This window comes from Salinicola sp. MH3R3-1 (assembly GCF_001937155.1).
Taxonomy (GTDB): domain Bacteria; phylum Pseudomonadota; class Gammaproteobacteria; order Pseudomonadales; family Halomonadaceae; genus Salinicola; species Salinicola halophyticus.
In genome coordinates, this window is record NZ_MSDP01000042.1 from 1 (window position 1) to 57,162 (window position 57,162).

Here is a 57,162-nt window from a genome sequence, read left to right on the forward strand (position 1 = left end):
GAGCAAAGAGCTACGAGCAAAGAGCTACGAGCAAAGAGCAAAGAGCAAAGAGCAAAGAGCAAAGAGCAAAGAGCAAAGAGCAAAGAGCAAAGAGCAAAGAGCAAAGAGCTGCAAGTGTTAGACCTTTGGACCTGGCGGCTGTCGCCGCAGCGTCATTCGGTGGCGTGACGAGACCGTTCCACCGTCGAGGTAACTCCTAGTCTGGTTTCGCGCCTTCATTCGATGTCGTCGCCAGAGCGGCACGACACAAGGCATTCCGAGATCAGACCCAGGAGTTCACGCCATGTCTTCACCCGCCAACCGAGGCGTCGTTTTTCGCGGTGCCGGCAAGGTCGCCGTCGAAAGCATTCCCTTTCCCGAACTGGCGCTCGGCAGCCGCCAGTGCCATCACGGCGTCATCCTCAAGATTCTGACCACCAATATCTGCGGCAGCGATCAGCACATGGTGCGTGGCCGAACCACGGCACCGGAAGGGCTGGTGCTGGGCCACGAGATTACCGGCGAAGTAATCGAGTGCGGCCGTGATGTCGAATTCATCAAGCAGGGCGACATCGTTTCGGTGCCGTTCAACGTTGCCTGCGGGCGCTGCCGCAACTGCAAGCGTGGCGACACCCACATCTGCCTGCACGTCAACGGTGATCGCGCCGGCGGCGCCTATGGCTATGTCGACATGGGCGGCTGGGTCGGGGGGCAGGCCGAATACGTGATGGTGCCCTATGCCGACTTCCAGCTGCTCGTCTTCCCTGACAAGGCGCAGGCGATGGAGAAAATCCTCGATCTGACCATGCTCTCGGATATCTTCCCCACCGGCTTCCACGGCTGTGTGACGGCCGGTGTCCAGCCGGGTTCGACGGTCTATATCGCCGGCGCGGGCCCTGTAGGGCTGGCAGCGGCAGTTTCCGCCCAGCTGCTGGGCGCGGCCTGCGTGATCGTCGGCGACATGAACGACAAGCGCCTCGATCAGGCTCGCAGCTTTGGCTGTGAAGGTCTCGATCTCAAGCAGGATGCCAGCATGTCGGAGCTGATCGAGTCGGTGCTGGGCGTGCCGGAGGTCGATGCCGCGGTCGATGCGGTGGGTTTCGAGGCCAACTGCCATGGCCACAACCACGCGCATGAGCAGCCGGCTACCGTGCTCAATGCCGTCATGGAAATCACCCAGGCGGGCGGGCGGGTCGGCATTCCCGGGCTTTACGTCACCGAGGACCCCGGCGCGGATAGCGAAGAGGCCAAACATGGCAATCTCTCGATGAAGTTCGGTCTCGGCTGGGCCAAGGCGATGTCGTTCCACACCGGCCAGACGCCGGCCATGCGTTATCAGCGCCAGTTGATGCAGGCGATCCTTCACGACAGGGTACAGATCGGCAAGGCCGTGAACGTGCAGACCATCTCGCTCGACGAGGCGCCGCAGGGTTACGCCGACTTCGACGGCGGCGCGGCCAAGAAATTCGTCATCGATCCGCACGGGACGCTCAAATAGCCACGAGCTACGAGCCACGAGCCACGAGCCACGAGCCACGAGCCACGAGCCACGAGCCACGAATAGCGCCAATTTTGGGGCGCTGAAAAAGCAGCCGGCACCGCTTTCGAGCGGCGCCGGCTCATTAGTATTTGGCGAGCCGGGGGCAGGGCGTCACAATCAGACACGATTTCATGAGAGTGACGAGAGCCGATGATGAGTGAACCGATCCCTGACCTGCCGCGCTGTGCCTGGGCTCAGACCCACCCGCTGAATGCCGAGTATCACGACGAGGAGTGGGGCGTTCCGGAGTACGACAGCCGCGCGCTGTGGGAAAAGCTGATCCTGGATGGCTTTCAGGCAGGGCTTTCCTGGCTCACCATTCTCAAGAAGCGCGACGCCTTTCGCGACGCCTTCGAGGGGTTCGACCCCGAGCGGATCGCGCAATACGACGAGCAAGAGGTCGAGCGTCTGATGGGCAACGCCGGCATCATCCGCTCGCGATCCAAGATCGAGGCGACCATCGGCAACGCCCAGGCATACCTCGCCATGCGAGACAACGGCGAAGATTTCTCCGAATTCCTGTGGGGCATGGTCGGCGGCCGGCCGATCCAGCGAGACGTCGAGCGCGATGGGCCGGTCCCCACCCAGACCCCGCTCTCTGTAGATATCTCCAAGGCGCTCAAGAAACGCGGCTTCAAGTTCGTCGGTCCGGTCATCGTCTACGCCTGGATGCAGGCAGTGGGCATGGTCAACGACCACGCCGAGACGTGCCATCGCCGCAAGCCGGTGGCGGCGATGGGCTGATCATCGAGTCGCGAATTCGCTGACGCCGCTCGATCTGAGCGGCGTTTTTCGTTGTCACCATGAATCTCTGCACTGATCGAACGCTGTCGCAAATCGTATCGTCATGTCGCAAACACGCTTGAGCGTGACGTCGCAGAACATCATGCCCCCCTGAGCGGACGATACCATCGCGGAAAATCATCGATCCGTCGGTCGATGCCGCCGTCCGCCGTGGCGTAGAGAGGGGCTCATGCAACGCTATTCCGGTTTCAGTTTGGTCAAACACGCGCTCAGCCATCACGAGAACTGGCAGCGTCATTGGCGTAACCCGGTCCCGAAGAAAGAGTACGACGTGATCATCGTCGGCGGTGGCGGGCATGGGCTGGCCACTGCCTATTACCTGGCCAAGCAGCACGGCATCACCAACGTGGCGGTGATCGAGAAAGGCTGGCTCGGCGGCGGCAACACGGCGCGCAACACCACGATCGTGCGCTCGAACTATCTGTGGGATGAATCCGCCGCACTCTACGAGCATTCGATGAAGTTGTGGGAGGGGCTTTCCCAGGATCTCAACTACAACGTGATGTTCTCCCAGCGCGGCGTGCTCAACCTCGGCCATACCTTGCAGGACATGCGCGACATCCAGCGCCGCGTCCACGCCAATCGCCTCAACGGCATCGACGGCGAAGTAGTCACGCCGGAGCAGATCAAGGAGATCGAGCCGGCGCTGGATACCTCCAAACGAGCGCGCTATCCGATTCTCGGTGCTTCCTGGCAGCCGCGCGGCGGGGTGGCCCGGCACGATGCGGTGGCGTGGGGATTCGCCCGCGGTGCCGATGCGCGCGGTGTCGACCTGCTCCAGCAGACCGAGGTCACGGGCTTCAAGATCGTCGACGGCAAGGTTGTCGGCGTCCATACCAACCGCGGCGATATCGGCGCCAGAACCGTGGGCTGCGTCACCGCGGGCAACTCGGGCGTGCTGGCGAAGATGGCCGGCTTCCAGCTGCCGGTGGAGTCGCATCCGTTGCAGGCGCTAGTGTCCGAGCCGCTCAAGCCGATTCTCAATACCGTCACCATGTCGAATCACGTTCACGGCTATATCAGCCAGTCCGATAAGGGCGATCTAGTGATTGGTGCGGGAATCGACGGCTACCTCGGCTACGGCCAGCGCGGCAGCTTCTCGGTGGTCGAGCACACCCTGCAGGCGATCATCGAGATGTTCCCGATGTTCTCCCGGGTGCGCATGAATCGACAGTGGGGCGGCATCGTCGACACCACGCCGGACGCCTGCCCGATCATCTCCAAGACGCCGGTACAGGGGCTCTTTTTCAACTGCGGCTGGGGAACCGGTGGCTTCAAGGCGACGCCGGGTTCCGGCAACGTCTTCGCCTGGACGCTGGCCCACGGCCAGGCCCACCCGATCGCGGCACCGTTCTCGATCGATCGATTCCGGACCGGGGCGCTCATTGACGAACATGGCGCAGCCGGCGTCGCGCATTAAGGAGAAAGACCATGTTTCATATCTACTGCCCTTACTGCGCCGAGTATCGCGAGGAGGAGGAGTTCCATCCCAAGGGGCAGGCGCACATCGCTCGGCCGGCGGATCCGACCGCGACCTCCGATGATGTCTGGGGCGAATACCTCTTCTTCCGCGACAATCCTCGAGGGGTGCACCACGAGCTGTGGGTCCATGCAGTGGGCTGTCGCAAGTTCTTCAACATCACCCGCGATACTCGCAGCTACGCGATTCTGGAGACCTATCGCATGGGCGAGCGGCCGACGGTGACCGTCGATTCCATGATTCTGGCCGAGCGAGATGCCGAGCAGGTGACCACGTCGACCGCGACGATGCAGGGAGTGCCGTCATGAGTTCTACCCAACCCTGCCGCCTGGGATCGGATCGTGGAGTCGGGAGCCAGATCGATCGTGACAAGCCGTTGTCGTTTACCTTCAATGGCAAGTCTTACCAGGGCTATGCCGGCGACACCCTGGCCTCCGCGCTGCTCGCCAATGGCGTCGATGTCGTCAATCGCAGCTTCAAGTACTCGCGCCCCCGCGGTGTCGTCGCCGCCGGCGCGGAGGAACCCAACGCCATCGTCCAACTGGGCGCGAGCGAAGCCGCTCAGGTGCCGAATGTCCGGGCCACGCAGCAGTCGCTCTACGAGGGTCTGACGGCTCGCAGTACCAACGGCTGGCCGGACGCCCAGCGCGACATGATGGGGCTGGTCGGCAAGCTGGGCGGACCGTTCATGCCGGTGGGGTTCTACTACAAGACCTTCAAGGCGCCGGCGTCGATGTGGCGGACCTACGAGAAATATATCCGCAAGGCGGCCGGACTGGGCCGGGCACCGACCGAGAGCGACCCGGATATCTACGATCACATCAACCGGCACTGCGAGGTGCTGGTGATCGGGTCTGGCCCCGCCGGGCTGATGTCGGCGCTGGTTGCGGCCGGCAGTGGCGTCAGGGTGATTCTCTGCGACGAACAGCCGACCTTTGGTGGTTCGCTGCTGGATAGCGGCGAGACGATCGACGGTATGGCCGCCTCGGAGTGGGCCAGGAACGCCGTCGAGCGTCTGGCGGCGATGGATAACGTCACGCTGCTGCCACGCACCACGGCCAACGGTTATTTCGATCACAACTTCGTGACGCTGCACGAGCGACGCACCGAACATCTCGGTGACACGGCGCCCAGAGTCGACGGACGTCGCCAGCCGCGCTCGCGTCTGCACCGGGTGCGGGCGCGGCATGTCGTGTTGGCGAGTGGCGCCCACGAGCGGCCGCTGGTCTACGCCGGCAACGACATGCCGGGCAATCTGGTTGCCGGGGCGCTGTCGACCTATATCCGGCGTTATGCCGTGCGGCCCGGCCGGCGGCTGGTGCTCTCCACGACCAACGATCATGCCTATCGGGCCGCACTGGACTGGCACGAGGCGGGTGGCGAAGTGATCGCGATCGCCGACGCTCGTGCCAACCCGGATGGCGAGCTCGCCGAGCGGGCGAAGGCGGCCGGGATCCGGATCATGGCCGGCAGTGCGGTGATCGAGGCGACTGGTGATCGCAAGGGGCATCGGGTCAACGGCGCCCGAATTGGCGCTATCGATATCGAAGGCTTCCGCGTCAGCGGCGAAGTGGAGACGCTGAGCTGCGACACCGTCGCCACATCCGGCGGCTACAGTCCGGTGGTGCACCTTGCCGCGCATACCGGCGTCCGACCGGTCTGGCGTGACGACATCCTGGGCTTCGTTCCGGGCCAGACGACATCGAAGGTCGATGGTTTCAGCGTGGTGGGGGCAGCTGCCGGTCTCTACCCGACCGGCGCGTTACTCGAGGACGCCGTGGCGCAAGTCGTCCGCGCGCTGGAAAGCGATGGCATCGATGTCGAGAGCGGGAAGGTGCCCGACATCGATACCCTGCGCGAAGGCGCGGCCGTCGCGCTGTATCAGATACCCCACGACAAGCCGACCATGCGCGCGCCCAAGCAGTTCGTCGATCTGCAGAACGACGTCACCGCCGCGGCGATCGAGCTGGCGACGAAAGAGGGCTTCGAGTCGATCGAGCACGTCAAGCGTTACACCGCGATGGGCTTCGGTACCGATCAGGGCAAACTGGGCAACATCAATGGCATGGCGATCGCCGCGCGCTGTCTGGGGCAGACCATTCCCCAGACCGGGACTACCGTGTTTCGGCCCAACTACACGCCGGTCAATTTCGGCGCCATCGTCGGTCGCCACTGCCGGGATCTGTTCGATCCCGAGCGTTACACCGCCATGCACCAGTGGCATGTCGAACACGGGGCGGCGTTCGAGGACGTCGGGCAGTGGAAGCGACCCTGGTACTATCCACAAAAACGCCGCGACAACGCCGATGGCGAGTTCGAATCGATGCACGAAGCCGTCATGAGGGAATGCCGGGCGGTGCGCGAGAAGGTCGGCGTGCTCGACGCCTCGACGCTGGGCAAGATCGACATTCAGGGGCCGGACGCGCGGGAGTTCCTGGGCCGGATCTATACCAACGGCTGGGAAAAGCTGGCGGTGGGCAAGGCGCGCTACGGCCTGATGTGCAAGGACGATGGCATGGTGATGGACGACGGCGTCACCACCTGTCTCGCCGACAACCATTTCCTGATGACCACCACCACCGGCGGCGCCGCGGCGATTCTCGAATGGCTGGAAATCTGGCATCAGACCGAATGGCCGGAACTGGAGGTCTACTTCACCTCCGTGACCGATCACTGGGCGACGCTGACGCTGACGGGCCCGGAGGCAAGAAACCTGCTTTCCGAGCTGACCGATATCGATCTCGATCGCGATAGTTTCAAGTTCATGGAGTGGCGGGAAGGCGCCGTGGCCGGGGTACCGGCGCGGGTCTACCGGATCTCGTTCACCGGTGAGCTGTCGTTCGAGGTCAACGTGCAAGCCAACTACGCCATGCAGGTCTGGGAGGCCCTGTTCGCCCATGGCGCGAAGTACGGGTTGACCCCTTATGGCACCGAGACCATGCACGTGCTGCGAGCGGAGAAGGGTTTCATCATCGTGGGCCAGGATACCGACGGTTCGATGACCCCGGAGGATCTCGGCATGCATTGGTGCGTCGGCTACAACAAGCCGTACCCATGGATCGGCAAGCGCGCGCTGACCCGCTCCGACACTCGGCGCGAGGACCGCAAGCAACTCGTCGGTCTCAAACCCCTGGATGCGAAGGTGGTGCTGGAAGAGGGCGCCCAGATCGTGCTCGATCCCCAGCAGGCCATTCCGATGCGCATGGTCGGCCATGTGACCTCGAGCTATTACAGCCCGACGCTCGATCATGGTTTTGCCCTGGCGGTGGTCAAGGGCGGACACAAGCGCATGGGGGAGCGAGTCTATCTGCCGATGCCGAACGGCGAGACCCACGTGGCCGAAGTGGTCGGCTCGATCTTCTATGACCCGAAAGGGCAACGTCAGAATATTTGAGGGAAGCGTCAACATGGCTAGAGTCGCTCAGTTCGATCCGCATCCGGTTCACGGTGCGGCGACCCAATCGCCGCTACATCATCGGGCCGCCAGCAAGCCTTCCGGCGATAGCCGGGTCACGCTGGTCGAGCATGCTTTTCTCGACCATCTGGTGCTGCGTGGCGAGCCCCAGGGGCTGGCCGCGTCGGTCCGGGCCGTGCTCGGCCTCGAGCTGCCTGTTGAACCGCAGCGGCTGGTCATCGGTGAGATCGGTTCGTTGCAATGGCTATCGCCGGACGAGTGGCTATTGATCGTTGCCGCTGGCGAGGGCTTTGGTCTTCAGCGTGAACTGCGCGAGGCACTGGGCGACTCCCACTTCAGCATCGTCGATGTCAGCGGCGGTCAGACGCTGCTCGAGCTCAGTGGCGAGCGCGCCGTCGACGTGCTGATGAAGTCCACCGTCTATGATGTCGATCCCCGGGCTTTCCCGATAGGCAAGGGGGTTACCAGCGTCTTCGCCAAGGCGACGGCCGTGGTCCGGCGTGTCGGCGAGGAGCGGTGGGAACTGGTCGTGCGGCGAAGTTTCGCCGACTACTGCCTGCGCTGGTTGCTGGACGCCGGCGAGGAGTATGGCATCGACTATCGTCCCGCCAAGGTGGCGGCCACAACACCGCGGGCCGCGGTCGCCGACACGGAGACGGTGTCGTGAGCGGTGCCCGAGACGTATGGGTGCTGGCGGCTCAGTGCCCCAGTCGGCTGGGAACGGTGGATGTCGTCACCCGTTTTCTGAAAGAGCAGAGCTGCTATATCACCGAGCTGCATTCGTTCGACGACTATCAGGGTGGCCAGTTCTTCATCCGCGCGGCGTTTCGTCCGGAACTCGCCGAGTTCTCCGAGTCGCTCTTTCGGGATCGCTTCGCGGCCCGCGCCGCCGAGTTCGGCATGTCCTTCGAGCTGATGGCGCCGGATTATCGGCTGCCGGTAGTGATCATGGTCTCGAAGGCGGACCACTGCCTGAACGATCTGTTGTACCGCTATCGAACCGGGCAACTCTCGATCGACGTGCGCGCGATCGTCTCCAACCATCCGGACCTGGAACCGTTGGCCAGCTGGCACGGGTTGCCGTACCACTGCCTGCCGATCACGCCGGAGACCAAGCTGGAACAGGAGGCCGCCGTTCGGCGCGTGGTGCAGGAGAGCGGTGCGGAGCTGGTGATTCTGGCGCGCTACATGCAGGTGCTGTCGCCGGCGTTGTGCCATGAGTTCGCCGGACGCGCGATCAATATCCACCATTCGCTGCTGCCGGGATTCAAGGGCGCCAAACCCTATCACCAGGCCTACGAGAAGGGCGTCAAGCTGGTCGGCGCGACCGCGCACTACATCAACGACGACCTCGACGAAGGACCGATCATCGCGCAGGGGGTCGAATCCGTGGATCACAGCCACTACCCCGAGGATCTGGTGGCCCGGGGGCGCGACATCGAGTGTCTGACGCTGGCCCGCGCCGTGCGTTTTCACCAGGAAAAGCGGGTGTTTCTACATGGCGGACGCACGGTGGTCCTGACGGGTTGACGCGAGGCCGTCGGTCGCTCGTGAAGTTTGCGTCCACGCCGGTTTCCCCGCTTGCTTACACCCTGACTTCAGGACACAATGCGGCCAGCACGGAAGGGGAGTATCCCACGGGCAGGATTGGTCAATATCCGCCCCGGCGATAGCGTCGTCAGCACGGGCCATATGCCCCGGCGTTATCGGTTGCCCTGACAGTCAGCAGATGACGGTCAGGGCGACGGGAGAGACTTTCGGTGACGTTCACCGTCTACCGGAGGTTCTCCTATGCACGTACCCGTCTGGGTCTGGCTGGCGACTGTCGCTGGCATCGCAGCACTCTTCATCTTCGACTTCTACGCCCATGTGCGTAAGCCTCACGATCCTACCTTCAAGGAAGCGGCCTGGTGGTCGGTCTTCTTCATTGCTCTGGCTGCCATCTTCGGTGGTGGTCTGTGGTGGGTCTGGGGCGCGCAACATGGCGCCGAGTACTTCGCGGGCTTCATCACCGAAAAGAGCCTTTCGGTCGATAACCTGTTCGTCTTCCTGATCATCATGTCCAAGTTCGCGGTGCCGCGTGCCTATCAACAGAAGGCGCTGCTGATCGGCATCGTGATCGCGTTGATCCTGCGCGGCATCTTCATCGCCGTCGGCGCGGCGGCCATCGCCCAGTTCAGCTGGGTGTTCTATCTGTTCGGGCTGTTCCTGCTCTACACCGCGTTCCAGCTGGTGCGCGAAGGTGCCGGCGGGCATGACGAAAACGAGGAGTACGAGCCCAACGCCATCGTGCGCTGGATCCAGAAGCGCCTGCCGGCGACCGACGAGTTCGACCGCGACCGCCTGCTGACGGTCAAGAACGGCAAGCGTCTGGTGACGCCGCTGTTCATGGTGGTGGTGGCGTTGGGGATGACCGACGTGCTGTTCGCGCTGGATTCAATCCCCGCGATCTACGGGCTGACCAAGGAGCCCTACATCGTCTTCACCACCAATGCCTTCGCCTTGTTGGGCTTGCTCCAGCTCTACTTCCTGCTGGGTGGCCTGCTGACCCGTCTGGTCTATCTCAGCCTGGGGCTGTCGTTCATCCTGGCCTTCATCGGCGTCAAGCTGATCATCGAGGCGATGCATACCAACAGCCTGCCGTTCATCAACGACGGCCAGCCGCTGCATCTGGTCCCGGAGATTCCGATCTGGCTGTCGATGACGATCATCCTCGGCACGCTGGTGATCACCACCGTGGCCAGCCTGATCAAGAGCCGGAACCTGAAGTCGTCGCCGTCACATCAGGAGTGACGGCACCGTAAATCTGGTGGAGCAGGCCGCGCATCGCCTGCATGGGAATCGCGGCTTCCGGCCCGGGCGGGAACATGCCGGGCCGGAAGCCGTGATCGATGAAGCCCTCGAGCAGCGCCGGGTCGTCGCTGATGACATGCATCGGCACGTCCCTGCCGGGCTTGCTGCCGATGATGGCCGGCGCGGCCTGGTGGTCGCCGAGGATCATCATCAGCGTGTGATCGCCGCGATCGCCTTTGTCGGAATCGTTTTTTCCCGGAGCCTTTTTTCCCAGAGCCTCTTTTCCCAGATAGCGCCGGGCGAAGCCGCTGGCCGCTTGCAGTGAATAGTCTATCGCCGGCGCGTAGTTCCGCCGCATCGCTTCGGTGTCGTGCCATAGCGACGCGTAATCCTCCCCGGCACCCTGCCAACGATCGAAGACCTGACCATCACCGATGGTCGACCAGTCGTCGATCATGCCGATGACCGGCGACCACGGGGCATGGCTCGATAGCGTGGCCAGTTCGGTGAAGGTCGGGCCAGGATGGCGCGACAGCACGTAGTCTTCCACCCGCTGCCAGGTGAACTGGTCCGGCATGCTGGCCCAGCCCATCGAAGGACCGTTATAGCCCATGCTGCCGGAGGTATGGATCTCGTCGTAGCCGTAAAGACTGCCTTCCGGCCACTCCCGCGTGATACCCGGCATGATGGCGGCGGTGTCGTGGCCGGTCGCCTTGAAATCGTCGATCAGGGTCGAGTGCGGGCTGTCGATCATCAGTTCGAAGCGCAGCTCAGACGTGACCGGCAGGCCGCTGGCGAAAGTGGCGTGGTTGAGCCAGGACTGGCCGCCCAGCGTGGCCGCGGTGACGCGTCCGGTGACGACCGATAGCCCGGCGGCGGCGAGCTGGTTCTCGATCGTCTCGAGGCGCGGCTGGATTTCGGCCTTGAACGGCTCGCGCTCGATGGCCGCGACGCCGTAGGACTCGATGAAGCCCAGAATCACATTGGTATGCGCCAACCCCGGCAGCGGCTGGCCGCCGGGAGTCGCGTAGGCGTGATCATCGGCGTAGAGCTGACGGCCGAACGTTGCCATGGCCTGGCGCGTTTCCTGCGCCCGCTGCCATTCGAACGTCACGAAATTGACCGCGGGGTGGCCGATCTTGGCTACCCATGACGAGGTTTCGTCGCGATGCATGTCGTCGAGTCGAGCCAGACCGACACCGCCGATCAGAACCAGCAGCAGCGCCAATCCACGCGACGTATTGCGAGCGTGAAAGCCTTGCAGCAGCCTGGCCAGGACCAGCCCCACGGCGAACAGGCCCAGGCCGATGGCCACCAGCCCGCCGATCGCCAGTGGCAGCCCGAGATTGGTCGCGATCAGCTCGATCAGAATCGGTACCAGCTTGATATCGGTGTAGAGGTTCAGCGACCGCCCCTGCATGGTCTGGGTCAAGGCGTCGCCCGCGGCACCGAGGACGACGGTGAGGACCAGGATGGCGACCAGGCCGGCTACCCAGCGGCGCCAGCGCGCGGGGGGCAGCAGGGCCATCAATCCGATAATCAGCGGCGCCTCGAGCGCGATCCAGTGTCTGGGTGGAAATCCGGCCCAGGGCAGTTCCGGCGTCAGCAGCAGAACATTGAGTAACACCAGCGCCAGCAGCAGGTAGCCGCGAGGCGTCCGAAGATGGGAGAACATCATGGCTCTTCCTTGAGTGCCTCCGGCGTTGCGGAGTCAGCACGCTGCTGACCTGGCGCCGTCGGACGAGTGAATGTCGGATCCGTTTATCAACCTACGCAGCGGGCAAGCTCGCGGATGGCACGTTAGACTGGGCGGCGATAATTTCCAATCCAGACCGGGCCGACCGGGTGACGAGGACGATCTCACATGGCATCTGCGCAAGAATTGATCATTGAACCGACGAATGGGCGAAAGGCCGATGCCTGCGTCATTCTGCTCCATGGACTGGGCGCGGATGGCCACGACTTCGAGCCGCTGGTGCCGGCGCTCGGATTGCCGGACTCGCTGGCGGTGAGGTTCGTGCTGCCCCATGCGCCGCAGCTGCCGGTCACCGTCAATGGTGGCATGACGATGTCGGCATGGTACGACATTCTGGAGATGAATCTCGGGCGCCGGGTCGATGTCGATCAGCTGCGCGCGTCTGCCGAACGCATCCACGCCCTGATCGACGACCAGATCGCCGCCGGCATCGACAGCCGTCGCGTAGTGATTGCCGGTTTTTCCCAGGGTGGTGCGGTGGCCTACGAGGCGGCGCTCTCTTATCCGCAGCCATTGGCCGGTCTGCTGGCGCTGTCGACCTATTTCGCCACCGCCGACAGCATCGACCTGGCCGAAGCCAACCGGCGTCTGCCGATCGAAGTGCATCACGGCTCCGCGGATCCGGTGGTCCCCGAGTCGCTGGGTCGTGAAGGCGCCGAGCGGGTCGAGTCGCTGGGTTATCCGGTCAATTATCGTACCTACGAGATGGGTCACAGCCTGTGCCCGGAACAGGCCCAGGATATCGCAGCCTGGCTGACCGCCACGCTCGAATGAGCCCAGCCCCTCGTGGGCCCAGTCCCTCATGAGCTTAGCCCCTCGTGAACGAAGTCCTTCATGAACGGAGCCCTTGATGAACAGCATGGATAGTCTTGAGCACGGAGACGACCGACGCCTGTCCAGTCCGGCGGCCCAGCGCAACCGCGAGCCGATTCTGGCGGTACTCCGATCGGTATTGCCAAAGACGGGGCGGGTGCTGGAGATCGCCAGCGGCAGCGGCGAGCACGCGGTCTATTTTGCTCGCCAGCTTGCACCGCTGTGCTGGCAGCCGACGGATCCCAGCGGGACGGCGCTGGCGTCGATCGCCGCCTGGCGCGACCAGGAAGCGTTGGAGAACCTCGCGGCACCGGTTCGCCTGGACGTCACCGGGGAGTGGCCGACATTGCCGGATCTCGCGGCTATCGTGTGTATCAACATGCTGCATATTTCGCCCTGGGCAGCGAGCGAGACGCTGTTCGCTGCGGCCGGTCGCCAGCTTCCCGTGGGCGGCGTACTTATCGTCTACGGTCCTTTCCGTCGCGATGGCGAGCACACCGCGTCCAGCAACGAGGCCTTCGATCAAGATCTCCGCTTGCGGGATCCGCGGTGGGGAATTCGTGATCTCGAAATGGTCCAGGTGCTGGCGGTCGACAATGAACTCACCTGCGAGGCGGTCAACGAGCTCCCGGCGAACAATCTCTGCGTCGTCTGGCGACGCTGAGCACGCCGGCCGCATTGCGGCATCACCGAATGACGTCGTGGCCAATAACTCGACTACACTCAACCCAGAACGTCCAACGCACATTGATCGATGTTCAGCGATCAGTGTTCAGCGATTACCGTTTATCGGTCAGCAAGGAGTGATGACATCGTGTCAGATTTTTCCGAAGAATTTCGCATGCCCAAGGGTTGCCCCAACTGCGGCAATCATATGATGAAGGTTTCACAGGCCAAGTCGCCGGACGATCAGGTGTTTTGCACGTCCTGCAACGAGGAAGTCTGTGCATGGGAAGAGGCCGAGCGGATCATGGCAGAGACCCCGCGCAGCGAGTCCGAACAGCTGATCGAGGACGTCATGAACAACAAGAAGCCGTCCGAGGACGACGACCGATAGCGGCGATCGGAACCCGTCGACGAAAACGCCCAGGCCAAGGCCTGGGCGTTTTGCGGTCGGTAGTCGGTTGGCGAACGGAGCTACAGCAAACAGGGCTCCAGCAAAGGCTACAGCAAAGGCTACAGCAACTCTTCGGCGGCCAGCGCGAGTCTCGATCTCTCGACGCTTTTCAGGGTGATATGTCCGGCATGCGGCCAGTCACGGAAACGTTCCACGACCGCTGCCATGCCGCAGCTGTTGGCCGTGAGATAAGGGGTATCGATCTGCCCTACGTTGCCCAGACAGACGATCTTGGTGTTGCGTCCGGCGCGGGTGATCAACGATTTGAGCTGCTTGGGCGTGAAGTTCTGGGCCTCGTCGATGATCAGGAAAGTGTCGTTGAGCGTACGTCCGCGCATGAAGGTGGGGGAGCGGATCTGCACGCGTGAGCCGATCAGCTGCCGCGTCGCGCCATCGTTCCAGCTCGACGAGCCCTCGCGCTCGTCGCGTAGCAGGTTGTCCATGTTGTCGTGGAAGGCGCCCATCCATGGCGACATCTTCTCTTCCTCGGTGCCCGGTAGAAAGCCGATGTCTTCGCCCATCGGGATCGGCGCCCGGGTAAAAACGATCCGCTCGAACTGCTTGCCGTCCAGCGTCTGCTGCAGGGCGGCTGCCAGGGTCATGAAGGTCTTGCCGGTACCGGCGCTGCCGGCGAGGGTGAGGAAATCGATGGACGGGTCCATCAGCAGGTTGAGGGCAAAATTCTGACGGCTGTCGTGCGCATGCACGCCCCAGACACCCCCGTGATGACGATAGTTGGTCAGCAGTTGCAGGGTTGCCTTGCGCGGCCCGTGGCCACGCACGATCGCTTCGAACTCCGCGCCGTTGTCGCTATCGGAGACGAGCATTCCCACATGCCAGTCTTCGGGAATGCGACCTTCAAGGTGATAGAAAGTGTGGCCATCGGTGCGCTCGACCATGACCTCCACGTCCAGCGATTCCCACAGACTGCGGCCATCACGGCCGGCATCGGCGTAGACCTTGGCGCCTTCGATCATGGCGTCGAGATCGTCGAACGCCTTGTCGTTGAGATAGTCTTCGACCGGCACGTTGAGCGCCGTGGCCTTGACCCGCAGGTTGATGTCCTTGGTTACCAGCGTGACCGAGGCATCGGGGCGTTCATCGCGAAGCCGACAGGTTTCGGCAAGAATGCGGTTGTCCGGGGAGTTCTCCAACGTCTCCAGCGGCGCCAGATCCTGGTAGCAGAGGAAGCGCAGCCGGCCGGCCGGGCCACCGGTAATACGGGGGATGGGAATGCCTTGCTGGATTTCCTGCGGAGTCACGTGGGCGGTGAGATCGGATAGGGTGCGGCTGATCTGTCTTGCCGTGCGCGCGATCTCGCGCATACCGTTTTTGTGCTTATCGAGCTCCTCGAGCACCGTCATGGGAATGACGACATCGTGCTCCTCGAAATGGTAAAGGGCTGCTGGGTCGTGAATCAGGACATTGGTGTCCAGTACGTAGAGCCTGTTAGCTTTCTTGTCGATTCGTACCATCGGCAAAAGCACTCCTGTGAGTTCAAGGCTTCTCGACCCTGACAGAGTGCGATGACAGATTAATATCATCCGGCTTGCTCCGTCAGTGCCACGCTCGTTCGAACGTAAAAACCGTGTCGGTCTTACCTCTCTGACGGATGAAGTCGATATCAGAATGGCGCGATGCGACGCAAAGCGCTACCCCCTTTTGCCCCTGAATATCGAAAATAATTGCGGGTCGACAGCGCCGGGTAGGCCGGTGAATTATCCCGGTCCGGTTGGAATCGACTTGCGGCACCGCAATAATGGGCTTTCATCCCGAGGAGCCGACTCATGGATCGACACATTGCGCCGATCAACCGCTTCGATGCCGACGATGTCGAGCGAATCGAGGATCAGCCGCTGTATTCGGGGTTCTTCGGCCTGGAGAAACGCCGCCTGCGTCACCGCCAGTTCAACGGCGAGTGGAGCGAGACGATCGATCGCGAGGTTCACGTTCGCCGCGATGCGGTGGGCGTACTACTCTACGATCCAGCCTGCGACAAGGTCGTGCTGGTCGAGCAGATTCGCGCCGGTGCCCTGGACGATGACGTCTCACCGTGGAAGCTGGAGCCGGTCGCCGGACTGGTGGAGTCCGGCGAGACCCCCGCGGAGGTTGCGCGCCGGGAAGCACAGGAGGAGGCAGGCTGCGACATCGTCGAGCTGATCGAGCTCCATCGTTACTACCCAAGCCCGGGTGCCTGTACCGAACAGGTCACGCTGTTCTGTGGTCTGATCGACAGTGCCGGAGTGGGTGGGGTACACGGTGTAGAAGACGAACACGAGGATATTCTGGTTCACGTCATGTCGTTCCCCGAGGCCTGGGACCGACTGATGGCGGGACAATTGGACAATGCCATGGCGTTGATTGGCTTCCACTGGCTGGCGCGTGAGCGAGCCACGCTGAGAGCCAAGGTCTAGCGCGAGCGGGCGGCGTTGCTGCGAAACGCCGCCAATAGTCCGCTCGATATTTGGGCTACGCAAAGGCCGTCAGACGCCGGGAGAACTTGATGAGAAAGACTGCTTACGTGACCGACCTCAAGACACTCCAGGCGGAGTGCAGCAGCAATTATCTGCGGCTTCGTCGTCTGGTCATGAACATGGTGGCGGGGGAAGTCAGGGAGGTGCCGCTCGCCGGTGAACGTGCCCGCTTCGGCACGCTGTGGCTGGAGGTGCTCGAGCAGGCTCCTTACACGACCGTCGCCCGAGTGTCCCAGACCGGCGTGCTGGACGGCTTCGTCGATTCACCGCGGATGACGGTGCATCTTTATCACGACGCCAATATGGCGGAAGTCACCGATTTTCAGCGTCAGCGCCATTTCCAGGGGCGCTACCGTTATCCCAACCCACAGATGCATCAGCCGGACGAGAAGCTGCAGATCAATCGATTTCTGGGGGAATGGCTACAGCACGGTCTGGCCCATGGCCATGCTGCCGAAGTGCCGGAAACGCCCTGATGCGACTGGTTCAGATCAGCGATTGTCATCTGTTGGCCGATCCGAAGGGTGCTTCGCGCAAGGGGTTCCCGCTGCGTCAACTGCACGCCGTGGTCGAACGGGCGCGAGCGCTTCGTCCCGATGTGCTGCTGGTGACCGGAGACATCGCCCAGGATGAAACTTCCGTGGCCTATCGGCATGCCAGCGAGGCCTTTGCGACGCTGGAATGCCCCTGGTTCTGGATTCCCGGCAATCATGACCAGCCGGAGCTGATGGCCGAGTGCCAGCCGTTCCACGAAGAGATCGATCTCGGTGAGTGGCGGGTGCTGTTGCTGGACTCCCGTATCAGCGGTCAACCCGGGGGCGAGCTGGGGCAGCGTCAGCTGCAGCGTCTGGCCAGCCAGCTGGAAGCGGACGATCGACCGGTGCTGGTGGCGCTGCATCATCCGCCGCTGGATGTCGGCTCGGTATGGATGGACGCCATCGGTCTGAAGGACCGGGATGCGCTGTGGCAGACGCTCTCGCCCTATCCGCAGGTCAAGGCGCTGATCTGTGGTCATATTCATCAGGCGTTCGCCGCCTGGCAGGGCATGGTGGCCGTCTATGGCTGCCCGGCGACCTCGGATCAGTTTCTGGCGAAAAGTCACGAGTTCGCGACCGATGAAGCGGCTCGCCCCGGTCTGCGCGTGATCGATCTGCGCGGTGAAGCGTTATCGACCTGGGTCGAACGAGTCGATATCTGATTTTTTATAACTAAAAACGATTTTTGAATGATCTTTGATTCTTTGACGTTATTACCAATGTCTCGCTAGGGTGAGCGTCCTAAGTACGCATTCCTTACGTTCATATTCTGTTTTTGCCGTCTGGTATCAGGTGGCGACAGTGAGACATCGACCATGACAGCTCCTATCGTCAGCGCCCAGCGCCAGACTCATCTCAAGCAGCTCGAAGCCGAGTCCATCCATATCATCCGCGAAGTCGCGGCCGAGTTCGGCAATCCGGTGATGCTCTATTCCATCGGCAAGGACTCCTCGGTAATGCTGCACCTGGCGCGCAAGGCTTTCTATCCCGGGCCGCCGCCGTTCCCGCTGATGCACGTCAATACCACCTGGAAGTTCAAGGAGATGATCGAGTTTCGCGACCGGATGGCCGCGGACGTCGGCATGGAGTTGATCGAGCATATCAACGAGGAAGGGCGCGCCGCCGGTATCAATCCGTTCGACCACGGCAGCGCGAAGTACACCGACATCATGAAGACCCAGTCGCTCAAGCAGGCGCTGGACAAGTACGGTTTCGACGCCGCGTTCGGTGGCGCCCGTCGCGACGAAGAGGCTTCACGCGCCAAGGAGCGGGTCTACTCGTTCCGCGACAAGCACCACCGCTGGGATCCCAAGAACCAGCGCCCGGAGCTGTGGAACCTTTACAACGGCAAGGTCGACAAGGGCGAGTCGATCCGTGTGTTCCCGCTCTCCAACTGGACCGAGCTCGATATCTGGCAGTACATCTATCTCGAATCGATTCCCATCGTGCCGCTGTATTTCTCCGCGCCGCGCCCGGTGGTCGAACGTGACGGCATGCAGATCATGGTCGACGACGAGCGCATGCCCCTGGAGCCCGGCGAGGTTCCCGAGGAGAAGTGGGTGCGTTTCCGCACGCTGGGCTGCTATCCGTTGACCGGCGCCGTGGAATCCAGGGCCGCCACGCTGCCCGAAATCATCCAGGAGATGTTGTTGACGCGCACTTCCGAGCGCTCGGGCCGGGCCATCGACCGCGATCAGGTAGGTTCGATGGAGAAGAAAAAACGCGAGGGGTACTTCTAAATGTCTCACCAATCGACGCTGATCGCCGACGACATCGGACAGTATCTCAAAGAGCACGAGCAGAAAGACCTGCTGCGCTTCATTACCTGCGGCAGTGTCGACGACGGCAAGTCGACCCTGATCGGGCGGCTGCTGCACGATTCCAAGATGATCTACGAAGACCAGCTGGCCGCGATTACCCAGGCGTCGAAGACCAGCGGAACCACCGGTGACAAGGTCGATCTGGCGCTGCTGGTCGACGGTCTGCAGTCGGAGCGCGAGCAGGGCATCACTATCGATGTCGCCTACCGTTTCTTCTCCACCGACAAGCGCAAGTTCATCATCGCCGACACGCCGGGCCACGAGCAGTACACCCGCAACATGGCCACCGGTGCCTCAACCGCGAGCCTGGCGGTGATCCTGATCGATGCCCGCTACGGGGTGCAGGTGCAGACGCGTCGTCATAGTTTCATCGCCGATCTGCTGGGCATTCAGCACCTCGTGATCGCGGTCAACAAGATGGATCTGGTCGATTACTCCCAGGCGCGTTTCGACGAGATCGTCGCCGACTATCGGGAATTCGCCGAAAAGCTCGACGCCAGCGATATTCGTTTCGTGCCGATGTCGGCGCTGGAGGGCGACAACGTCGTCAATCGCAGCGAGCACATGCCCTGGTATCGGGTCGGCGGCGCCCCGGGCCCGGCGATGCTCGAGCTGCTGGAGAGCGTCGAGATCATTCACGACAGCAACCTCTCCGATCTGCGCCTGCCGGTGCAGTACGTCAACCGTCCCAATCTCGATTTTCGCGGCTACTGCGGCACGCTCGAGGCGGGCATCCTGCGCCCGGGCCAGGCAGTGAAAGTGCTGCCGTCGGGCAAGCTTTCCACCATCGATCGTATCGTCACTTTCGACGGCGATCTGGAAGAGGCGTATCCCGGCCAGGCGATCACCGTCACCCTGACGGACGAGATCGACATTTCCCGCGGCGACTGGCTGGTGGCGGCCGATGCCGAGGTCGCCCAGTCGAATGCGCTGGCCGCCGATATCGTCTGGATGCACGACGCGGCCCTCGAGCCGGGTCGGCTCTACGACTTCAAGATCGGCACGCAGGAGATTGCCGGCCGGATCACCGCGATCGACTACCAGATCGACGTCAATACGCTCGAGCATCAAGATGCTGCCAGCCTGCCCCTCAATGCCATCGGCCGGTGCCGGGTCGAACTGACCGCCAGCGTGCCGCTGGACGACTACCGTAGAAGCCCTGGTACCGGGAGCTTCGTGGTGATCGATCGGTTGACCAATATCACGGTTGGGGCTGGCCTGATTCGGGGCGCTATCGACAGCGCAACGCACACATCACCGGCCGGCGACGTCGACTGGCAGGCATTCGAAATCGAATTCAATGCGCTGATCCGCAAGCACTTCCCCCATTGGGAAGCCAAGGATATGGGTGAGCTCTTGAAAGGCGTTTCACGCGAGGCTCGTCAAGCGGGAGGCGGCGGGCAAGAAAAGGCGTGAAGGTAGGCGACGAACCTCACGATTGCCACGGCAAGGCGCCGCAGCGGCAACGTTTGGCCCGGGCGTTGGCAGGTGTATTATGGCGCTCCGGCCCCGACGCTTGCGTCCGCGATTGAAAGGAAACTTCCATGCAACACGTCAACTGGCAGCTCGACGGTATCGTCTCCCAGCTGCGTGCCACCCGTGAACAGTGGCGCGCTCAGAACGGGCGGGAGAAAGAGAAGGGGTGTCGCGAGCTGCCGTCGCGGCATCGTATCCGCGAGACGCTGGAGTTCCTGAGCGGGGCGATCTTCCCGATGCGACTGGGGCCTTCCGACCTGCGCAAGGAGAGCGAGGACTTCTACGTCGGCCACACGCTGGACCGGGCGCTCAATGCGCTGCACGAGGAAGTGCTGCTCGAGCTGCGCTATATGGCAAGACTCAACGGCGAAAAGGCTGCCGAGCATCAGGCGGTGGCGACGCAGATCATTCAGGGATTCGCCGATAGCCTGCCCAGTCTGCGTCGGCGCCTGGACGACGATGTGATGGCGGCGTTCTATGGTGATCCGGCGGCGCGTAGCGTCGACGAGGTGCTGCTCTGCTACCCCGGCGTCCACGCCGTGATCTACCACCGCATCGCGCACTATTTCTATCAGGCGGGAGCCGGGCTGGTGGCGCGGATCATCGCCGAACTGGCCCATTCCGATACCGGCATCGACATTCACCCCGGCGCCCGCATCGGCGAAGGCTTCTTCATCGATCACGGTACCGGCGTGGTGATTGGCGAGACCGCGATCATCGGCAATCGCGTGCGGCTCTATCAGGCCGTCACGCTCGGCGCCAAACGCTTCCCGGCGGACGAGAAAGGCCATCTCGAGAAGGGCCTGCCGCGTCACCCCATCGTCGAAGACGACGTGGTGATCTACGCGGGTGCGACCATTCTGGGGCGTATCACCGTGGGCAAGGGCGCGATCATCGGCGGCAATGTCTGGCTGACCTGCGACGTGGAACCGGGGCGCAACATCACTCAGGCCAATATCCAGAGCGGGCCGTGCCCCTGACGCCAGGCAAACGACGAAGTTCCACGACGCGCGGCTCATGCCGCGCGTTTTCGTTTACGGGGCGCCGCTTTTCGCGAGTCCGCCAAGTCATCGTCAGCGTCGACCGGGGTCGGTATAGTGTGCCCGCCTATTCGGTCGAGATGACATATGCCCAACGAACCCATGACGACGACGCGCTGGCAGCACTGGCGTGAAATGAACCGCCAGCTCTGGCGGTTGGGCCTCATCGCGGTCGTCACGCTGGCCCTGATGCGCTTCGCGTTGTGGCAACTCGAGGCGCCGCCTTCGCTGGATGTACCGGCCAGCGAGATCGCCAAGGCGTTCTGGATGGGGTTGCGCTTCGATGCCAAGATCATGGCGACGCTGCTCGGCCCCTGGCTGCTGGTGGCCACGGCGCTACTGCCGCTGCCGCGGGTCGTCATCGCGAGCTGGCGCCGCCTATGGCTGGTCTGGGCCATCGTGATCATGGTGCTGGTCAACCTGCTGGCATTGATCAACCATTTCTACTTCAGCTTTTATCAGGGCCCGATCAACTCGCTGATCTTCGGCCTGTTCGAGGACGATACCCGAGCGGTACTGCAGACCATCTGGAGTGACTATCCGTTTATCCCCCTGGTGATCGCGCTGATCGGCATGACGGGGACGCAGATCGTGTTGATGCGCCATGGCCGCCGACGTCCGCGGCCCGGACTCGGCTGGCGACGGATGGGTCTTCTCGCTGTGGTTTCCATCGTCGCGCTGGTAGGCCTGGGGCGGGGCAGTCTGGGCGCATTCCCGTTACGCGAGATGCATATGGCGGTCTCGTCGAATGCGTTCGTCAATGACCTGGTGCCTAGCGGGCCGCAGGCGTTCTATCTGGCCTGGGGCGAGCGCGAGGTGAGTCAGATCGATGACGATCCGCGTTCGGGATTGAAGCGTTATGGTTTCGCCACACCCATGGAAGCGGCAGCGGCGCTTGGCTGGTCCGGGGCAGAGACCCCGCAGGCGGTATCCGAGCACATGAGCGACAAGACGCCGGCGGTCACCGCGGCAGAGCGCCGACCACCGCACGTCGTGGTCAGCCTGATGGAGAGCTGGGGACGTCCTCCACTGGATTTCGATGACCCCGAACGCAACGACCTGCTGGGCCGGCTGCGACCGTGGCTGGAAAAGAAAGCCGACTACTTCCCTCACGCCCTGTCCTCCGGTAACGGCACGCATCCCAGCCTGGAAGGACTGCTCTTCGATACGCCGATTACACCGCTGACGCAGGGGCGCTACGGCTATCGACAGTACTCCACTTCGGCGGTCGCGCCCTACGAGCACGCTGGCTATCACACTGTCTTTCTGACGTCTGGCTCGGCCCACTGGCGCAATCTCGATGGCGCGCTCAAGCGTCAGGGCTTCGACGAGGTGCTTGGCGAGAACGCGATCCGGGAACGATTCCCCGAGGCGCAAGGCAGTACCTGGGGGCTCTTCGATGAGTGGATGTTCCGCTACGGCGAGGCGCTGCTGAAGGAGGCCGATGCCAAGGGCGAGAAAGTGCTGCTGGTGATGCTGTCGATCACCAACCACCCGCCTTACGAGATTCCCGAGAGTTACGAGACCGGGCCGCTGGATGTCTCGAGCCTGGGCGATGCGCTTGCCGTCTCGTCCGAGCTTGGCAGCTCGATCCTCGAAACCTACCAGTATGCCAACGACAGCATGGGCGGTTTCCTCGACGATCTGGAGGCGGCGGGCCTGATGGACCATACCCTGTTCGCGGCCACCGGCGATCACAATACCCGTTCGCTGATGAGCTATCCCGACGCCGAGAATCTGTTCGACCAGTTCGGTGTACCGATCCTGATGTGGGTGCCGCCAGCCTATCGGCAGGGCGATGAAGCGCAGATCGACGACTGGACCAGCCATCGCGACATTTTCCCCACGCTCTGGGCGCATTCGCTGTCGGAATCGCGGATACCCTGGGTTGGGCGTGATCTCTACACGCCGATGGCGTCACCCGCGGCGCTGACCTTCAACTACCAGGATGGCGGGGAAGGCGTGATGGTGAGCGAGGCTGGCGCGGTGACGAATCTCGCCGACCCGACCTACTATCGCTGGTCGAATGGGCTATTGGAATCCGAAGCGGCTCCCTCCGACGCGCTGCGCGAACAGGCACGCCGCGCGCAAGCTCGCGTGGGTCTGGAAGATTGGCGGATTCGGCGCGAGGCGGTGGCGACTGAAGAGTCGCCCAAGCCCTGAGCTGTTCGGTCCATTATCTGGGCTTGCGGGCGACCAACGTCGCCCGGCGTGGCGCAGGATGGCCCTCGATTGTCTTCGTCCGGTCGTCCGGATCCAGGAAATCGGCCAGCGAGTGGAAGGTCATCCACTCGGTGGAACGCTGCTCGTCGAGCGTGGTGATCGTCTCGTCGACGCAGCGGACGGCCTCGAAACCGCAGCGTTCGAGCCAGTGTGCCAGCGCGCTCGACGAGGGCAGGAAATAGACGTTGGGCATGCTGGCGTAGCGCTCGCCGGGCATGAAGACAGTCTGTGCGTCGCCCTCGACCACTAGAGTTTCCAGTACCAGCTCGCCACCGGGTACCAGCGCGTCTTTCAACTGCAGCAGATGCTCCAGCGGCGAAGGCCGATGATAGAGCACGCCCATCGAGAACACGGTATCGAAAGCGGCAAGTTTCTCCGGTACGTCCTCAATGCCCACCGGCAGAAAATGCGTGCGGTAACCGTCGGCGTCACCCACGAAGTGGCGCACGGCATGGAACTGATAGTGGAAACGCGGCGACGGGTCGATCACCAGCACGAAGGCCGCGCCGGCCCCCGCCATGCGCCAGGCGTGATAGCCGTTGCCGCCGCCGACGTCGAGAACGCGGCGCCCCGTCAGCGGGGAGAGATGCGGGGCGACACGTTGCCACTTCCAGTCCGAATGCCACTCGGTATCGATCTCGATGTCGCCGAGCCGATAAGGGCCCTTGCGCCACGGCATCAGGATCTTCAACAGGTTCTCGCTGCGCCGACGCTCGGCATCGCTCAGTGCGAGTTCCACCGTGACGCTGTCAGCCTGCAGGTCGACCTGGCGTATGGCCGGCAACGCCGGCAGCTTGGCCACCGCCTTCTCCCACGCCGGCAGATCGCCGTGGCGGCGGCGATCGAGCCCACTTGCCAGCTGCTCGGGCAGCAGCGCCAGCCAGCGAGTCAATCCGATTTCCAGAAAAGCGAGATAGAGTCGGCGTTCGGCGTCCTCGAGCGTGGTCGTCGGGGTGTCAGGCATCCTTGTCCTTGAAAGCAATGAGGGACGCAAAGTTAAGGTACTGAAACCAGGTGGTGACCCGCGAGAAACCGGCCTGAGTCAGGCGTTGGTGGTGCGCGGCCAGCGAGTCCGGTACCAGCACGTTCTCCAGGGCGGTACGTTTCTGACTGATCTCCATGTCGCTGTAGCCGTTGGCGCGCTTGAAATCGTGGTAGCGCTCGACCAGCCAGGCGTTCTCCTGCTCGTCCTCGGCAACAATCTTTTCCGACAGCACCAGGATGCCGCCGGGCTCCAGTGCCGCGTACAGCCGGGCGATCACGGCGTCACGGTCCGCTGGCGGCAGGAACTGCAACGTGAAGTTGAGCACGATCATCCCGCTGGAGCAGTAGTCGACGTGGCGAATGTCGCCTTCGACAAACGTGATCGGGTGATCGGGGCACTCTGTCGCGGCGATCTCGCGAGCTCGCGCGATCATCGTCGGGGAAAGATCGACGCCGGTCAGTGCGAAGGCGTCAGCGGGCAGACGCCCGGCCAGCGCCAGCCCAACGGCACCCAGCGAACAGCCGAGATCGTAGACATGCGCGCCGTGGCGCAGGTGGCGCTCGGCGATGACGCCGAACATGCCGAGTATCTGGCCGTAGCCGGGAATCGAACGCCGGACCATATCCGGAAAGCAGGCCACCACCCGTTCGTCGAACGAGAAGCTCGCCACGCGATCGAGGGGTGTCGAAAAGATGGCGTCACGGTAAGATGCGTCAATCATTGCCGAAAGATATTCTTAATTGGGAGAGCGTGAAGCGAACGGAACGCGTGGGATACGCCCGCTGAGGCGACAGTGTACGTTTTGCGTCTCTTCGCTGCACGTGACAAGGAGAGCCATAGATGTCGATTCGTGAAACCCAGGCATGGAAAGCGCTCGAGCAGCAGCTCGACGGGGGCATGCGGGATGTCCATCTGAAGACCCTGTTCCAGCAGGCGCCGCGCTTCGACGAGTTCCATCTCGAGGCCGCGGGCATTCAGATGGATCTGTCCAAGCAGCGGTGGACGACGGAGGTCCGGGAGCAGTTGCAGTCGCTGGCGCGAGAGGCTGACGTACCTGACGCCATCCAGAGGCTGCTGTCGGGAGAGCGGGTCAATCGCACCGAAGATCGCCCGGCACTCCACACCGCCCTGCGCCTGCCGCGTGATGCCGAACTCGAGGTCGAAGGCGTCGAAGTGGTCAGCGACGTTCACGCCACCCTCGACAAGATGGAAACGCTGGTCGAGAAGCTGTTGAACGGCCAATGGCGCGGTGCGACCGGCAAGCCGATCACCGACGTGGTCAATCTCGGCGTCGGCGGCTCGGATCTGGGGCCGCTGATGGTGACGTCGGCGCTCACCGATTTCGAGCCCGACGACGTCTTCGAGGTGTCGACGCACTTCGCCTCGACCATGGACGGCTCGCAGCTGGCAGATTTCCTGAGCTGGCTCAATCCCGAGACAACGCTGTTCATTCTGTCGTCGAAGTCCTTCGGCACTATCGATACGCTATCGAATGCCTCGACCGCGCTCGACTGGATCGCCACCCGTCTGGGATGCGGCGAGTCGTTGATCAAGCGCTTTCACTTCGTCGGCGTCTCCACCAAGCCGGAAAAGATGACCGAGTGGGGCATCGATCCCGCCAATCAGCTGCTGTTCTGGGACTGGGTCGGCGGTCGCTATTCGTTCTGGAGCGCGATCGGGCTGCCGATCGCGATCCGTGTGGGTATGGACAACTTCCGCCAGCTGCTGGCGGGCGCCCATGCCATGGACGAGCACTTCCGTACCGCCGATCTGGCGGAAAACCTGCCGGTGCAGCTGGCGTTGATCGGTATCTGGAACGTCAATTTTCTCGATATTCGCTCCCATGCGGTGCTGCCCTACGATGGGCGTCTCAAGCACCTGCCCGGGTATTTCCAGCAGTTGGAGATGGAGTCCAACGGCAAGTCGGTGACCAACGACGACGCCGTGGTCGATTATTCCACCTGCCCGGTGATCTGGGGCGAGATCGGCCCCAACGGTCAGCACGCGTTCTATCAGCTGCTGCACCAGGGTACCCAGCCGGTGGCCTGCGATTTCATCGCCCCGGTCAACCGCTACAACGACGTCGAGGACGAGCGCTTCCGTGATGATCTGATGGCTCAGCATCGCCTGGCGCTAGCCAACTGCTTTGCGCAATCCCGGGTCCTGATGCTAGGCGACGATGCGGTGAAGACCGAGGGCACGCCGCCCAGCTACAAGCGGTATCGCGGCAACCAGCCCTCGTCGACGCTGATGTTCGACAGCCTCAATCCGGCCACGTTGGGGGCGTTGATCGCACTCTACGAGCACAAGGTATTCGTGCAGGGCGTGATCTGGAATATCGATTCCTTCGACCAGTGGGGCGTCGAACTGGGCAAGCAGATCGCTACCGAAACCGAGGAAATCATCGCGACCCAGAATGGGTTGGACTCGCTGGACGATTCCAGTCGTGGCTTGATCGAGGCGATCTGGCAGGGACAGAAGGCCCGGTGACGGACGAAAGCGACGGAGCGACGAATGTCGAATGATCCGCAGGCTGGCGTTCGGCCGGCCAGGGCGCTGCTGTATCTGCACGGCTTCAACAGCAGCAGCGCTTCGCCCAAGGCGCAGCTGGTCAAGCGCGCCTGCGAAGCGTTGGCGCGGCACGAAGGGCGTCCGTTCGAGTGTCTGATCCCGGATCTGTCACATCGCCCGAATGTGGCGTGGCAGCAGGCGGAAGCGGCCCTCGAACAGCTGGGGCATGACGATACGCTGCTGGTCGGAAGCTCCATGGGGGGCTTCCTGGCGACGATTCTGGCGGAGCGTCACGGCCTTCGCGCCGTGCTGATCAACCCCGCGGTTCAGCCCGCCCGGTTCGTGGCCGATTATATGGGGCAGACGCTGGTCAACGACGACTCCGGTGAGCGTTTCACGATCGACAATAGCTATTTCGACCAATTGACCGCGCTGCAATGGGACCGCATCGTGCACCCGGCACGCTATCTGCTGCTGCTGGGCGGCGCGGACGAAACGCTGGACTGTCGGGACGCGCTGCGCGCCTATGCCGGCAGTCGAACGCTGATTCATCCGGGCGGCGATCACAGCTTCAATGTTCTGCCCGACTACCTGCCCGCGCTTTTCGCCCACGGCGGCTGGCACGTGCCGGATTCCCTCGAGTTCTCTTGAGGGAGCTCTGCTGATCTCCGGCGGCAAAACCATCACTGTATGCCTGTCCAGTAATGTATCATCGTCGCCAATCCTGCTCGGGGTAGAGAAATCTTGATATCGGTTGTTGTTCGATCATCACGCCTTGCCGGTGTCAGGGCTGCCGCGACGATTTGGCGGCGCGGCGATTACGTCGCCGTGACTTTGACGCGGCAACTTTGATCCAGTGACTTTGACCCAGTGATTCTGACCTTACAAACGTGGCGAGACCCTGCATGACACAATACAGTGCCAGCTCCATCGAGGTGCTTTCCGGCCTCGATCCGGTCCGCAAGCGGCCGGGCATGTATACCGACACGACCCGCCCCAACCATATGGTGCAGGAAGTCATCGACAACAGCGTCGATGAGGCGCTGGCCGGACACGCCCGGACGGTTCGTGTCGTCCTGCTCGACGACGGCGGCATCGAGGTCTCCGACGACGGCCGCGGCATGCCGATCGACATTCACCCGGAACATGGTGTGACCGGGGTGGAACTGATCCTTACTCGGCTGCACGCCGGCGGCAAGTTTTCCCAGTCGAGCTATCGCTTTTCCGGCGGTCTGCACGGGGTCGGCGTCTCGGTGGTCAACGCGCTGTCGACGCGCCTCGAGGTCGAGGTGTGTCGCGAGGGCAATCGCTACGGCATCGCGTTCGAGAAGGGCGAGAAGGTCGAGGAGCTGTCGATCATCGGCAGCTGCGCCAAGCGGGCGACCGGCACCGTGGTGCGCTTCTGGCCGGAAGCCGACTATTTCGACAGCGCCAAGCTCTCTCTGCCACGGTTGAAGCATCTGATGCGCGCCAAGGCGGTGCTGTGCCCCGGGCTCACGGTCGTGCTCAAGGAGACCGACGGCGCCGAAAACGTGTGGCAGTACGAAGACGGTCTGCGTGACTACCTCGCCCAGGCGACGGATGGCTTCGAGGTGCTGCCGCCGTCACCCTTCACCGGCCATTTCGAAGACGAGGAACAGGGCGTCGACTGGGCCATCCAGTGGCTGCCGGAGGGCGGCGAGCCGGTGCTCGAGTCCTACGTCAACCTGATCCCGACGCCGCTCGGGGGAACCCACGTCAACGGCTTCCGCAGCGGTCTGCTCGAGGCGGTGCGTGAGTTCTGCGAATACCGCAGTCTGCTGCCGCGCGGCGTCAAGCTGTCGCCGGAGGATCTGTGGGAGAAGGTGTCGTTCGTGCTCTCGATCAAGATGCTCGATCCGCAATTCGCCGGCCAGACCAAGGAGCGGCTGTCGTCGCGCACGGTGGCGGGCTTCGTCTCCGGCGTGGTTAAGGATGCCTTCTCGCTGTGGCTCAATCACCACGTTGACCAGGCCGAACAGCTGGCCGAACTGGTGATCAACGCCGCCCAGCGGCGCCAGAAGAGCGCCAAGAAGGTGGCGCGCAAGAAGATCACTTCCGGGCCGGCACTGCCCGGCAAGCTGGCGGATTGCTCCGGCCAGGATCCGGTCTCGAGTGAGCTGTTCCTGGTCGAGGGGGACTCCGCCGGCGGCAGTGCCAAGCAGGCGCGCAATCGCGAGACCCAGGCGATCCTGCCGCTGCGCGGCAAGATTCTCAACACCTGGGAAGTCGAATCCGCCGATATCTACAGCTCGCAGGAAGTCCACGACATCGCCGTGGCGATCGGCCTCGATCCGGGCAGCGACGATCTCTCCAAGCTGCGCTACCACAAGGTGTGCATTCTCGCCGATGCCGACTCCGACGGCCTGCACATCGCCACGCTCCTGTGCGCACTGTTCGTGCGCCACTTTCCGGCGCTGGTCGATGCCGGTCACGCCTTCGTCGCCATGCCGCCGCTCTACCGCATCGATCTGGGCAAGGAAGTCTTCTATGCACTCGACGAAAGCGAAAAGGCGGCCACGCTCAAACGCCTCGAAGGCAAGCGCGGCACGCCCAACGTTCAGCGCTTCAAGGGCCTGGGCGAGATGAGTCCGCTACAGCTGCGCGAGACCACCATGGCCGTCGACACCCGGCGGCTGGTCCAGCTGACCCGTGAGCGCGACGACGGCACGCTGGAAATGATGGACATGCTGCTGGCGCGCAAGCGGGCGGGCGACAGGAAAAGCTGGCTGGAAGACTACGGCAACATGGCCGAGATCGAAGTCTGAGCCTTTCTGCTCTCGAATGGGCTCCGCGACGTGACTGCGCGGCTAAAAAAGACTCGCCATTACAGTGTTGCTCGTAGCTCGTAGCTCGTAGCTCGAAGCTTGAAGCTTGAAGCTTGAAGCTTGAAGCTCGCGGCCCGTAGCTCGCGGCGGCTAACAGGTTTAACGAGGGCGCTGCCCTCAACGATTCCACAATCGTGAACAAGGTCAAAATCGTATGACCATGGATATTCAGGTAGCGGAAGGCGACGTCGAACGCCTTTCGCTCAAGGAGTACACCGAGAAAGCGTATCTCGATTATTCGATGTACGTGATTCTCGACCGCGCGTTGCCGCATATCGGCGACGGCATGAAGCCGGTGCAGCGCCGTATCGTCTACGCCATGCGTGAGCTGGCATTGACCGCCAACGCCAAGTACAAGAAGTCGGCGCGTACCGTCGGCGACGTGCTGGGTAAATTCCACCCCCACGGCGATAGCGCCTGCTACGAGGCGATGGTGCTGATGGCGCAGCCGTTCAGCTATCGCTATCCGCTGGTCGACGGTCAGGGCAACTGGGGTAGCCCGGACGATCCCAAGTCTTTCGCCGCCATGCGCTATACCGAGGCGCGGCTGTCGCGTTTCTCCGAGACGCTGCTGGCGGAGCTGGGGCAGGGCACCGTCGACTGGACGCCCAACTTCGACGGCACCATGAACGAGCCGGCGGTGCTGCCGTCGCGCCTGCCGCACGTGCTGCTCAACGGTGGCACCGGCATCGCCGTGGGGATGGCCACCGATATTCCGCCGCATAACGTGGTGGAAGTGGTCGAGGCGACCTGCCATCTGTTGCGCCAGCCCGAGGCCAGCGTCGCGGATCTGATGCAGTATCTGCCGGCGCCGGATTTCCCCACCGACGCCGAGATCATTTCGCCGCCGGCCGACCTGCGCAAGCTCTACGAGACCGGTCGCGGCTCGGTCAAGCTGCGCGCCCGCTACGAGCGTGAAGACGGCAACATCGTGATCACCGCGGTGCCGTACCAGGTCAGCGGAGCCAAGGTGCTCGAACAGATCGCGGCCCAGATGCAGGCCAAGAAGCTGCCGATGGTGGCGGATCTGCGCGACGAGTCGACTCACGAGACGCCCACGCGGCTGGTGATCGAGCCGCGCTCCAACCGTATCGACGCCGACGGACTGATGGCGCACCTGTTCGCCACCACCGATCTCGAGAAGAGTATCCGCGTCAATCTCAACGTGATCGCGCTGGACGGCCGGCCTCGGGTCCTGGCACTGAACGCCATGCTCGGCGAGTGGCTGACGTTCCGCCGCACCACGGTGCGTCGCCGCCTGGAGCATCGCCTCGGCAAGGTCGAGGATCGTCTGCACCTGCTCGAAGGGTTGCTGATCGCGTATCTCAACATCGACGAAGTGATCCGCATCATTCGCGAGGAGGACGAGCCCAAGCCGGCGCTGATGAGCGCGTTCGGCATCACCGAGCGTCAGGCGGAAGCGATCCTGGAACTGCGTCTGCGTCACCTCGCCAAGCTCGAGGAGATGAAGATTCGCGGCGAGCAGGACGAGCTCGAGGCCGAACGCAAACGTCTCAACAAGCTGCTCGGGTCCGAGTCGGCGATGACCGACCTGGTCGAGAAGGAGCTGCGGGAAGCGGCCGAGGCCTACGGCGATCCTCGCCGCTCGCCGCTGGTCGAACGCAGCGAGGCCAGGGCGCTCTCCGAGGTGGAACTGGTGGGCGCCGATCCGGTCACAGTAGTGCTGTCCGATAAAGGCTGGATTCGTGCGGCGCGGGGCCACGATATCGATCCCGCGGGACTTTCCTACAAGGCCGGCGACAGTTTTCATCTGGCGGCACGAGGCAAGACCAACCAGCCGCTGGTGCTGCTCGACGATAGCGGGCGCAGCTATACGCTGAGCGCGCACAACCTGCCCTCCGCGCGCGGCCAGGGCGAGCCGGTGACCGGGCGGATCAATCCCCCGGCCGGGGCGACCATGACCGGGCTGATGCTCGACGTGCCTAGCGCCCGCTATCTGCTGGCGTCCGACGGCGGCTACGGTTTCGTGGTCAGGCTCGAGGATCTGCTGGGCAAGAACAAGGCCGGCAAATCGGTGCTTTCGGTGCCCAAGGGTTGCAATGTCATGTCGCCCAAGGCGATACCGGCGGGCGACGGGGTAAGGGTCGCCGCGGTTTCCAATGAGGGGCGGCTGCTGGTCTTTGCGCTATCCCAGTTGCCGGAGATGTCGAAAGGCAAGGGCAACAAGATGATCGACATCCCGGGCGCCAAAGCGGCGAGACGTGAAGAGTTCGTCCGCGATCTGGTGTTGCTGCCGGAGGGTGCTTCGCTGATCGTGCATGCCGGCAAGCGCAAGCAGACCCTGAAGACGGCAGACCTCGAGTACTACACCGGCGAGCGCGGCCGCCGCGGCAGCAAGCTGGCGCGTGGATTCCAGAAAGTCGACCGACTGGAGATCGAGTCCTGAAAGCACGAGTTGATGATGAATATCTGGTAACGAGTCTTTGATAACGAGCATTTGATAAAGAGAGAAAGCGCATTGCGGCGCTTCGTGGGGAAAAGATGTCACAACGTTTTGTGGTGCGAGCCACCGGGGCTGCACGGCCCGGTCAGACGGCTGCACTGGGTACGGCACTGGTCAGCGCCAACTGCCGTCTGCTGGACCTGAGCCAGCACGTCGCCTTCGGTGAAGTCACGCTGGAAGCGCTGGTCGAGACCGCCGATGATCTCGGCGCGATGCTGCCGACGGCCGGTGACGTGTTCGGTCTGGATTGTCGAGTTGAAGCGGTGTCCGCCAAAAGCGAAACGCTATGGGCGGATGTTGCCAAGGATCCTGTCTGGATACTGACCTTGATGGCACCCGCGCTGTCGGCGGAGGTCATGGCGGAAGTCGGTGCCCTGACGGCCGAACAGGGATTGACCATCCAGCAGGTCAGACGTCTTTCCGCTGAGAGCCGGCTCGATGCGGCCAACTCGCCGGGCGATGCAGGTGCCTGTCTGGAGTGGCGGCTAAGTGGCGCGGTACGTGACTCGACGCTGCTGCGCGAAAAGATCCTTGCCCTGAGCGAGCGTTTCGCCGTCGATCTCGCATTGCAGCCTGCCGATCTCTGGCGACGACATCGCCGACTGATCTGCTTCGACATGGATTCGACGCTGATTCAGGCCGAGGTCATCGATGAATTGGCCCGACGTCACGGTGTCTACGACGAAGTCGCTGCCATAACCGAGCGCGCGATGCGGGGCGAACTCGACTTTCAGCAGAGCTTTCGCGAACGCATGAGCAAGCTCGAGGGCCTCGATGAGTCGGTACTGGCCGACATCGCCGAGTCGTTACCGCTGATGCCAGGGCTCGAGCGGTTGATGGGCTATCTCAAGCGGCTGGGTTATCGCACGGCGATTCTGTCCGGCGGGTTCACCTATTTCGCCCGCTATCTGCAGGCGAGGCTGGGTTTCGACGAAATTCACGCCAACGAACTGGTGATTCGCGATGGCAGGGTGACCGGCGAGGTACAGGAGCCGATCATCGACGCCGAGCGCAAGGCGATGATGCTCAAGCAGATCGTCGAACGTGAAGGCTGGGATCCGGACCAGGCCGTGGCCGTGGGCGACGGCGCCAACGATCTCGAGATGCTGGCGGCCGCCGGCCTGGGCGTGGCCTTTCACGCCAAGCCGCTGGTACGTCGTCAGGCTGCGCTTTCCGTCTCGGTCATGGGGCTCGACGGGCTGCTTTATCTACTGGGCTACTCCGCCTCGGATCTGGCAACGCTCTCTCCAGAGCACTGAAGGACATCACCGTACGCGGATCGGGCGACGAAGAGCGGCTCAGGATCAAGAAGGTTTCAGAACGGTCGATAACGAATTGTTACATAATGTCGGGAAACGGCGGTAAACTCGTCCCCTGAACCGTTCTTCGCGATCGCGCCACGTGTTTTCGGAGCCCTCATGTCCGACTCTGCCTCCACGGATATCTATCAAGCCCCTGCCCTGCGGGAGTGGCTGGAGCCGCTCTGTCTTCAGGGCAGCGTCAATCTGGCATTCGATGCCGCCGGTAGCGCTTTCTGGCCGGTGCTGCTGGACGACGTTCTCCATCCTCAGTCGCTGGTCGTGGATGTGACGACGGCGCCGGCTCTGGCCGAGCCGCTAACCCGGGGCGATCCGTTTCACCTCATCGGTCATGTCAGGGGCGCGCTGGTCCGCACCTCGGCGCTGACGATGATCCAACGCCTGGATGACACGCCGCGGATAAAATTTCTCTGCAGCTATCCGGAGTTCGTCAGCACGCTTCACCGGCGCGGTACATTCCGCGCCCCGCTACGTCCTGAGATGGGGGTCGAGACGCGCCTGACCCTGGCGGCCGACCTGCCCGTCATCGAGGCGGACGTTCGCAATTTGTCGTTGGGCGGATGTCTGCTGGCCATGCGGCTGGTGGACGCCGTCAAGCTGGCTCCCTCGCAGGCGTTTTCCGTCCTCGAGCTGATCTTTCCCAATCAACGGTATCTCGAGCTCAAGGGCCGGGTGCGGCATATCCGGACCGATGACGACTGGACCATGGCGCTGGTTGGCTGCGAGTTCGATGAGTTGTCGATCGATAGCGAGCGATTTCTGTGGTACTGCGTCAAGGAGATCGAGCGTGAGGGCGTGCGCAGGGCATCGGCCAGCGATCAGCCGCTGGAGCCTTCAGCGCTGTTTCGGTTTCCGCAGGGGCGTCGGCCGTCATCGGCCAGATCGGCCGTCACCGCCGATAACGTCGCCGCGGGCGATGCCGGCGCGATCGTCCGGCGTCTGCGCAAAATCGCCGACTATCTCAATGCCCAGAGTCTACAGCTGCAAAATGGCACTGTGATCGCGCCGTCGCTGCTATCACGGCACGCCGATACGCTGCTGACGCTGGGCAGCCAGAGTCGGGAGTCGTTGCTCTATGCACTGGGTTATCTCGAATCCGAGCCCGCTGCCGTGCGACACGCGCTGTCGGTAGCGGTGCGCGCCGCCGATCTGGCGCGCAGTCAGGGGTATGATAACGACTCGCTGAAAGCGATCGTGGCCAGCGCGCTGGTGCACGATCTGGGCAAGGCGTCGTTGCCGAGCAGCCTGCTCGAGAGTCGCGCGCCCCTGAGCGATTCGCAGCGGGCACTGCTGCCGGGGCATGTCACGCAGATCAGCGAACGACTGGCCGAATGCCGCTGGTTATCGCCGGCCATCGCCTCGCCAGTGATCGAACAGGTCAACGAGCGCCTCGACGGCAGTGGTTATCCCCACGGGCTTCGCGGTGACGCTATCGACGATCTGGGCAGAATGCTCGCGGTGGTCGATGTCATCGATGCGCTGACGCGCCCGCGCGCTGACCGCAAGGCCTGGCCGCTGGTCGATGCGTATCGGCATCTGCTGAGTCAGCCGGAGGTGTTCGACAATGTGTGGGTACAACGCTATGTGCGTTTGTTCGGCATCGCCCCCGTAGGCTCATTGGTGCGATACGCCAGCGGAGCGCTGGCTTGGGTGCAGCGATTGGACGCCCAGGGCCGACCCTCGCAGGTCCATCTGGTTCTCAATGCCCACAGCCGCCATGGCCGTCTTGATCGGATCCTGGCCGGCCAGGATCTCGAGCAGCTCGGCCGGCTGTCAGGCGTGGTAGAACCCACGGACTATGGTTTGTCGAGAGTGGCGGCTTGACTCGCTGGACTTTGGCTGAAAACTGCCTGCCCTCGGCCATACGTCGTTAAAAATTGGCTCAAAGTCCTCATTTACACCCCGTAAACTGGGACGCCAGCCCGGTCCCTCTTCGCCGATTTTTGCCTTGTCCGACATTCGCTCGGCGACTTTTCAGACAAACCCCAGGTCGTTGCGGGGAAACGACCTTCAGTTCCTTTCCTGACAAAACGGAACAATGACGCGGCAGCGACGGCCCGAAGATTGGACCACACTGTGAGCATTCACTCTGGCTCACAGGAGGTGATCGAATGGCAGGAACCACTGATTCCACCCGGTTCGCAGGCATCATGCCGCCTCATGTTCTCGAACGCATCATGTCTCACGGCAACGCGCGACTGCAGCAGTGTGCGCGGGCGACGCTGCAGACCGATGCCCAGTTTCGATTGCGTAACGCCACGGCGATCCAGGCGCGGCCCGCCGATAGCGGCAAACCCGGCGAGGCCGCGCGTTACATCTACTCCGCGAACAACCAGCAGACGCTGCCGGGCAATCTGGTTCGGGAAGAGGGCGATCCCGATAGCGGTGACGTGGCCGTCGATGAAGCGTATCGATGGCTTGGCGCCACGCATGTCTTCTACTGGCAAGTGTTCGAGCGCGCTTCCATCGATGGCGAAGGCATGGCCCTGCTGGGGACCGTCCACTATGGCGAAGACTACGACAACGCCTTCTGGAACGGCGCCCAGATGGTCTTCGGGGACGGTGACGGTGAACTGTTCAATCGTTTCACGGCGGCGCTCGATGTCGTTGCCCACGAATTGACCCACGGCGTCATCGAGCGTGAAGCCGGACTCGTCTATGCCGATCAGTCCGGAGCGCTCAACGAGTCGCTGGCGGATGTTTTCGGCGCCATGGTCAAGCAGCATCACTTCGAGCAGAGCGTCGATGAGGCCGACTGGCTGATCGGCGAGGGGCTACTCACCGATCGCGTCAATGGGCGCGCCCTGCGTTCGATGGCCAATCCCGGCAGCGCTTACGACGATCCGGTGCTGGGCAAGGATCCGCAACCCGGTCACATGGACGATTTCGTGCGGACCTCTTCGGACAACGGCGGCGTGCACATTAATTCGGGCATTCCCAATCGCGCGTTTTATCTGGCGGCAAAAGCGTTCGGCGGCTTTGCCTGGGAGCAGGCCGGTCCGGTCTGGTTCGACGCGTTGACCGACCCGCGACTGCAGCGCGACGGCAATTTCGCCGAGTTCGCTCGGCTGACCGTCGACTGTGCGGCCAAGCGGTTCGGCGCCGACAGCGATGCCACGCGCATCGTTCAGCGTGCCTGGGCGGACGTGGGCGTGTTGTCATGAACAGCAAGGGCCGCTTCTGGCTGGAGTCGACCAGCGTATTGCTGGTTAGCCGAGAGGGTGGTTTCGTGGTGACTCCCGGCCTGTCGGCACCCAGGCGAATCGACTGTCAGGAATTGAGCGAGCCGCAGCGCAACAAGCTGCAGCGGGTGCTGGAAGAGCTCGATCGGCAGGGTTCGATCCATCAAAGCGCTGACGCTCACGGCACTGCCGATTCGCCATCGGACTCTCATGGCGATGCTCGACGAAACTCGGGTGCCGCTCCGGCCGGGGCCGACGGACGCTGGTTTCGCGTCACGCTGGAGATTTCGTCGAGTCTTCCTTCACGCGAATGGGAACTGGATGAACGCGCGGCGCCCAGCTCGTTGATTGGCCTGTGGAAACGGGGAGTCCAGATACTCGATGAGAGTGACGATTAACCCGGGAGGCGAGAGTTTACGGGTTTTTTTTCATCCAGCCGGAACTCTTTCGACAGTTCGTCCTCAGAGTAGGTAGCCCAGGACGGGCACACAGCGTAGGCCGAACCTCAATTGGGTTCGGCCTTTTTTTGTGCGTCTGTACGGCCGATTTCGACATCGGGACAGTGCCGACCAATATAGCGTCGGCGAATATAGTAGCGACGAAGATAATGTCGGCGCATTTGGTCGAGGGCGTTGAGTCGTCGTTGTCGATTGGACGTCGAAGCGACGTAAAATCGAATCGACGTAAATCCAGGCGATCGAAAAGCGAGTTGGCATGCGACAAAGCGGTTTCAGGCGTTATCGATGGGTGCTGGTCGGGCTGTTGGTTCTGGCTGCGGTGACGCCGCTGGTCAAGCAGCTGGGCGGGGCCGGAGGGCTCTTTCCGTCGTCCGTGCCTGGCTCCGATACCGGTGATGGCGTTGCCTCCCAGAGCCGCGCCGAGACGACGCTCAAGCATGCGTTCGAGACGCACCGCGAGGCGTTCTGGATCGAAGCGGCGGGAAGGGTCGAGCGTGTCTTGGCGGATGACCGAGAGGGGAGTCGTCACCAGCGTATCATTGTCGCGCTCGCGACCGGGCAGACGCTGCTGGTTGCGCACAACATCGACGTGGCGCCGCGCCTGGCGTCGATCGCGCCGGGCGATCGCTTACGCTTTCGCGGGGAGTATGTCTGGAATGCGCAGGGTGGCGTGATCCACTGGACTCATCATGACCCGGGCGGCGAACGCCCTGGAGGCTGGCTGGAACTCGACGGGCGACGCTATCGTTAGCGACGCTATCGTTAGCGTCGCTAAGGTCGGCTGCGCCATCGTCAAAGGCGCTATCTTTAAAGGCACTTTCGTCGGAAGCCATTGCCCTCAGCGTGCGTAGACACGAACCCGGGGTTTGCCCGGCGGGCGCTGGGCGTGCCAGCGTCGGGAAAGCCACCACATGCCCATCCAGTCCCTGGCGTATCCCGCCACTCGCGCGGGCATCGACCAGCGTGAAGACCGCGGCATCGACGACACCTGACGCCGATTGACGCGGTAGCTGCCGATACGACCGCCGCTGCGGCGAATCAGCAACGGCAGGAAACGGTGCAGGCTTTCCACCGATGGCAGAGAGGTCAGCACCTCGCGCTGAATCAGGCGAAGGCCACAGCGTTCGCTGTCGGCCAGCTCGATACCGAGGGTTCTCGCCACGCGAAACAGCGGCTTTCTCCACCGGCAGCGCGGGTCGAGGGGAATCCCTTCGACCAGGGTCAATCCCTGATGCCGGGCCTCGCAGAGCATATCGGGAATATCGTGCGGATCATCTCTGCCGTGAGCATCGAGCGTGACGATCCACTCTCCGCGTGCCAGGCTGCCGGCTTGCCACAGGGCGGCGTCCGCGCCGAGGGTGGCCGGCTGACGATAGAGCCGGATCCGGCTATCGGTGGCCGCTAGCTGCCTCAGGGTGCCACGGTCGTTTCTGTCGTCGCTCTCGCCCGAGCCGGCATCGATGACGATGAATTCGAGACTCGTCGCATGACGTAGCGCCTGGGAAGCCTCGTCGACAACGTTGCCGACGCGGTGCATGGCGTCCTGGACGATGATCACGAGTGATAGAGTGGGTAGTTCGAGCATGATGAAATCCTGTTGGTTTCCAAAGCGTCGACTTAGCTCGTCCCGTTCGGAACACTCACTATGACAGCCTAATCTTAAAATCGGCTTACACTCGCCGCCGGGCCTGTTGCCGATTGTCGGCCGAACCCATGACGATGCCATGGCAGAAATGCCGCGACGGCTACGGCATCGCCACCGGCCGGAACCATTACATGCCGCCATGGTAGGAAGGGCGCGTATCGACGAGTGCTTGGTACTGAAAGAGTATGTGGTACTGGAAGAGTACGTGGTGCTGGAAGAGTACGTGGTGCTGGAAGCGTGGCGTGATACTGGAAGAGTGCACGTTGCTGGAAGCGTGCGTGGTATTGAAAGGGTACGGGTACTGGACCGGCGCAGTGGACTGGGACAGTGAATGGATAGTGCAATGAATCGGCGATCGAGCGGTCTGAACGATATGAATGACTTCGAAATTCCGGTTTCGCCCACGCTGGCGACCGTAAGAAAACGATGGCGACAGTAAGAGAGAATGCCATGAGGGTAATGCTGGTTGAAGACGACCCGTTGTTGGGAGAGGGGGTCGTCGATGTACTGCGGCGTGAACAGATGGTGCCGGAGTGGCTGACGGAGGGTCGCGGGGTCTGCGAAGCGCTCGACGACTCCACTTTCGACGCATTGATACTGGACCTGGGACTGCCGGATATCGACGGTTTCGAGGTGCTGAAACAGCTGCGGGAGTCTCGCAGTCAGATTCCCGTATTGGTACTGACCGCCAGGGACGATGTCGTCAATCGAATTCGCGGGCTCGACAGCGGCGCCGACGATTATCTGATCAAGCCGTTCGACAATGGCGAACTGCTGGCGAGGCTGCGGGCGTTGGTACGTCGAAGCGCGGGGCGTGCTTCACCCACGGTAAACTGTGGTCGCCTGACGCTGGACCCGGCAGCCCATGAGATACGCTTCGATCACGCTGTGGTCGCGCTTGGGCGCCGCGAGCACGACCTGCTGGCCTACCTGATGACACATCCCGGCCAGGTCTTCACCCGGGATCAACTGGTCGAGGTGCTTTACGGCTGGGATGCCGAGGTCGAAAGTAACGTCATCGAGGTTCACGTTCATCACCTGCGACGGAAGTTCGGCAGCGATGTGGTGGCGACCGTGCGTAACGTCGGCTACCGGCTGGGAGCGACGGATTGATCTCGATTCGTCGCTATCTTCGCCGTGTTCTGCTGATTTCGGTGACGCTGATCACCTCGATCGCGGCACTCTGGAGCTATCACGACACCCGCGATCAGATCAACGAGCTGTTCGACGCCGAGCTGGCGCAGACCACGCGAACGATGGTGGCGCTCTACTTCGAGTATCGTGGCGATGGCGGCCGCGAGCCTCAGCAGATGATCCGCGATCTTCAACTGCAACCGGTCCTGGTGCCTGACAGCGCCACCGATGCGCCGACGCCGCTGGGCCATCCGTACGAGAAAAAACTGGGGTTCCAGATCTGGGACAACGACGGCCATGCGCTGCTGGGCATGAAAGCCCCCGGGCTGCTAGACACGCTGATACCCGCGCCGGGATATGCGCATGCCGAAGGTGGCGGTCACGACTGGCGCACTTTCACGCTCTACGATGAGGTCCACGGTGTCTGGGCCAGCGCCGCCCAACGGGATGACGTGCGCGACGAACTGACCTGGCAGATCGCGCTGCGCAATCTGATGCCGCCGGTCATCGGGGTGCTGTTGATCGCTCTGCTGATCCCCTTCGCCATCGCGCGCGGGTTCTTGCCGCTGCTGCGCGTCAGCCGCCAGATCACGGCGCGCCAACCGAGCTTTCTCGAGCCCATCGATGGCAGCCAAGTGCCGGAAGAGATCCGCGGCATGGTCAGCGCACTCAACGGGTTGTTCGGTCGGCTGGCCGAGACGCTGGAAAAGGAGCGGCGCTTCACCGCCAATGCCGCGCACGAGCTGCGCACGCCGCTGGCCGCCATCAAGGTGCACGCCCAGAACCTGCTGAACGATACCGTCGAGGAGCGCGCTCAACGCGGTGCTCGCTCGATCATCTACGGCGTCGATCGGATGACTCGCGTGGTCGAACAGCTGTTGACGCTATCGCGACTGGAGAGCGAGGGGGGCCTGAATCGCCAGAGGATCGATCTGACGCGACTGGGGCGAGAACTGCAGCGCGACATTCAGCCGCTGATCGAGAGCCGGGCGATTCGATTCACTCAGGACATCCCCGGGGCTCTGAGTGTGCTCAGTTACGAGAACGGGCTCTACGTGCTGCTGCGCAACCTGCTCGACAACGCCGTGCGCTATACGCCGGAGGGCGGCGTGGTGCGCCTGCGAATGTGGCAGGCCGAGATGCGATTGCATATCGAGATTGCCGACAGCGGGCCGGGCATCCCGGTCGCCGAGCGGGAGCGCGTGTTCGAACGCTTCGTGCGCCTGGCCGGGCAGCGCACCAGCGGATCGGGGCTCGGGCTGTCGATCGTTCAGGAGTTGGCCGAGCGGCTCGGGGGAGATATCCGTCTGGACGAGACTTCCTTGCCGGCCGCCAGTGGCCTGAGCGTTCAGGTGACGCTGCCGCTATCCTGAGTTCTTATAAAGCCTGTCAAACGGACTGCCACACAGGATGTTGCCGATGTTGCGTTTTCTCGTACCTCTGATGACGCTGATCGTGTTCATGGGATACACGATCTTCGCGATCACCACCAGCGACCAGACGCTGGGCCAATTCGCCAGCGGCTTGATGAGTCGTCCAACGACCGCAATGGTAGTGTTCGATGTCTACCTGGCGTTGATCATGATCGCGGTATGGATGTTCTTCGACGCACGCCGACGCGGCCACGGTATCGGCTATCTACTGGTGTTTTACGTCATCACCTTCTGCTTTGGCTCTGCCGGGCCGCTCGCCTATCTGACCCTGCGCGGCTGGCGAGACTATCGACATCTCTCCTCGTGACGGAACCGGGTTGAGTTCCTCATAGCGGTGTCTTGCTCAGCTCACCGGGTACTTCGCGTACCAGGCGCGGCATCAGGAAACCGGCGAGACGCTGGCGTAGCGCTTCTATCAACTGACGGGCCTCGTGATCGGGCACGTCGAAGTGAGCCGCTCCCGATACCGGATCGAGCACATGCAGGTAGTAGGGCAGGATGCCGGCCTCGAATAGGCGCTCCGAGAGTGCAGCCAGCGTGTCGACATCATCGTTGACCCTGCGCAGGAGCACACTCTGATTGAGCAGAGTGACACCGGCGGCCTTGAGCCGGGCGCAGGCGGCGATGACGGCTTCGTCGATCTCCTGAGCGTGATTGATATGCAGCACCATCACGGTCTGCAGTCGAGTCTTGCGCAACCAGTCGAGCAGCGCATCGTCGACCCGGTCGGGAATCACCACCGGCAGGCGGGTGTGGATGCGCAGCCGCTTGAGGTGCGGGATCGCATCCAGCCGCTCGACCAGCGTCGCCAGGCGACGGTCCGGGGAGGCGAGTGGATCGCCGCCGGAAAGGATCGCTTCCAGGATCGAGGCATCCTCGCGCAGGTAATCGAGCGTCTGCTCCCACTCGCGCATCGAGGGCGCGTTGTCGGCGTAAGGGAAATGCCGGCGAAAACAGTAACGGCAGTTGATGGCGCAGGTCGGGCTGGCGATCAGCAACGCCCGGCCGGGATACTTGTGGATCAAGGCCGGCTTGGGAGTGTGATCGCGCTCTTCCAGCGGGTCATCGACGAAGCCCTGCACGGCATCGCTTTCGACGTCCAGCGGCAGTACCTGGCGCAGCAGCGGATCATCGGGGTCGCCACGACGTATTCGGGAGAGATAGGCCTGCGGTACCCGCACGGGGAACAGTTCGTGGCCCGTCCGTGCGCCCAATACCCAGTTGGGGTCCAGGGCCAGGTGCTGACATAGCGCCACGGGATCGCGAACGACATCACGCAGCTGTTGCTGCCAGTCGCCAGCCGGGGTGTCGGATACGGGCGCCGTGTGTACGACCTCTTCGCAATGCACAGCGATCGGGGTTCGGGTTATCATGCTGACCACTTAAAATCAGAGCGCATGCCGCAGGGCATAGCGCGGAATTGGGATTTGTCGTCGCGGATGGCCCGCGATCGTTCATTTGTGAGGAATCATGGCGAACTATTCTACCAACGAATTCAAGGGCGGCCTGAAGGTGATGCTGGATGGCGACCCGTGCAACATTCTCGAGAACGAATTCGTCAAGCCGGGTAAAGGCCAGGCTTTCAGTCGCGTCAAGCTGCGCAACCTGAACACCGGACGGGTCTGGGAGCGCACGTTCAAATCCGGCGAATCGCTGGAAGGCGCCGACGTCATGGATCTGGACATGGAGTATGTCTACTCCGATGGCGACATGTGGCACTTCATGAAGACCGACGGCTCTTTCGAGCAGTATGCGGTCGACAAGAAAGCCATTGGCGACGTCGAGAAGTGGCTCAAGGAACAGGCGGTCTACACCGTGACGCTGTGGAACGATAACGCGATTGCCGTCTCTCCGCCCAACTTCCTCGAGCTCGAAGTGGTCGAGACCGATCCCGGCCTCAAGGGCGACACCGCCCAGGGTGGTTCCAAGCCGGCGAAACTCTCCTCGGGGGCGACGGTGCGCGTGCCGCTGTTTATCAACCAGGGCGAAATTCTCAAGATCGATACGCGCAGCGGCGAGTACGTTTCCCGAGCTTGAGAAGTTGTTCCTGCGAGCGCTCGGAGAGCACACGGCGTTCGCGGAAGAAACTTGATATTGATCCTTCGAAAGCCACGCCTGCGCGTGGCTTTCGTCGTTAGGGCGACCTCTGGCTGGCCGGCGGTACATCGACTGCCGTTCGCCGATCGCATTATGCTTGACAGAGTGTTTGCCGAATAGCGCCGGACAGTGGGTGAGGAGACATGAAATGGCCAGACTAGCGGGGCGCAAGGCGTTGATCACCGGCGGTGCCAGCGGTATCGGCCTGGCAACCGCGGAACGTTTTCTCGCCGAAGGGGCCGATGTCGTCGTGCTGGATCGCGATACGGTTGCTCTCGAGCGCGAATCGATAAGGCTCGCTGCCCGCTTTGCCTCGCGCTGTGTGGGGGTCGAGGCCGATGTGGCCGATGTCGACAGCATTGCTGCCGGCGTCGAGCAGGCACTCTCGACGACGGGGCGCATCGATATCCTGGTCAACGCCGCCGGCGTCAACGTCTTCGGCGATCCGCTCGAACTCGATCGGGAAACCTGGCGGCGCTGCCTGGCGATCAATCTGGAGGGCGCCTGGCACATGATTCAGGCGCTGTTGCCGGGTATGCTGGCGGCGCGATACGGCCATATCGTCAATATCGCTTCGGTTCACGGCCACAAGATCGTCCCCGGTGCCTTCCCGTATCCCGTAGCCAAGCACGGACTGATCGGGCTGACCCGGTCGCTGGGGATCGAGTACGCGGATCGCGGAATTCGGGTCAACTCGATCTCGCCGGGGCTGATCCGCACGCCCGCCGCCGATGCCTGGCTGGCGCAGTGCGACGAGCAGGAGCGCCAGCGGCAGGTCGAGCTGCTGCCCTGCAAACGGCTGGGCGAAGCCGACGAAGTCGCCAATACGGCGCTATTCCTGGCCAGTGACGAAGCCCGTTTCATCAACGCCACCGATATTCTGATCGACGGTGGCCGCAGTCAGGTCTACCACCTGTGACGGATATTCGCGGCGCCGATGACTGGCAGCCCACGGCCACGATCGAGACGCTGCGCGCGCGGGCGCAGCTGATGGCGAAAATCCGGGCGTTCTTCGCGGCGCGGGACGTGCTGGAAGTGGAGACGCCGATTCTCGGTCATGGCGGCAGCACCGATCCGCACCTCGACTCGCTGGCGCTCGAAGCGATCACGCCGGATGGCCATGAACGCCTGTGGCTGCAGACGTCTCCCGAATTCCACATGAAGCGGCTGCTGGCCGTCGGCAGCGGTCCGATCTTCCAGCTGGCGCGCAGTTTTCGCGACGGCGAGGTCGGGCGGCGCCATAACATCGAGTTCACCATGCTCGAGTGGTATCGCCCGGGTCTGTCGCTGGCGGGGCTGATCGACGAGTGCGAGGCGCTGATTCGCCACGTACTGCCGATCGACCCGGGCCCGCTGCGTCAGCGGCGCTACCGTGATCTTTTCCGCGAGACGCTCGATGTCGATCCGTTCACCACGTCGCTCGCGATCTTGCGCCAGCGTGGTGCCGAGATCGGCGGGTTGTCTATGACCGACGCCGATCGTGACGGCTGTCTCGACCTGCTGATGAGCTTCGCTATTGAGCCGCTGCTGGGCCGAGAGGGGATCGATGTCGTCGTCGACTATCCGGCCAGCCAGGCGGCGCTGGCGCGTAAGCATCGAGATCCGGAGGACGGCGCGGAAGTGGCCTCGCGATTCGAGATCTATCTTCACGGCATCGAGCTCGCCAACGGGTACGACGAGTTGACCGATGCCGCGGAGCAGGCCGTGCGCTTCGCCGATGACAACCGCCAGCGCCAGGCGCTTGGCAAGCCAACGGTCGATATCGATCATCGTTTGGTGGCAGCGCTCGAATCCGGCATGCCGCCCGCCAGCGGCGTGGCACTCGGCGTCGATCGCCTGATTCAGCTGGCGTTGATGAAAGATTCGATCGCCGAGGTCATGGCGTTTCCCACGCCGCGGTGTTGAACCGCGCCTACCAATCGACCCGCTCGCGTTCACCGAATGGCCAGAGGTCGACGATCTCCCTCAGCAGCTGCTTGGCGGCCGGCGATAGCGGACGCTGACGACGCACGATGACGTGCGCTTCTGCTTCTTGAAAGACCGGATGATCGATCTCCAGCGCGACCAGTTGGCCGCGCCGCAGCTCGTGCAGCAGAGCCACGCGGCCGATGAAGGTCACGCCGTCGCCGGAACTCACGTACTGCTTCAGCGTAGCCAGTGAGTTGCTGACCAGGCTGGCATGGAAATGACGCTTGCTGATGACTGCCGCGGCGTCGATCAACTGCCGGATACCATAACCATGACCCACCAGACCCAGCGGCCATTCGAGGGTGGCATCCAGTGCGAGCGGTTGGGGCAGTCGAGTCAGCGGATGTCTCGGGTGAACGATAGCGCAGAGCGGCTGATGGACTGAGACGACCGACTCGATACCGGGAGTCAGCCTGGGCGCATAGGCGATGCCGATATGGGCCTGGCCCTCGTAGACCTGACGCACCACGTCGTTGACGTTGGCCAGGTTCATTTCGACGGTCAGTTGTGGATGACGAGCGCAGAAATCGTTCATCACACCACTCATCAAGCGGTCGCTGTACCCCTCGCTGATCGCCAGACTGATATGACCGCGTTGCAGCCCATCCAGTTCGGCTAGCTGTCCGAGCAGCGTCTGCTCGGCGACATCTCGCTCTCGATAGAAGTCGAGCAGAATGCCGCCAGCTTCGGTGGCGCGCACGCCGCGACCATGGCGTTCTACCAGCGTCATGACGAGCGCCTGCTCGAGCTGTCGAATCTGGCGACTGATGACGGAGGGTTCGACATCGAGGCGGTCCGAAGCGGTGCGGATCGAGCCGGCGTCGAGCGCCTGCGAGAAATAGTGAAGCCAGCGGCTGTTCAGGTGGGCCGGGAACGGTTCTTTGTCATGGGCCACGGGGCGCGTCCGAATAGAAGGAGTTCCAAGAATGCTTCGGATGTTGCTTTTTAAGCAACACTAACCTGTCGACGAAAGTATTGTTTTCTTCACTGCGGGATCTACTCTCGGGGAAGAGCGACATGGGCCGGGCGGTCCTGCCAACGGCAGGAACAATAACAATCGCGTCCGTCCTTATCGTTAACGACAACCATAAGATCGACAACGAGGTTTCTCATGGCGACTCCTTTCTCGCGTCGTTTTTCCGTTGCACGCCGCCGTCTACTGGTCGGTATGACAATGGTGGCATTCCTCTCCACTTGCGGCGCGATTTCATCGCTTGCCGCTGCGCCGGCCGAGGCCAATACCCTCCGCGCGGTCATGCACTCCGGACTGCGCGTACTCGACCCGATCACCACGACCGCTCACATCACCCGCGACCATGGCTACATGATCTGGGACACGCTGCTGGGCATGGACGATAAATTTCAGCCGCAACCGCAGATGGCGGAATGGTCGGTTTCCGACGATGGCATGACCTACACCTTCACCCTGCGCGATGGACTGTCGTGGCACGATGGGGGAGAAGTGACCGCCAAGGACGTGGTGGCGTCGTTCAAACGCTGGACTGCTCGCGATGGCGGCGGTCAGATGCTGATGGATCATGTCGAAAGCGTCGAAGCGACGGATGCCCGCAACATGACGCTGACGCTATCATCGCCATTCGCCTATGTCCTCGAGCTGATGGCGAAGCCTTCATCGGTGCCGCTATTCGTGATGCCGGAGCGTATCGCCAGCAAATCGCCCGACGAAACGCTGACGGTCGAGGATCAAATCGGCTCAGGCCCCTTCACTTTTGTCGCCGACGAGTACGATCCCGGTAACCGGGTCGTCTATGAGAAATTCGAAGACTACGTGCCACGTAAGGAGCCGGCCAGCTGGACCGCCGGCGGTAAGGTGGTCAATGTCGATCGCGTCGAATGGATCAACATGAGTGACGCGCAGACCGCGCTCAATGCCCTCAACTCCGGCGAGATCGACTTTCTCGAATCGCCCTCCGTCGATCTGCTGCCAGTGCTGCAGGCCAATCCTGACCTGACTATCGAGAAGATCAACGAGCTGGGTAGCCAGACCATCGGTCGCTTCAATTTCCTCTACCCTCCTTTCGACGATCCCAAGATCCGGCAAGCGGCTCTGATGGCCATGGATCAGGAAGATGTCCTGGCTTCGCTGGTCGGAAATCCGGAGTTCTATTCCACCTGTGACTCGATGTATGGCTGTCAGACGCCGCTGGCGACGGATGCCGGCGCGCCGGATTCGCTGGCGACCGGTGGCGGGACCGAGGCGGCCAAGAAGCTGCTGGAGGAGGCTGGCTACGACGGTACGCCTGTCGTGATGATGCAGCCGACCGATGCGCCCACGGTCAGCCCGCAGCCGGTGATCGCCGCGCAGTTGCTGCGCCAGGCCGGGTTCACTGTCGATCTGCAGCCGATGGACTGGCAGACGCTGGTGACGCGCCGCGCCAGCCAGCAGCCACCGTCGGAAGGCGGCTGGAACATGTTCTTTACCAACTGGTATATCCCCGAGGTATGGAATCCGCTGGTCAACCCGATGCTCAACGGCCGCGGTAAGGACGGCGGCTGGTTCGGCTGGCCGGACGACGCCGAACTCGAGTCGATGCGCAACGAGTTCGCCAAGGCCACCAGTGACGATGACCGCAAGGCGATTGCCGAGCGCATTCAGCAGCATGCCTTCGAACAGGTGACCTATATCCCGCTGGGCGAGTACTCGATCCCCGCAGCCTGGAATAACGATCTCTCCGGCATTCTGCATTCGCCGGTGCCGGTGTTCTGGAACATCACCAAGTCCGAGTGATCGAGGAGGGGCGCGGCTGTCGTCGCGTCCCGTTCCTGCTGTGAACTGCAACGGAGTACGCTCATGTTCAGCTACTGTCTGCGTCGGACATTGGCGGCAGTACCGGTGATGGTAGTGGTTGCGCTGTTCGTCTTTCTGCTGCTGCGACTCTCGCCGGGTGACCCCGCCGCGATCATTGCCGGCGATATGGCCACGCCGGAGCAACTGGATCGCATCCGCGAAACCCTGGGGCTGAATCAGCCCATCTATATTCAGTTTTTCCACTGGTCCGGCGAGCTGTTGCGCGGCGATTTCGGCACGTCGTTGATGTCGAATCTTCCGGTGACGCAATTGATGGCGCAGCGTCTCGAGCCGACCGTCAGCCTGGCCCTATTGAGCATCGCGCTGTCGGTAGTCGTGGCAGTGCCGATGGGCGTCATCGCGGCCTGGAAACACGGCAGCCTGATCGATAACGCCATCATGTCTATGTCGGTGCTGGGGTTCTCGGTACCGGTGTTCGTGATCGGCTACATCCTGATCAAGATCTTCGCCATCGATCTCGGCTGGTTGCCGGTGCAGGGCTTCAAGCGAATTTCTCAGGATGGCTTCGGACCTTTCATCCAGCATGCGATTCTCCCGGCGCTGATGCTGTCGACGATCTATATCGCGCTGATTGCGCGCATGACCCGCGCCAGCATGCTCGACGTGCTGGGTGAAGACTATATCCGTACTGCGCACGCCAAGGGCGCCAGCGAGAAGCGGGTCCTGTTCAAGCACGCGCTGCGCAACGCCGGCGTGCCGATACTCGAGGTGATCGGTACCGGCTTCGCGCTGATGATCACCGGTGTGGTCGTGACCGAGAGCGTATTCAACATTCCCGGACTCGGTCGTCTGACCGTCGATGCCATTCTCTCCCGCGATTATCCCGTCATTCAGGGTTTGATTCTGGTGACGAGCGGGGTCTACGTGCTGATCAATCTGGCCATCGACCTCTCCTATGCGCTGCTCGACCCGAGGATTCGTTACCAATGAGTCTATCAACGCCCGAATCCGTTGCCACTGAGCGCTCCGAGACCATGCCACTTCGACGGCGACTGCGATTGTGGCCACGTCGACGCCCCGGATGGACCATCATCCTGGCCGCGATCTGTCTGATCCTGATCGTCGTCGTGGCCATCCTGGCACCCTGGCTGGCGCCTCACGATCCGCTCAACATGTCGCCGGCAAACCGCCTGAAGCCGGCTGACGACGCCTACTGGCTAGGAACCGACGCCTACGGTCGAGACCTGCTGTCACGAGTGCTCTACGGGGCTCGAGTCTCGCTGACCGTGGGGATCGGCAGTGCCTTGATCAGCGTTGTCATCGGCCTGCCGCTGGGTATTCTGGCCGGCTTCTTTCGCGGTCTCGACGCGGTGATCATGCGCGTCATGGATGGTTTGATGGCGATTCCCAGCGTACTGCTGGCCATCGCCATCGTCTCCCTGATCAGTGCCAACCTGTGGACGGTCATGGCGGCGATCACCATCCCCGAAATCCCCCGGATCGTGCGCCTGGTTCGTTCGGTGGTGCTGTCCGCGCGGGAAGAGCCTTACGTCGAGGCAGCCGTGGCGCTGGGCAGCAGTCTTTTCACCATCATGTGGCGCCATCTGATGCCCAACACGCTGGCGCCGCTGATCGTGATGAGCACTTATATCTGTGCCTCGGCGATTCTGACCGAGGCCATTCTCTCCTTCCTGGGCGCTGGCCTCGGTACCGAGACGCCGACCTGGGGCAATATCATGGCGGAGGGCCGAACCTACTTCCTGATCAAGCCATCGCTGATTTTCTGGCCGGGCATCATGCTGTCGATCTGCATTCTGTCGATCAATCTGCTCGGCGACGCCGCCCGTGATCGCCTCGACCCCCGATTGCAGAAACGTGGAGGTGCGCAATGACCCATGACGCCATCCATCCCGCCCGGGTGCCGGATCCGGTGCTGACTATCGAGGGGCTGAGGGTCGCGCCGCAATCAACGCCGACCAAGCCGATTCTCAAGGGCATCGACTTCACGATTGCCGCGGGCGAAACGCTTTGCCTGGTCGGCGAATCCGGATCCGGCAAGTCGGTCACCTCGCTGGCGGTCATGGGGCTTTTGCCCAAGGGCATTCTCAAGGCAACCGGGGGACGTATCGACCTGGAGGGGGATTCCCTGCTCGAGGCTTCGAGGGGCCGGCTGCGAGACCTTCGCGCCAGTCGCATGTCGATGATCTTTCAGGAGCCGATGACGGCGCTGAACCCGCTGATGCGGGTCGGCGAGCAGATCGAAGAGGTGCTGGTCATGCACCAGAAGGGGCTCTCTTCGAAGCAGCGCCAGGACCGCGTGCTGGAGATGCTCGACCAGGTCCAGCTGCCGGACATCGCGCGCGTCTACGCCAGCTGGCCGCATCAGCTCTCGGGCGGCCAGCGCCAGCGAATCATGATCGCGATGGCGTTGATCCTCGAGCCCAAGCTGTTGATTGCCGACGAACCCACCACCGCGCTGGATGTCACCACGCAGAAGCAGATCCTCAAGTTGATCAAGGAACTGCAGAAGCGCCATGGCACCTCGGTGCTGTTCATCACGCACGACATGGGGGTGGTGGCCGACATTGCAGATCGTGTCTGCGTGATGCGTGACGGTGAAGTGGTAGAGACGCAGCCGATCGAGGATCTGCTGCGCTGGCCCAAGACGGAGTACACCCGCCAACTGCTGACGGCGGTGCCGAGCCTGCGACCGAGAGCGGCGCGCGCAGTGACCGACCGCGAAATCGTGCTGGAGGCAATCGAACTCGAGAAGCGTTATGGCGAACGTTCGGCCTGGGCGCGCTGGACCGGCAAGGCGACGTCGCAGACGTTGGCGGCCAGCGATATCAACTTCGCCCTGACGCGCGGGCGGACGCTGGGCATCGTTGGCGAGAGCGGCTCCGGCAAGTCCACCGTCGCGCGTTGCGTGATGCGCATGATCGAACCGACCGGCGGGGGTGTGCGGGTCATGGGCAAGGATATTGCCAGCCTGGGGAGAGCAGCGCTGAAGCCCCATCGCAAGCGTATCCAGATGATCTTTCAGGATCCCTTCCGCTCGCTCAACCCGCGGCTGAAGATCGCCACCAGTCTGGTAGAAGGTCCGGTCAATTACGGTACGTCTCGGGAAGAGGCGCTGGCGAAAGCCGCCGAACTGCTGGCGCTGGTGGGGTTGCCGAAGGATGCGCTGGATCGCTATCCCCATCAGTTCTCCGGTGGACAGCGCCAGCGTATCGCCATTGCGCGGGCGCTGGCGATGGAGCCCGACGTGCTGGTCGCCGACGAAGCGGTCTCGGCGCTGGATGTCTCGGTCCAGGCCCAGGTGCTCGAGCTGCTCGACGAGCTTCAGCGACGGCTCGGCATCGCCGTGCTGTTCATTACCCACGATCTACGTGTCGCCGCCCAGATCTGTGACGAGGTGATGGTGATGCAGAAAGGCGTGGTCGTGGAATATGGACCGGCCGAGCGCGTACTGGGCTCGCCGGAACATCCCTACACGCGCTCGCTGATGCTGGCGGCGCCCGGACGGCACTGGGACTTTTCGGAATTCCGGCCTCTCGATCGCGTCTTCGAAGAGACTCCGACGGCCACATCGACCGCCAGCGTCTATCAGTGAACGGCCGGGGGCCACATGGCCGAGTCGCCGATTCTTCATGATCTACTGGATTCAAGGAATGCTTCATGTCACACCTCCGGATTGCCGTCGGTGGTTTTCTCCACGAAACCAATACTTTTGCGCCTAGTCAGGCGACCTATGAAGACTTCCTGCGCGGTGGTGGCGCGCCACCGCTGAGCGAGGGCGAAGCGGTCTTCGACGCGGTGGCCGCCAGTAATATTGGTCTGTGCGGTTTCATCGATGCCCCCGAAGCCCGGGCATGGCGCCTGATCCCTACGCTCTGGGCGGCGGCGAGTCCGTCGGCTCATGTCACGCAGGACGCCTTCGAGCGCATTGCCGCGCGGCTGTTGGCGGCCATCGACGAGGCGATGCCCCTCGATGGCGTCTATCTCGATCTGCACGGTGCCATGGTCACCCAACACTTCGATGACGGCGAAGGCGAGTTGCTGCGTCGCGTCAGGGCCCTGGTGGGTGAAGACGTACCGATCGTCGCCACGCTGGATCTGCACGGCAACGTCACGCCGACGATGGTCGAGCAGGCCGATATGCTGATTGCTTACCGTACATATCCGCACATCGACATGGCGGAAACCGGCGCCCGCTGCGCCACTGCCGTGGCGAGGCTGCTGTCGGGCAACAGCCGGCCGGCGAAGGCGTTTCGTCAGCTCGATTACCTGATGCCGATCGCCTGGCAGTGCACGGCGGAAGAACCATGCCGCTCGCTCTATGCCGAGGTGGCGGCGATGGAGAGCGAATCGCTACCCTCGGTATCATTCCTGACCGGCTTTCCGGCCGCCGATTTTCCCGACTGCGGCCCTTGCATCGTGGTGTACGGAACCGATCCGGATAGCGCGGATCAGGCCGCCGACCGGCTGGCGGCGAGGATAGCGGCGCAGGAGCCGGCGTTCGCGGGGCGAGTGTTCGAGCCGGAAGCGGGCGTGCGGGAGGCGATGCGGCTGGCGGAAAGTGCGACAAGGCCAGTGGTGATCGCCGATACCCAGGACAATCCGGGGGCGGGCGGGAATTCCGACACCATGGGCATGCTGAAAGCGCTCATCGCTTGCGGGGCGGAGCGCGCTGCGATCGGCAACGTGTTCGACTCGGCAGCGGCCAGGGCCGCGCACGAGGCGGGCGTCGGCGCGGTGGTCCGGCTGGCGCTCGGCGGGCATTCCGGCGTGGAAGGGGACTCGCCGCTGGAGGCTGAGTTCACGGTCGAAGCGCTCTCGGACGGTCGCTTTGTCGCGCCCGGCCCCTATTACGGCGGTGGGCGTCTCGACATGGGCCCATCCGCCTGCCTGCGAATCGGCGACGTACGTGTCGTGGTGGTCAGCCGCAAGGCGCAGATGGCGGATCAGGCGATGTACCGTTCGGTGGGTATCGAACCATTGGAGCAGGCCATTCTGGTCAACAAGAGTTCGGTGCATTTCCGCGCCGATTTCGCGCCGATCGCGGAGACGATTCTGGTCTGCGCCGCTCCGGGGCCAATGGCGGTGGATCCCGCCATGCTGCCCTGGAAACGGTTACGCGCCGGCCTTCGCACCGCCCCGTTGGGGCAGCCGTTCGTACCGGTTGCCGATCCTGCCTAAGAGACCATTCGCGAGCCGTTTCGCCACTGTCACTGCAAGGAGTTTTCATGACGACGTTACCCCGCATCGATGCCTTCACCGCTGAGCTGATCGAGATTCGTCACGACATTCACGCCCATCCGGAAATCGGTTTCGAAGAGCAGCGTACCTCCGCGATCGTCGCCGCCTATCTGCAAGCGCTGGGACTCGAGGTTCACACCGGCATCGGCAAGACCGGCGTCATCGGCCTGATCGACGGCCAGCGAGGGCCGGGCAAGACCGTAGGGCTGCGTGCCGATATGGATGCGCTGCCCATGAATGAAGAGACGGGGCTACCGTTTGCGTCGACAAATCCCGGCCGTTTTCATGGCTGTGGTCATGACGGTCACACCACGATGCTGCTGGGCGCGGCGCGCTATCTTGCCGAGACCCGGGACTTCGCCGGTCGCGCGATCCTCATCTTTCAACCGGCGGAGGAGGGGCTGGGCGGGGCGCGGCGGATGATCGCCGAAAAGCTGTTCGCGCGTTTTCCCTGTGACGAAATCTATGCGCTGCACAATGCGCCGCACCTCGATCACGGTCAGATTCGGGTGATGAGCGGCAAGGCGATGGCGGGCGCGGAATTCTTCGATATCGTCATTCGCGGCCGAGGCAGCCATGGTGCGCAGCCCAATAACGCACGGGATCCGATCGTGGTGGCGACCCAGCTTTCACAGGCCATGCAGAGCATCGTCAGCCGCAATACCGACCCGCTGGACGCTGCCGTGGTCTCGATCACGCAGTTGCACTCGGGCTCCGCCTACAACGTGATTCCGCAGTCGGCCACGCTCTCCGGGACCATTCGCACTTTCGACGACAGCGTCGCGTCGTTGATCCACGGACGCATTCGTGAACTGGCCGCCGGGCTCGCCGACGCCTATGGGGTCGAGATTGATGTCGATATCCGCAACATCTTCTCGGTGCTGGAGAACCACGTCGAACAGACCGAGGCGCTGGCGGCAGCGGCCAGAGAGATCGTCGGTGAGGCCGGCGTTGGCGATCTCGGCCGTCCGGTGATGGGCAGCGAGGATTTCGCCGACATGCTGAAGCTCGTGCCGGGCTCCTATTGCTGGGTCGGTCACGCTGGCGATATTCCGGTTCATAATTCGGCATTCGTGCTCGATGATGGCATTTTGCCGGTTGGCGCGAGCCTGCTGGCGCGGATTGCCGAGCGCCGTCTCAATGAGCTGGCCGGTGTCAGTGCAGCCCGGGCGGTCAGCGCATGAGTCTCGCCTCGAATTTCGCAAAGGCTCTCGCGTTCGATCTCGACGAACTGCTGGCAGGCCTGAAGCGCTGGGTCGAGTGTGAGAGCCCGACCTTCGACACCGGTGCGGTCAATCGCATGATGACGCTGGCTGCGGAAGACCTGGCCACCTGAGGTGCCGATGTCGAGCGCATTCCGGGTCCGCCGGGGATCGGCGATTGCCTCAAGGCGAGCTTTCCGCATCCCGATAGCGAACGTGGCGGCATTCTGATCATGGCGCATCTCGATACGGTTCATCCCGTCGGGACGCTGGAAACATTGCCCTTCAGGCAGGAGGGTACTCGCTGTTACGGCCCCGGCATCTGCGATATGAAGGGCGGGACTTACGCTGCGCTTCAAGCGGTCGTTGCGCTGCGGGAAGCGGGAATCGACACAGCGTTACCGATTCATGTACTGCTGACCTGCGATGAAGAGATCGGTAGTCCCGGCACCCGCGAGCTGATCGAACGGGAAGCGTCAAGACATCGCTATATTCTGGTGCCGGAACCGGCTTGGGAGGGCTATGGCGTGGTCAGCGGGCGCTACGCCATTGCCCGTTTCGAGCTGCTGGCTCACGGCCGGCCGAGTCATGCCGGTGCCGCATTGGCGGAAGGGCACTCGGCGATTCGCGAGATGGTCGCGCGGATTCCCGGAATCGAGGCAATGACCGACGACGACTGTACCTTCAGCGTCGGTGTGGTGCAGGGCGGTCAATGGGTCAACTGCGTGTCGACCACCTGCCGCGGCGAGGCGCTGAGCATGGCCAAGCGTCAGACCGATCTGGATCGCGGTATCGAACGCATGCTGCGATGGAACCAGCTTGACGAGAGCGGGGTCGGTTTCGAGGTCAAGCTGGGCGTGGTGCGGCCGGTGTGGGAGCCGAACGCGGCGACGCTAGCGCTTTATGCTCACGCCAAGGCCGTTGCGGAGGAGCTGGAAATGCCATTGCCGCATTCCAGCAACGGCGGTGGTTCCGATGGCAATTTCACCGGGGCGTTGGGGCTGGCGACGCTCGACGGTCTGGGCCTGCGCGGTGCCGGTATTCATACCCTGAGCGAACACATCGAGGTCGACAGCCTGATCGAGCGCTCGAGACTGATGGCCGGTTTGATGGCAAGACTGACATAGCGATTCGACCGTCTCGAAGAGGGTAGGTAGTTCACTCATCCACGCGGCCACGCAGACGCTTTTTCTGACCCTGGCGGGTCTTGCTATCGGCGCGCTTGCGTTTGGCGTTACGGCTGGGCTTGGTTGCCTGCCGCGGCTTGTCGCCGTAGAGCACGGGTTTGATCAGCTGCTTGAGCCGGACCAGCGCGGCATCCCGGTTGAGCTCCTGGGTACGGTGCTCCTGTGACTTGATCACGACGACGCCGTCGCGGGTGATACGTCGGTCACTGAGCGCCAGCAGTTTTTCCTTGAAGCCGGGATGTAGACTCGAGGCACGGATGTCGAAGCGCAGGTGAATCGCCGAGGAGACCTTGTTGACGTTCTGGCCCCCGGCGCCTTGCGCGCGAACCGCGATGAGCTCGATCTCGTTGTCGGGGATCGACACGTTGCGGGAGATTTCCAGTGGCATTGCATGCTCCCTGAAGTGTCCATAGATTGAATGGGTGTTTTAGATGGCGCCGGGCAGTGCGCCCATCGTCTGGCCCATGCTGATCGGGTCGCCCTCGGGGTCGAAATCCCCAAACGCGGTTTCGCGGCCCAGGCACATCACTACGGTGGAGCCGAGCTTGAAGCGGCCCATCTCCTCGCCTTTCTCGATCACGATCGGCTCATCGAAACGGGTGGTCTGGACGCGTCCGCTCAACGGGGTGACCTGGCCGGCCCACGTCGTCTCGATCGCGGCGACGATCATCGCGCCGACCAGCACCATGGCCAAAGGCCCGTGTTCGGTATCGAAGATACAGACCAGCCGCTCGTTGCGAGCGAACAGCCCGGGAACATGGTTGGCGGTGGCGCTGTTGACCGAGAACAGCCGCCCCGGCACGTAGGTCATCTCGCGTAGGGTGCCGGTCATCGGCATGTGGACGCGGTGATAGTCCTTCGGCGCGAGGTAGACCGTGGCGAAGCTGCCCTGACGGAACGGCGCCGCGCGCGAGACATCGCCGCCGAGCAGTGCGCTGAGCGAGTAGGTCTGGCCCTTGGCCTGGATCAGCGTGCCGTGTTCGATACGCCCGTAGCGCGAAAGCACGCCGTCGGCCGGCGATACCAGCCCTTCGCCGATGGGACGAGCGCCGGGTTTGAGGGCGCGGGTGAAGAAATCGTTGAAGCAGGCGTAGCGGGTCGGATCCGGCTCCAGGGCCTGGCTCATGTCAACGCCGTAGGTGTCGATGAAGCGGCGAATGAACAGGTCCTTGACCGCGGCGATCCGGCAATCGGCGAGCTGGCCGATCAGTCGCGAGATCGCATGCTGGGGCAGCGGGTACTGAATTCTGGCGAAGAGTTCCTGGCGATCCACGATGACGACCCCGATATTGGAAGAGAGACCCGCTTGAAGACGGATAAGCTGAAAGGCGGACAAGGTAGCGAGAGTCCCCGGTCCGCGCAATAGACTGAGCTACGAGCTACGAGCTACGAGCTACGAGCTACGAGCTACGAGCTACGAGCTACGAGCTACGAGT

Annotated in this window: 50 protein-coding genes and 1 pseudogene; 42 read left to right on the forward strand and 9 right to left on the reverse strand. The window is 62.8% G+C overall.

From position 1 onward, the window contains the following. Positions 1-283: 283 nt before the first annotated feature. The 8 genes from fdhA (at position 284) to BTW08_RS17845 (ending at position 10,011) form a co-directional block, all read left to right on the forward strand. Positions 284-1,477, forward strand: a complete 1,194-nt coding sequence (fdhA, locus tag BTW08_RS17810; protein WP_075563846.1) for a formaldehyde dehydrogenase, glutathione-independent — start codon at positions 284-286, stop codon at positions 1,475-1,477. A gap of 195 nt (positions 1,478-1,672) precedes the next feature. Next, positions 1,673-2,263: a DNA-3-methyladenine glycosylase I gene (locus BTW08_RS17815; protein WP_075563887.1), complete on the forward strand. Its 591-nt coding sequence runs from the start codon at positions 1,673-1,675 to the stop codon at positions 2,261-2,263. Positions 2,264-2,492: 229 nt separating this feature from the next. Further along, on the forward strand, positions 2,493-3,743 hold the full coding sequence (locus BTW08_RS17820; protein WP_075563847.1) for a sarcosine oxidase subunit beta family protein: 1,251 nt from the start codon (positions 2,493-2,495) through the stop codon (positions 3,741-3,743). Between the two features lie 11 nt (positions 3,744-3,754). After that, a complete protein-coding gene (locus tag BTW08_RS17825) occupies positions 3,755-4,111 on the forward strand; it encodes a sarcosine oxidase subunit delta (protein ID WP_075563848.1) in 357 nt (118 codons plus the stop codon). After that, positions 4,108-7,197 carry a sarcosine oxidase subunit alpha family protein gene (locus BTW08_RS17830; RefSeq protein ID WP_075563849.1) on the forward strand — a complete coding sequence of 1,030 codons (3,090 nt, stop codon included), beginning with the start codon at positions 4,108-4,110 and terminating at the stop codon, positions 7,195-7,197. Before BTW08_RS17825 ends, BTW08_RS17830 begins: the two co-directional genes overlap by 4 nt. Before the next feature lie 13 nt (positions 7,198-7,210). Then, positions 7,211-7,885 (forward strand): sarcosine oxidase subunit gamma family protein, encoded by a 675-nt coding sequence (gene soxG, locus BTW08_RS17835; protein ID WP_075563850.1) that lies wholly within the window; start codon positions 7,211-7,213, stop codon positions 7,883-7,885. Further along, positions 7,882-8,748 carry a formyltetrahydrofolate deformylase gene (gene purU, locus BTW08_RS17840; protein ID WP_075563851.1) on the forward strand — a complete coding sequence of 289 codons (867 nt, stop codon included), beginning with the start codon at positions 7,882-7,884 and terminating at the stop codon, positions 8,746-8,748. The genes soxG and purU overlap by 4 nt, the downstream gene beginning before the upstream one ends. Before the next feature lie 261 nt (positions 8,749-9,009). Next, positions 9,010-10,011, forward strand: coding sequence for a TerC family protein (locus BTW08_RS17845; RefSeq protein ID WP_075563852.1), 1,002 nt, complete (start codon positions 9,010-9,012; stop codon positions 10,009-10,011). Here the strand turns inward: BTW08_RS17845 and BTW08_RS17850 are convergent. Further along, positions 9,968-11,689, reverse strand: coding sequence for a hypothetical protein (locus BTW08_RS17850; RefSeq protein WP_075563853.1), 1,722 nt, complete (start codon positions 11,687-11,689; stop codon positions 9,968-9,970). The two genes, BTW08_RS17845 and BTW08_RS17850, sit on opposite strands and share 44 nt — an antisense overlap. Before the next feature lie 186 nt (positions 11,690-11,875). On the opposite strand from BTW08_RS17850, the gene BTW08_RS17855 reads away from it, so the two are divergent. The 3 genes from BTW08_RS17855 to BTW08_RS17865 all read left to right on the forward strand — a co-directional run bounded on the left by BTW08_RS17855 (position 11,876) and on the right by BTW08_RS17865 (position 13,637). Beyond that, a complete protein-coding gene (locus BTW08_RS17855; RefSeq protein WP_075563854.1) occupies positions 11,876-12,541 on the forward strand; it encodes an alpha/beta fold hydrolase in 666 nt (221 codons plus the stop codon). Positions 12,542-12,617: 76 nt separating this feature from the next. After that, complete coding sequence (locus BTW08_RS17860) at positions 12,618-13,244, forward strand: DUF938 domain-containing protein (RefSeq protein WP_075563855.1); 627 nt, start codon at positions 12,618-12,620, stop codon at positions 13,242-13,244. 150 nt (positions 13,245-13,394) lie between these two features. Then, the gene (locus tag BTW08_RS17865; RefSeq protein ID WP_075563856.1) at positions 13,395-13,637 is read left to right on the forward strand and encodes a hypothetical protein; all 243 of its coding nucleotides are present in this window, start codon (positions 13,395-13,397) and stop codon (positions 13,635-13,637) included. 119 nt (positions 13,638-13,756) lie between these two features. Here the strand turns inward: BTW08_RS17865 and BTW08_RS17870 are convergent, their stop codons facing one another. Then, the gene (locus BTW08_RS17870) at positions 13,757-15,172 is read right to left on the reverse strand and encodes a PhoH family protein (RefSeq protein WP_075563857.1); all 1,416 of its coding nucleotides are present in this window, start codon (positions 15,170-15,172) and stop codon (positions 13,757-13,759) included. A gap of 312 nt (positions 15,173-15,484) precedes the next feature. Between BTW08_RS17870 and BTW08_RS17875 the strand changes: the two genes are divergently transcribed. The 7 genes from BTW08_RS17875 to BTW08_RS17905 all read left to right on the forward strand — a co-directional run bounded on the left by BTW08_RS17875 (position 15,485) and on the right by BTW08_RS17905 (position 23,206). Next, complete coding sequence (locus tag BTW08_RS17875; RefSeq protein ID WP_075563858.1) at positions 15,485-16,111, forward strand: NUDIX domain-containing protein; 627 nt, start codon at positions 15,485-15,487, stop codon at positions 16,109-16,111. Positions 16,112-16,200: 89 nt separating this feature from the next. Further along, a complete protein-coding gene (locus tag BTW08_RS17880) occupies positions 16,201-16,647 on the forward strand; it encodes a DUF1249 domain-containing protein (protein ID WP_075563859.1) in 447 nt (148 codons plus the stop codon). Then, positions 16,647-17,369, forward strand: coding sequence for a phosphodiesterase (locus tag BTW08_RS17885; protein WP_075563860.1), 723 nt, complete (start codon positions 16,647-16,649; stop codon positions 17,367-17,369). The genes BTW08_RS17880 and BTW08_RS17885 overlap by 1 nt, the downstream gene beginning before the upstream one ends. Positions 17,370-17,522: 153 nt before the next feature. Further along, complete coding sequence (cysD, locus tag BTW08_RS17890; RefSeq protein ID WP_075563861.1) at positions 17,523-18,446, forward strand: sulfate adenylyltransferase subunit CysD; 924 nt, start codon at positions 17,523-17,525, stop codon at positions 18,444-18,446. After that, positions 18,447-19,943: a sulfate adenylyltransferase subunit CysN gene (cysN, locus tag BTW08_RS17895; RefSeq protein WP_075563862.1), complete on the forward strand. Its 1,497-nt coding sequence runs from the start codon at positions 18,447-18,449 to the stop codon at positions 19,941-19,943. A gap of 128 nt (positions 19,944-20,071) precedes the next feature. Continuing rightward, positions 20,072-20,983 carry a serine O-acetyltransferase EpsC gene (gene epsC / locus BTW08_RS17900; RefSeq protein ID WP_075563863.1) on the forward strand — a complete coding sequence of 304 codons (912 nt, stop codon included), beginning with the start codon at positions 20,072-20,074 and terminating at the stop codon, positions 20,981-20,983. Between the two features lie 147 nt (positions 20,984-21,130). Continuing rightward, entirely contained in the window at positions 21,131-23,206 is a 2,076-nt protein-coding gene (locus BTW08_RS17905; protein WP_075563864.1) for an alkaline phosphatase family protein, read from the forward strand. Between the two features lie 13 nt (positions 23,207-23,219). Here BTW08_RS17905 and cmoB read toward each other — a convergent pair whose 3' ends face one another. Continuing rightward, on the reverse strand, positions 23,220-24,230 hold the full coding sequence (cmoB, locus tag BTW08_RS17910) for a tRNA 5-methoxyuridine(34)/uridine 5-oxyacetic acid(34) synthase CmoB (RefSeq protein ID WP_075563865.1): 1,011 nt from the start codon (positions 24,228-24,230) through the stop codon (positions 23,220-23,222). Next, on the reverse strand, positions 24,223-24,972 hold the full coding sequence (gene cmoA / locus BTW08_RS17915) for a carboxy-S-adenosyl-L-methionine synthase CmoA (RefSeq protein ID WP_075563866.1): 750 nt from the start codon (positions 24,970-24,972) through the stop codon (positions 24,223-24,225). The genes cmoB and cmoA overlap by 8 nt, the downstream gene beginning before the upstream one ends. 119 nt (positions 24,973-25,091) lie before the next feature. Here cmoA and pgi point away from each other — a divergent pair, with 119 nt between their 5' ends. From pgi to BTW08_RS17960, 9 genes are all read left to right on the forward strand, one after another. Beyond that, complete coding sequence (gene pgi / locus BTW08_RS17920; RefSeq protein ID WP_075563867.1) at positions 25,092-26,741, forward strand: glucose-6-phosphate isomerase; 1,650 nt, start codon at positions 25,092-25,094, stop codon at positions 26,739-26,741. Positions 26,742-26,765: 24 nt separating this feature from the next. After that, on the forward strand, positions 26,766-27,413 hold the full coding sequence (locus tag BTW08_RS17925) for a YqiA/YcfP family alpha/beta fold hydrolase (RefSeq protein ID WP_075563868.1): 648 nt from the start codon (positions 26,766-26,768) through the stop codon (positions 27,411-27,413). 254 nt (positions 27,414-27,667) lie between these two features. Continuing rightward, complete coding sequence (gene parE / locus BTW08_RS17930; RefSeq protein WP_075563869.1) at positions 27,668-29,548, forward strand: DNA topoisomerase IV subunit B; 1,881 nt, start codon at positions 27,668-27,670, stop codon at positions 29,546-29,548. A gap of 214 nt (positions 29,549-29,762) precedes the next feature. Then, a complete protein-coding gene (gene parC / locus BTW08_RS17935) occupies positions 29,763-32,015 on the forward strand; it encodes a DNA topoisomerase IV subunit A (protein WP_075563870.1) in 2,253 nt (750 codons plus the stop codon). A gap of 95 nt (positions 32,016-32,110) precedes the next feature. Beyond that, positions 32,111-33,331, forward strand: coding sequence for a phosphoserine phosphatase SerB (serB, locus tag BTW08_RS17940; RefSeq protein ID WP_075563871.1), 1,221 nt, complete (start codon positions 32,111-32,113; stop codon positions 33,329-33,331). Positions 33,332-33,490: 159 nt separating this feature from the next. Next, a complete protein-coding gene (locus BTW08_RS17945) occupies positions 33,491-35,215 on the forward strand; it encodes an HD domain-containing phosphohydrolase (protein ID WP_075563872.1) in 1,725 nt (574 codons plus the stop codon). Between the two features lie 287 nt (positions 35,216-35,502). Continuing rightward, entirely contained in the window at positions 35,503-36,555 is a 1,053-nt protein-coding gene (locus BTW08_RS17950) for a M4 family metallopeptidase (protein ID WP_075563873.1), read from the forward strand. After that, entirely contained in the window at positions 36,552-36,971 is a 420-nt protein-coding gene (locus BTW08_RS17955; protein WP_075563874.1) for a protealysin inhibitor emfourin, read from the forward strand. The genes BTW08_RS17950 and BTW08_RS17955 overlap by 4 nt, the downstream gene beginning before the upstream one ends. 316 nt (positions 36,972-37,287) lie before the next feature. Next, on the forward strand, positions 37,288-37,782 hold the full coding sequence (locus tag BTW08_RS17960; RefSeq protein WP_075563875.1) for a DUF3465 domain-containing protein: 495 nt from the start codon (positions 37,288-37,290) through the stop codon (positions 37,780-37,782). Positions 37,783-37,869: 87 nt separating this feature from the next. Here the strand turns inward: BTW08_RS17960 and BTW08_RS17965 are convergent, their stop codons facing one another. Continuing rightward, on the reverse strand, positions 37,870-38,616 hold the full coding sequence (locus BTW08_RS17965; protein ID WP_075563876.1) for a glycosyltransferase: 747 nt from the start codon (positions 38,614-38,616) through the stop codon (positions 37,870-37,872). Positions 38,617-38,755: 139 nt separating this feature from the next. Here BTW08_RS17965 and BTW08_RS19185 point away from each other — a divergent pair, with 139 nt between their 5' ends. The 4 genes from BTW08_RS19185 (at position 38,756) to BTW08_RS17980 (ending at position 41,550) form a co-directional block, all read left to right on the forward strand. Then, the gene (locus BTW08_RS19185; RefSeq protein WP_168170684.1) at positions 38,756-39,007 is read left to right on the forward strand and encodes a hypothetical protein; all 252 of its coding nucleotides are present in this window, start codon (positions 38,756-38,758) and stop codon (positions 39,005-39,007) included. A 119-nt stretch (positions 39,008-39,126) separates the two neighbouring features. Then, positions 39,127-39,789 (forward strand): response regulator transcription factor, encoded by a 663-nt coding sequence (locus BTW08_RS17970; protein ID WP_075563877.1) that lies wholly within the window; start codon positions 39,127-39,129, stop codon positions 39,787-39,789. After that, positions 39,786-41,183, forward strand: a complete 1,398-nt coding sequence (locus BTW08_RS17975) for an ATP-binding protein (protein ID WP_075563878.1) — start codon at positions 39,786-39,788, stop codon at positions 41,181-41,183. The genes BTW08_RS17970 and BTW08_RS17975 overlap by 4 nt, the downstream gene beginning before the upstream one ends. 46 nt (positions 41,184-41,229) lie before the next feature. Further along, entirely contained in the window at positions 41,230-41,550 is a 321-nt protein-coding gene (locus tag BTW08_RS17980) for a DUF2834 domain-containing protein (protein WP_075563879.1), read from the forward strand. Positions 41,551-41,569: 19 nt separating this feature from the next. Here the strand turns inward: BTW08_RS17980 and epmB are convergent, their stop codons facing one another. Then, on the reverse strand, positions 41,570-42,616 hold the full coding sequence (gene epmB, locus BTW08_RS17985; RefSeq protein WP_075563888.1) for an EF-P beta-lysylation protein EpmB: 1,047 nt from the start codon (positions 42,614-42,616) through the stop codon (positions 41,570-41,572). 97 nt (positions 42,617-42,713) lie between these two features. Between epmB and efp the strand changes: the two genes are divergently transcribed. The 3 genes from efp to epmA all read left to right on the forward strand — a co-directional run bounded on the left by efp (position 42,714) and on the right by epmA (position 45,245). After that, positions 42,714-43,280 (forward strand): elongation factor P, encoded by a 567-nt coding sequence (gene efp / locus BTW08_RS17990; RefSeq protein ID WP_075563880.1) that lies wholly within the window; start codon positions 42,714-42,716, stop codon positions 43,278-43,280. Between the two features lie 208 nt (positions 43,281-43,488). Next, entirely contained in the window at positions 43,489-44,259 is a 771-nt protein-coding gene (locus BTW08_RS17995) for an SDR family oxidoreductase (RefSeq protein ID WP_075563881.1), read from the forward strand. Continuing rightward, positions 44,256-45,245 carry an EF-P lysine aminoacylase EpmA gene (epmA, locus tag BTW08_RS18000; RefSeq protein WP_281492066.1) on the forward strand — a complete coding sequence of 330 codons (990 nt, stop codon included), beginning with the start codon at positions 44,256-44,258 and terminating at the stop codon, positions 45,243-45,245. The genes BTW08_RS17995 and epmA overlap by 4 nt, the downstream gene beginning before the upstream one ends. A 7-nt stretch (positions 45,246-45,252) precedes the next feature. Here epmA and BTW08_RS18005 read toward each other — a convergent pair whose 3' ends face one another. Further along, positions 45,253-46,203 carry a LysR family transcriptional regulator gene (locus tag BTW08_RS18005; protein ID WP_083627969.1) on the reverse strand — a complete coding sequence of 317 codons (951 nt, stop codon included), beginning with the start codon at positions 46,201-46,203 and terminating at the stop codon, positions 45,253-45,255. 216 nt (positions 46,204-46,419) lie between these two features. On the opposite strand from BTW08_RS18005, the gene BTW08_RS18010 reads away from it, so the two are divergent. The 8 genes and pseudogenes from BTW08_RS18010 to BTW08_RS18040 all read left to right on the forward strand — a co-directional run. Then, complete coding sequence (locus BTW08_RS18010; protein WP_210403274.1) at positions 46,420-48,057, forward strand: ABC transporter substrate-binding protein; 1,638 nt, start codon at positions 46,420-46,422, stop codon at positions 48,055-48,057. A gap of 63 nt (positions 48,058-48,120) precedes the next feature. Continuing rightward, positions 48,121-49,068: an ABC transporter permease gene (locus tag BTW08_RS18015; RefSeq protein WP_075563882.1), complete on the forward strand. Its 948-nt coding sequence runs from the start codon at positions 48,121-48,123 to the stop codon at positions 49,066-49,068. Further along, complete coding sequence (locus BTW08_RS18020; RefSeq protein WP_083627970.1) at positions 49,065-49,970, forward strand: ABC transporter permease; 906 nt, start codon at positions 49,065-49,067, stop codon at positions 49,968-49,970. The genes BTW08_RS18015 and BTW08_RS18020 overlap by 4 nt, the downstream gene beginning before the upstream one ends. Then, entirely contained in the window at positions 49,967-51,691 is a 1,725-nt protein-coding gene (locus BTW08_RS18025; RefSeq protein ID WP_075563883.1) for an ABC transporter ATP-binding protein, read from the forward strand. The genes BTW08_RS18020 and BTW08_RS18025 overlap by 4 nt, the downstream gene beginning before the upstream one ends. A gap of 65 nt (positions 51,692-51,756) precedes the next feature. Continuing rightward, positions 51,757-53,277, forward strand: a complete 1,521-nt coding sequence (locus tag BTW08_RS18030; protein ID WP_075563884.1) for a M81 family metallopeptidase — start codon at positions 51,757-51,759, stop codon at positions 53,275-53,277. 47 nt (positions 53,278-53,324) lie between these two features. Further along, entirely contained in the window at positions 53,325-54,521 is a 1,197-nt protein-coding gene (locus tag BTW08_RS18035) for a M20 aminoacylase family protein (protein ID WP_075563885.1), read from the forward strand. Further along, positions 54,518-54,673: a hypothetical protein gene (locus BTW08_RS19270; protein WP_210403275.1), complete on the forward strand. Its 156-nt coding sequence runs from the start codon at positions 54,518-54,520 to the stop codon at positions 54,671-54,673. The genes BTW08_RS18035 and BTW08_RS19270 overlap by 4 nt, the downstream gene beginning before the upstream one ends. A gap of 12 nt (positions 54,674-54,685) precedes the next feature. After that, positions 54,686-55,666, forward strand: a pseudogene (locus BTW08_RS18040) (M20/M25/M40 family metallo-hydrolase); the annotation flags it as partial. A 31-nt stretch (positions 55,667-55,697) separates the two neighbouring features. On the opposite strand, the gene arfB reads toward BTW08_RS18040, so the two are convergent. Further along, positions 55,698-56,114, reverse strand: coding sequence for an alternative ribosome rescue aminoacyl-tRNA hydrolase ArfB (gene arfB / locus BTW08_RS18045; protein WP_075563886.1), 417 nt, complete (start codon positions 56,112-56,114; stop codon positions 55,698-55,700). 39 nt (positions 56,115-56,153) lie between these two features. Beyond that, complete coding sequence (gene asd / locus BTW08_RS18050; protein ID WP_139313713.1) at positions 56,154-57,002, reverse strand: archaetidylserine decarboxylase; 849 nt, start codon at positions 57,000-57,002, stop codon at positions 56,154-56,156. Positions 57,003-57,162: the final 160 nt, after the last annotated feature.

Excerpts from the sequence above, each read along its gene's own strand:
- BTW08_RS17860 (WP_075563855.1), top strand. The coding sequence starts at position 12,618 with ATGAACAGCATGGATAGTCTTGAGCACGGAGACGACCGACGCCTGTCC.
- BTW08_RS17855 (WP_075563854.1), top strand. The coding sequence starts at position 11,876 with ATGGCATCTGCGCAAGAATTGATCATTGAACCGACGAATGGGCGAAAG.
- parC (WP_075563870.1), top strand. The coding sequence starts at position 29,763 with ATGACCATGGATATTCAGGTAGCGGAAGGCGACGTCGAACGCCTTTCG.
- serB (WP_075563871.1), top strand. The coding sequence starts at position 32,111 with ATGTCACAACGTTTTGTGGTGCGAGCCACCGGGGCTGCACGGCCCGGT.
- arfB (WP_075563886.1), bottom strand. The coding sequence starts at position 56,114 with ATGCCACTGGAAATCTCCCGCAACGTGTCGATCCCCGACAACGAGATC.
- BTW08_RS19185 (WP_168170684.1), top strand. The coding sequence starts at position 38,756 with ATGGCAGAAATGCCGCGACGGCTACGGCATCGCCACCGGCCGGAACCA.
- BTW08_RS18035 (WP_075563885.1), top strand. The coding sequence starts at position 53,325 with ATGACGACGTTACCCCGCATCGATGCCTTCACCGCTGAGCTGATCGAG.
- BTW08_RS18010 (WP_210403274.1), top strand. The coding sequence starts at position 46,420 with ATGGCGACTCCTTTCTCGCGTCGTTTTTCCGTTGCACGCCGCCGTCTA.
- BTW08_RS17875 (WP_075563858.1), top strand. The coding sequence starts at position 15,485 with ATGGATCGACACATTGCGCCGATCAACCGCTTCGATGCCGACGATGTC.
- BTW08_RS17950 (WP_075563873.1), top strand. The coding sequence starts at position 35,503 with ATGGCAGGAACCACTGATTCCACCCGGTTCGCAGGCATCATGCCGCCT.
- BTW08_RS17965 (WP_075563876.1), bottom strand. The coding sequence starts at position 38,616 with ATGCTCGAACTACCCACTCTATCACTCGTGATCATCGTCCAGGACGCC.
- soxG (WP_075563850.1), top strand. The coding sequence starts at position 7,211 with ATGGCTAGAGTCGCTCAGTTCGATCCGCATCCGGTTCACGGTGCGGCG.
- BTW08_RS17925 (WP_075563868.1), top strand. The coding sequence starts at position 26,766 with ATGTCGAATGATCCGCAGGCTGGCGTTCGGCCGGCCAGGGCGCTGCTG.
- BTW08_RS17825 (WP_075563848.1), top strand. The coding sequence starts at position 3,755 with ATGTTTCATATCTACTGCCCTTACTGCGCCGAGTATCGCGAGGAGGAG.
- BTW08_RS17905 (WP_075563864.1), top strand. The coding sequence starts at position 21,131 with ATGCCCAACGAACCCATGACGACGACGCGCTGGCAGCACTGGCGTGAA.
- cmoB (WP_075563865.1), bottom strand. The coding sequence starts at position 24,230 with ATGCCTGACACCCCGACGACCACGCTCGAGGACGCCGAACGCCGACTC.
- BTW08_RS18025 (WP_075563883.1), top strand. The coding sequence starts at position 49,967 with ATGACCCATGACGCCATCCATCCCGCCCGGGTGCCGGATCCGGTGCTG.
- BTW08_RS17960 (WP_075563875.1), top strand. The coding sequence starts at position 37,288 with ATGCGACAAAGCGGTTTCAGGCGTTATCGATGGGTGCTGGTCGGGCTG.
- BTW08_RS17885 (WP_075563860.1), top strand. The coding sequence starts at position 16,647 with ATGCGACTGGTTCAGATCAGCGATTGTCATCTGTTGGCCGATCCGAAG.
- BTW08_RS17955 (WP_075563874.1), top strand. The coding sequence starts at position 36,552 with ATGAACAGCAAGGGCCGCTTCTGGCTGGAGTCGACCAGCGTATTGCTG.
- cysN (WP_075563862.1), top strand. The coding sequence starts at position 18,447 with ATGTCTCACCAATCGACGCTGATCGCCGACGACATCGGACAGTATCTC.
- BTW08_RS18015 (WP_075563882.1), top strand. The coding sequence starts at position 48,121 with ATGTTCAGCTACTGTCTGCGTCGGACATTGGCGGCAGTACCGGTGATG.
- BTW08_RS17945 (WP_075563872.1), top strand. The coding sequence starts at position 33,491 with ATGTCCGACTCTGCCTCCACGGATATCTATCAAGCCCCTGCCCTGCGG.
- BTW08_RS17980 (WP_075563879.1), top strand. The coding sequence starts at position 41,230 with ATGTTGCGTTTTCTCGTACCTCTGATGACGCTGATCGTGTTCATGGGA.
- BTW08_RS17880 (WP_075563859.1), top strand. The coding sequence starts at position 16,201 with ATGAGAAAGACTGCTTACGTGACCGACCTCAAGACACTCCAGGCGGAG.
- BTW08_RS17820 (WP_075563847.1), top strand. The coding sequence starts at position 2,493 with ATGCAACGCTATTCCGGTTTCAGTTTGGTCAAACACGCGCTCAGCCAT.
- BTW08_RS17870 (WP_075563857.1), bottom strand. The coding sequence starts at position 15,172 with ATGGTACGAATCGACAAGAAAGCTAACAGGCTCTACGTACTGGACACC.
- parE (WP_075563869.1), top strand. The coding sequence starts at position 27,668 with ATGACACAATACAGTGCCAGCTCCATCGAGGTGCTTTCCGGCCTCGAT.
- BTW08_RS19270 (WP_210403275.1), top strand. The coding sequence starts at position 54,518 with ATGAGTCTCGCCTCGAATTTCGCAAAGGCTCTCGCGTTCGATCTCGAC.
- BTW08_RS17995 (WP_075563881.1), top strand. The coding sequence starts at position 43,489 with ATGGCCAGACTAGCGGGGCGCAAGGCGTTGATCACCGGCGGTGCCAGC.
- BTW08_RS17845 (WP_075563852.1), top strand. The coding sequence starts at position 9,010 with ATGCACGTACCCGTCTGGGTCTGGCTGGCGACTGTCGCTGGCATCGCA.
- epmB (WP_075563888.1), bottom strand. The coding sequence starts at position 42,616 with ATGATAACCCGAACCCCGATCGCTGTGCATTGCGAAGAGGTCGTACAC.
- BTW08_RS18030 (WP_075563884.1), top strand. The coding sequence starts at position 51,757 with ATGTCACACCTCCGGATTGCCGTCGGTGGTTTTCTCCACGAAACCAAT.
- cmoA (WP_075563866.1), bottom strand. The coding sequence starts at position 24,972 with ATGATTGACGCATCTTACCGTGACGCCATCTTTTCGACACCCCTCGAT.
- BTW08_RS17970 (WP_075563877.1), top strand. The coding sequence starts at position 39,127 with ATGAGGGTAATGCTGGTTGAAGACGACCCGTTGTTGGGAGAGGGGGTC.
- BTW08_RS18020 (WP_083627970.1), top strand. The coding sequence starts at position 49,065 with ATGAGTCTATCAACGCCCGAATCCGTTGCCACTGAGCGCTCCGAGACC.
- cysD (WP_075563861.1), top strand. The coding sequence starts at position 17,523 with ATGACAGCTCCTATCGTCAGCGCCCAGCGCCAGACTCATCTCAAGCAG.
- efp (WP_075563880.1), top strand. The coding sequence starts at position 42,714 with ATGGCGAACTATTCTACCAACGAATTCAAGGGCGGCCTGAAGGTGATG.
- BTW08_RS17815 (WP_075563887.1), top strand. The coding sequence starts at position 1,673 with ATGAGTGAACCGATCCCTGACCTGCCGCGCTGTGCCTGGGCTCAGACC.
- BTW08_RS17850 (WP_075563853.1), bottom strand. The coding sequence starts at position 11,689 with ATGATGTTCTCCCATCTTCGGACGCCTCGCGGCTACCTGCTGCTGGCG.
- epsC (WP_075563863.1), top strand. The coding sequence starts at position 20,072 with ATGCAACACGTCAACTGGCAGCTCGACGGTATCGTCTCCCAGCTGCGT.
- fdhA (WP_075563846.1), top strand. The coding sequence starts at position 284 with ATGTCTTCACCCGCCAACCGAGGCGTCGTTTTTCGCGGTGCCGGCAAG.
- pgi (WP_075563867.1), top strand. The coding sequence starts at position 25,092 with ATGTCGATTCGTGAAACCCAGGCATGGAAAGCGCTCGAGCAGCAGCTC.
- BTW08_RS17830 (WP_075563849.1), top strand. The coding sequence starts at position 4,108 with ATGAGTTCTACCCAACCCTGCCGCCTGGGATCGGATCGTGGAGTCGGG.